The following is a 56,357-nucleotide window of genomic DNA, read 5'->3' on the forward strand; positions in this document are numbered from 1 at the left end:
GAATACAGAATTTCAAGGAAAAACTTTAGTAATTAGCGGTGGAACTCGCGGGATAGGCAAAGCTATAGTTTATGAATTTGCTAAAGTGGGTGTAAATATAGCTTTTACTTATAATTCTAATGTGCAAATTGCTGATGAAATGGTTCAAGATTTGGAGAAAAATTATAAAATCAAAGCTAGAGCTTATGAGTTTAATATTTTAGAACCTGAAACTTATAAAGAACTTTTTGAAAAAATTGATGTGGATTTTGATAGAGTGGATTATTTTATCTCAAATGCTATCATTTCAGGACGTGCGGTTGTAGGTGGTTATACTAAATTTATGAAGTTAAAACCAAAGGGAATTAATAACATTTTTACAGCCACAGTAAATGCTTTTGTTGTGGGCGCACAAGAAGCAGCTAAAAGGATGGAAAAAGTAGGGGGTGGAAGCATTATTTCTATCTCATCTACAGGAAATTTAGTGTATATAGAAAATTATTCAGGTCATGGTACAGCAAAAGCCGCTGTAGAAGCTATGGCAAGATATGCGGCTACTGAACTTGGAGAAAAAAATATCCGTGTAAATGTCGTAAGTGGTGGGCCTATTGAAACTGATGCTTTAAGAGCTTTTACAAATTATGAAGAAGTAAAACAGGCTACTATAAATTTAAGCCCTTTAAATCGCATGGGGCAGCCTGAAGATTTGGCTGGAGCATGTCTTTTTCTTTGTTCAAGTAAGGCAAGTTGGGTGACAGGACATACTTTCATCGTTGATGGTGGTACAACTTTTAAATAAAAATTAAGAAAAATCAATGGATTTTTCTTAAAAATATTTTTCAATCAAGTTTTAATTTCCACCCTAAAAAAACACTTAATAATGCAAGTAAAAAAATAAAATTTAAAGTCCAATTACCAAAACCTATAAAACCTATAGATAATACGCTGTAAAAAAATCCTCCTACAGCTGAATAAATACAAATCGTACTTAAAGATCCATTTTCTGCCATTTTTTTACATGGGCAGATTTTATAAAATTTTTTATCATTAAATTGATTTTTCTTTTTATTTCCCAAAAATAAACCAAAAAGGGCAAAAAGATTTAAAAAAATAAAAGCATATAATAAAATTTGATCTAATTCCATTTTAATATACCTTAAAAATATCTAAGCCAAGAGGGTAGATGGACTTGCTCTTCTTTTAAAGTAGTTTCTTGTCCATGTCCTGGCAAAAGTTTAAAATCTTCTTTGTAAGTCATAACTTTTTCTAAGCTTTGTTTCATTAAATTTGCATCTGAATAAGGAAAATCCCATCTTCCTATGCTTCTATAAAATAAAAAATCTCCACTAAACATGATATTTTTACCTACAATTTCTATCATAGTGCAACCTGGTGTATGTCCTGGTAAAAAGTGAAATTTAAAGTCAAGTCCGCCTATAGAAATGATATTTTCATCATCAATCAAATAATCCGCTTTGCTAGGCATAAAACCTTGATTAAAAGGATCTTCAAGCATAAAAGTATCATTTTTATGAATATAAATGGGGATTTGATAGGCTTGTTTTACTTTTTCATTATCCCAAACATGATCGTAATGTCCGTGAGTGTTTAAAATCGCTAAAGGATTTTTTACATGTTTTTTGATAAAATTTAGCGCATCAAAACCAGGATCAATTATAATTTCTCCATGCTCACCAAATAAAATATAACAATTTGTCTCATAAGCTCCACAAGCTTGTTTGATAATTTGCATTTTTTACCTCTTTAATAAAAAATTTGCCTTAAATAAATATAATTATACATTAAATTTTTAAAAGGCAAGCTTTATGGATTGGCAAAAGATTACGGAAAAAATGTGTGATTTTATACAAGAAAAAGTGAAAAATTCTCAAAGTCAAGGTGTGGTTTTGGGGCTTAGTGGTGGGATTGATTCTGCTTTAGTAGCAACACTTTGCAAAAGAACTTTAAAAGAGAATGTTTTTGCTCTTTTAATGCCAACTCAAATTTCAAATAAAGCCAATCTTGAAGATGCTTTAAGGCTTTGTGCGGATTTAAATCTTGAATATAAAATCATAGAAATTCAAAGCATTTTAGATGCTTTTATAAAGCAAAGTGAAAATACTACTCTAGTATCTTTGGGAAATTTTGCAGCGCGTATTAGAATGAGTTTGCTTTATGATTATTCTGCCTTGAAAAATTCTTTAGTCATAGGTACTTCTAATAAAAGTGAATTGCTTTTAGGTTATGGTACGATTTATGGAGATTTAGCTTGTGCTTTTAATCCTATAGGATCGCTTTATAAAAGTGAAATTTATGCCTTAGCAAAATACCTTAACTTGCATGAAAATTTTATCAAAAAAGCTCCAAGTGCGGATCTTTGGGAAAATCAAAGCGATGAAGCGGATTTGGGTTTTTCTTATGCAAAAATCGATGAAGGTTTAAAAGCCTTAGAAACTAATGATGAAAAGCTTTTAAAAACACTGGATTCTTCTTTGATTGCCATGCTAAAAAATCGCATGCAAAAAAATGCTTTTAAGGGAAAAATGCCTGAAATTTTGGAAATTTAAACAATGAGTGAAGAAAAAAATTATGAACTTTGGCTTGATAATTATTTTTTTAAGCCCAATTTTTGGCAAAAATGCCTTGCTTTTATACTTTTACCTTTAAGTGTGCTTTATGCTTTTTTTGCGATTTTAAATACTTTTTTTCGTAAAAAAATAGTTTTTAAAAAACCTGTTATTAGCGTTGGTAATTTAAGTTTTGGAGGTAATGGAAAAACCCCGCTTTGCAAAGCTATAGCAAGGGAATTTGATGGCGTTTTTATAGTGCTTAGGGGCTATAAAAGAAAATCTAAAGGTTTGTTTGTTGTTAAAAATCAAAATGAAATTTTATGCACCTTAGCACAAAGTGGCGATGAAGCTATGGAGTATGCTTTTGAAGAAAATATCAAAGGTGTGATTGTGAGCGAAGATAGAGTAAAAGGTATTGAAAAAGCTTTTGAGTTGGGAGCTAAAATCGTTGTACTTGATGATGCTTTTTCTAAATTTCATATTAAAAAATTTGATATTTTACTTGAAAGTAAAATCAAACCTTATTTTAATTTTACTTTGCCAAGTGGGGCTTATCGTTTGCCAAAATTTTATGAAAAAAGGGCTGATTTTATTGCATTAGAAGGCAGGGATTTTGTGCGTTATTCTTTTGTAAAAGAAAATCCAAAGGCTGTTTTGGTAACTGCTATTGCTAAATCTTTTAGATTGTATGAGCATTTTATCAAAGCAAGGGCTTGTTATTTTTTTAAAGATCATTATGAGTTTAAAAAAGAAGAACTAGAAAATTTGCTAAAAAAACATAATTGCGATACACTAATGCTTACTTTTAAGGATTTTGTTAAAGTTAAAGATTTTGGTTTTAAATGTCAAATTATAGAATTAAATATAGAATTAAAAGATTCGTTAAGAGAAAAAATAAAAACTTATATCAAGGAGTTTGAACAGTGAAATTGGTCGAGAGTAGAAATGTAAATAATGTATCAAGTTTTAAGGAAGCTTTGATTAACCCAAACGCTCCAGAAGGAGGGCTTTACTCACCTTTAAATTTACCTATTTTTGAAGGAGAAAAATATGCCAATTTGTCTTATAAAGATTTTGCTTTAAAGCTTATAGAAAGTTTTGGTTTTGGCGAAGAAGAGTTTTTTAAAAAGGCTTTGAAAAGTTACGAAAGCTTTGATGATAAAAATACGCCTATTTCTTTGCAAAAAATCGCTGAAAAAACCTATATTAACGAGCTTTGGCATGGGCCTACAAGAGCTTTTAAAGATATGGCTTTACAGCCTTTTGGCGTGCTTTTAAGCGAATTTTCAAAGGATAAAAATATTTTAATTATCTGTGCTACAAGTGGCGATACAGGACCTGCAACCCTAAAAAGCTTTGAAAATGCAAAAAATGTTAAAGTAGCTTGTATGTATCCAAAAGGTGGCACAAGTGGAGTTCAAGAGTTGCAAATGCGAGCTTTAGATAAGGATAATTTGAAAGTTTTTGCCATAGATGAGGATTTTGACGCAGCGCAACGCACTTTAAAAGAATTGCTTTTTTCAAAAGATTTTCAAAACGAAATTAAAGCTTTAAATTATGAGCTTTGCGCAGCTAATTCTGTAAATTTTGGGCGTATTTTATTTCAGATTATTTATCATTATTATGCGAGTTTAAAACTTTTTAATGAGTTTTTAGAAGAAGTGCAAATTATCGTTCCAAGTGGAAATTTTGGCAATGCTTTAGGGGCTTTTTATGCTAAAAAAATGGGAGCTAAAATTTCAAAAATCAAAATCGCTTCAAATGTGAATAATATTTTGAGTGAATTTTTTAATCATGGCGTTTATGATTTGCGTGAAAAAAGTCTTAAGAAGACTATTTCTCCAGCTATGGATATACTTGTTTCATCTAATATCGAAAGACTTTTGTTTGCGAAATTTAAAGATAAAAGAACCAAAGAACTGATGAATTTGTTGAAAAATGAGAGATATTTTAAACTTGAAAAAGAAGAATTGCAAAGTTTGCAAGAAGATTTTGAGGCGGATTTTTGCACCGATGAAGAATGTATGCAATTTATCAAACAAAGCAAGATTTTAATCGATCCGCACACCGCAACTTGTTTTAAAATGCTTGATCCTTTAAAACCTAGCATTATTACCTCTACAGCAGAATGGACAAAATTTACTCCAAGTATGATAAAAGCTTTATATGATAGGGATTCTAAGAATGAAAAAGAAGATTTAAAATTTATAGCTAAAGAGTTTAATGTCCAAGTTAAAGATGAAATTTTGGCTTTATTTGACTTGAAAAATAGCGATGAAAAGGTATTTGAAGCCAAAAATATAAAAAAAGAAATTTTAAATTGGATGCAAAAATGATTATTATTCCTGCAAGATTAAAATCAAGTCGTTTTCATGAGAAAATTTTATGCGATATAGGTGGAGTGCCTATGTTTGTGGCTACTGCAAGAAGAGTAAGTAGCGTGGATGAAGTTTGTATAGCTTTAGACGATGAAAAGGTTTTAAGTATCGCTAAAGAATATGGTCTAAATGCGGTTTTAACAAGCAAAGATCATGAAAGCGGTACGGATAGGATTAATGAAGCTTGCAAGAAACTATCTTTAAAAGATGATGAGATTATTATCAATGTCCAAGCTGATGAACCTTTTATAGAATGTGAAAATTTATTAAAATTTAAAGAATTTTCAAGTTCTTGCTTGGATAAAAAAGCTTTTATGGTGAGTTGTTATAAAAAAATCACCCAAGAAGAAGCTATGGATCCTAATCTGGTTAAAGTGCTTTGCGATAAAGAAGGGTATGCCTTGTATTTTTCAAGAGCTAAAATCCCTTATGAAAGAGAAAATTACGAGGAAAGTTTTAAAGGGCATTTAGGCATTTATGCTTATAGTGTCAAAGCTTTAAGGGAGTTTTGTTCTTTATCAAGTTCTGCACTTGAAAGAGCGGAAAAATTAGAGCAGTTAAGAGCTATAGAAAATGGTAAAAAAATCAAAATGCTTGAAATATCAACAACAAGCATGGGGATTGATACTAAAGAAGACTATGAAAGGGCTTTAAAAATTTATTTAGAAAAATAACTCTACCCCAAAACGAAACAGATTTTGCTTATATTATTTTAATATATTTAGATTGAAGGCAGAAAAATCTAAATTAAGGAATTAATATGAGTATCTTTAGCATCAATGATAACTCAAATTATAATTCTATACTTTCACAAGCAAAAGCCAATAAAGAAAGTAAAGAAAATTTTAAAATAAGTTTTGCTAATGCTTTTTTAAAACAAAATGCTAGTAAATTAAATGAAATTCAAAATGCAAATTCACAAACTCTAGCAAGAAGTGAAGTATTAAATTCTACCAATACAACAAATACTAGCAATAACACTAATTTTAGTATAAGTAGTAAAACAAATTCTCCTAATTATGATATATCAAGTGAATTTAAAAACTCTATTTATACTCTAAAATATAAACAAGCAGATATAAGTAATAATACAGCCTATGGCTATAGTGTAGATAAAAATGGTTATATGGGAAGTGATTTTAACAAAGCTGCAGGATTACCTGAAGATTTTAAGATACATAAATCTACTTTGGATGAGATATATAACTTTAATGAAGCACAATATCAAGATATAAAAGAACAGCTAGGAATTTCTCGCTATTTTACCAATATCGATATGGCTGATACCATAAAACAATACTATAATCAATTTAATCAAATTGTTAATCATACTTTTAATGATACCAATAAAACAAGTTTCACTGAAGCAGATATAAATTCTATGCCTAAGGGTTATATTTCTGTTGGATATAAAGGTTTAGATTTTTTAGATCAATCCAATCCTTATAATGCATTAGGACTAGTTAATCATTCTAACACAAAAGTAACTAATGTTTTTAAAACAGATGATGAATTTCATGAAGCTCAAGCAATACAAATGGGAATGATGGGTATTGATTTTTATCCGCAAAAATTAAATATATCAACTCAAAGTTTATCACAAGGAGCTTTAATGGAAGGTGGATTTAATCCTGATATGTCAGTTTATCCACAAAATGAAGATGGAAGTTATTCTAAAGAAACTTTGTTTATGAGCTTTTTAAAATCAGAAGGTGGTTATATGGTTGCAGGAAAAAATACAACTATTGCACCGCAAGCAATGAATTATAATCTTAATGTTGCTAAACAAAGTATTCCAAAATACTCTAATGTAGATTTCGATGACATTATGACAGGCAAAGTAGATTTTGCAAGTTTATTAAAAGGCTATGCGCAAGATGGTTGGCTTGATGCAGATATATATGCAATGGAAAAAGGAGTTGCTTGGCAAAATACAAGCATAGGCTATGGTGGAGCTTGGTTTGATAGAGAATTTAATCAAGTAAAAGCTAATGGTTGGAAAGCAAGTAACCAAAGTATAGACTCTTATGTTAATTCTATAATGGATAGACTTAATAATCTTATAGGACAAACTAGGGTTTAGGAAGTATTAATTTTTTAAGTTTGAAATAAATTGCTAATAACAAAATAAGATAAAATTAGTATAATTTTTTTACAAAAAAATTTGAAAGGAAATTATGAAAAAAATTATTTTGATTTTTATCTCTTTTTTTGCTTTAAATTTGAGTGCAAAAGATTTGGTTGTAGGAATGGAGCTTGGATATCCGCCTTTTGAAATGAGCGATAAAACAGGCAAAGCAAGTGGAATTAGCGTGGATTTTTTAGAAGCTTTTGCAAAGAAAAACGGCTATAAACTTGTAGTAAAAAATACCGCTTGGGATGGTTTAATACCTGCTTTAAAAACAGCCAAGATAGATCTTATTATGTCCTCTATGACAATTACCGATGAGAGAAAGAAAGTGGTGGATTTTAGCATTCCTTATGCTAAGGCAAATTTGGCTATTTTAACTCCTTTGAACTCTGATATTACAAATATCAAAGATTTAGATAAAAAGGGCAAAGTTTTGGCTTTAAAGCGTGGTTCTACAGGGCATTTATATGCGGTTAAAAATTTAAAAAATGCAACTATTAATTTATTTGATAAAGAAAATGCTGCTATTTTGGAAGTGATTCAAGGTAAGGCTGATGGATTTTTTTATGATCAACTTACGATTTATCGCACTTGGCAAAAACATCAAGATACAACTAGAGCCATTTTGGCACCTTTTCAAGAAAATTCTGAGTTTTGGGGTATAGCAGTGCAAAAAGGTAATGCAGAACTTAAAAAAGAGCTTGATGAATTTATTGCAGAAAGCAAAAAAGATGGGCTTTTTGATTCTTTAGGAGAAAAATATCTTAAAGATGTTAAAGATACTTTTAAAAAGAATAATTTAGAATTCTTTTTCTAAGAAGGATTTTCCTTCTTAGGTTACAAAGCTTTCCACAAGCCTTTGCACTAGCAAATTCCATCCATCCACTAATACAAAAATTAAGAGTTTAAAAGGTAAAGAGATCATAGTAGGAGGTAGCATCATCATACCCATAGCCATTAAAACTGAGCTTACAACCATATCTATGACTAAAAAGGGTAGGTAGATTAAAAACCCTATTTCAAAAGCGGTTTTAAGCTCTGAAATCATAAAAGCAGGAACTAAAACCGTAAGGGGAACATCATCTATGGTTTTGGGATTGGGTAGATTGCGTATGCGATAAAAAAGGGCTAAATCTTTTTCTCGAGTATTTTTAAGCATAAAATCTTTAAAAGGCTTTGCTCCTTTTATAAAAGCCTCTTCATAGCCTATTTTTTCTGCTAAATAAGGTTTTATACCTTCATTATAGGATTTTGTAGCTACAGGTTCCATGATAAAAAAAGTTAAAATTAAAGCCAAGGTTACTAAAATAGTGTTAGGTGGCATACTTTGCGTCCCCATAGCTTGTCGCAAAAATGAAAATACCACAATAAGACGCAAGAAAGAAGTCATAACAAAAACTATACTTGGAGCGAGCGCAAGTATGGTTAAAACAATCACTATATTTAAAGTAGTAACAAGCTGATTAGGTGTATTGGGTGCACTTAAGCTTAAATTTACTGTAGGAATAGTTGCTTCAGCAGCAAATAAGCTCATGCTTAAAAGTAAAAATAATAATATTTTTTTCAAAATTTAAAAACCTTTTTTTGTTTTTTACTAAAGAAATTTAAATTTTATCTTTTGATGACTAAAAACTAGTTTAAGGGTATTAGGATTTTAACTTTAAACTGCTAAAATAGTCTTTTAGACTTCTTGATAACAAAGGTAAAAAATGAAAACTTCTATTTTGATTTTAGCGGCAGGATTAGGCACTAGAATGAAATCACAAAAGCCAAAGGTTTTGCAAGAGCTTTGTCAAAAAAGTATGATTTTACACATTTTAAAAAAGGCTTTTGCTTTAAGTGATGATGTAAGTGTAGTTTTATCGCATCAAAAAGAACGCGTTGAAAAAGAAATTTTAGAATATTTTCCAAAAACACAAATTTTAGAGCAAGACTTGCAAAATTATCCAGGAACTGCGGGAGCTTTAAGGGGGTTTGAGCCTAAAAATGAAAGAGTGTTGATTCTTTGTGGCGATATGCCTTTGGTTGAGCAAACAAGTTTGGAAGCTTTGTTAGGTAATAATGCAAAATTAAATCTAGCAGTTTTTAAAGCAAGAGATCCTAAAAGTTATGGCAGAGTGGTGATAAAAAACGATAGCGTTGAAAAAATTGTTGAATTTAAAGATGCAAATACACAAGAAAAAGAGATAAATACTTGCAATGCTGGGGTTTATGTGATTGACTCGAGGCTTTTAAAAGAGCTTTTACCTTTGATTGATAACAATAATGCGGTAAAAGAGTATTATTTAACCGACATTGTAAAACTAGCAAAAGAAAAAGATGTGATGATTAAAGCAGTTTTTGTAGATGAAGATGAATTTATGGGGATTAATGATAAATTTGAACTCAGTATAGCTGAAAATTTCATGCAAGAAAAAATTAAAAAATACTGGATGCAACAGGGTGTGATTTTTCATTTACCGCAAAGCACTTTTATAGGTGCAGATGTTGAATTTGTAGGTGAATGTGAAGTATATGAAAATGTAAGGATAGAGGGCAAAAGTAAGATTATAAACTCTATCATTAAAAGTTCAAGCGTGATAGAAAATTCCATCGTAGAAAATAGCGATGTAGGGCCTTTGGCACATTTGCGTCCAAATTGTGAGTTAAAAAACACTCATATAGGAAATTTTGTAGAATGCAAAAATGCAAAGTTAAATACCGTAAAAGCAGGGCATTTGAGCTATTTAGGAGATTGTGAGATAGATAGTGGAACCAATATAGGCTGTGGGACTATCACTTGTAATTATGATGGGGTAAAAAAGCATAAAACCATCATAGGAAAAAATGTTTTTGTAGGTTCGGATACGCAATTTATCGCACCTGTAAAAATCGAAGATGAAGTGATCATAGCAGCAGGAAGCACAGTAAGTGTCAATGTAGAAAAGGGTGCTTTGTTTGTCAATAGAGCAGGGCATAAAATGATAAAAGATTATTATTACAAGAAATTTCAAAAATGAAAACCATACTTTTAGCCATTAGCGGTAGTATAGCTTTTTATAAATCTTATGAGCTTATTTCTTTGTTTAAAAAAGAAGGCTTTAGGGTAAAAGTTTTGCTTTCTAATGGTTTGTTAAAATTTGCTAGCAAAATGAGTTTTGAAGCCTTGGTTGATGAAGTTTTATGTGAGGAAAATGAAAGTTGGCAAAATTCAAACAATCACATAGCTTTTAGCAAGGATGTAGACCTTGTTTTGTTTGCCCCTGCAAGTGTTAATTCTATCAATAAACTTGCTTTTGGTATAGCGGATAATCTTTTTATCCAAACCTTAATCGCAGCAAATAAACCTCTTATCATAGCTCCTGCGGCAAATACAAATATGTTTCATCATTTTAGCACGCAAAATTCTTTAAAGATACTTAAAGAAAATAAAGCTTTGATTATAGAGCCTATTTGTAAAGTTTTAGCTTGTAAAGATGAAGGCGTAGGAGCCTTAGCTGAAGTTAAGGATATTTTTAATATCACCAAAAGAGAGCTTTTAAAAGAAAAGTTTTGGTGCAATAAAAGCGTAGTTATCACAGGTGGCGGCACAAGGGAAAGAATCGATGATGTGCGTTGTGTGAGTAATTTTTCAAGTGGAAAAATGGCAAAAGCCATAGCTGATGCTTTTTATTTTTTAGGAGCTAGGGTAAAACTTTTAAGCTCTGTGGAATTTGATACTCCTTATGAGCTTTGCAAATTTGAAAGTTCTAAGGATCTAAAGGAGCTTTTGGATAAAAATTTAAATCATGATTTTTTGATTATGACAGCTGCAGTGAGTGATTTTATCCCTCAAAGTGTAAAAGGAAAAATTAAAAAAAATGAGCATTTAGAGGGTTTAAATTTGCACCTATCTTTAAATGAAGATTTGCTTAAAACTTGCAAATTTCAAGGCAAAAAGATAGGTTTTAAGATGGAATTTGATTCTCAAAATGCCTTAGAAAATGCGAAAAAATCTTTAAAAGATAAGCAACTTGATATGGTTTGTCTTAATATTATTGATCAAAAAAATTATTTTGGAAGTGATCAAAATGAACTTTATTTTATCACTTTAAACAATGAAAATAAAAGTACCTTGCAAAATAAAGAAAAATTGGCATTTGAATTAGTAAAATGGTGTGAAAAATTATGAGTATGATTAATTCTACCTTACCTATACAAATGAAAGTTTTAGCTAAATCAGGTTATGGACATTATACGCTTTTATTAAATCATAAAAAGATTCAAACCAAAAGCATGATAGAGCTTGAAATTGGTGCTGAATATTTAGCCGAACTTTATATGCAAAATGGTGGAGTTATACAATTTAAACATCTTTCAAAGCGTCCTAATTTCAAACCTTTTGAAGAGGGATTGGCTTTGATAATCGCTATTTTAGAGGATAAAATTTCTTATAAAAAATTCATTATACAAAATCTTTTAGATTGTAAAGATATAGAGCGTTATCAGATATTAAAAGAAATGCTTTTTGCAAGTTTTGAAAATATTTATCATATTCCTTTTAACTTTGAAAATAAATCTTGCTTGTTTCAAATGCGTAAAAGAGCAAAATATTTAGAAATTTACTTATATTTTAGTGTTTTTGGAGCTTTAAAAATTTTAATAGACTCGCAAGGCATTAGTGTTTTTACACCTTTTGCTAAGGTGCAAAAATTTTTAAACGAACATTTAGATTTTAATGTATCGCAAGAAAACAAGATTGAACCTTTGTTTGTTTTTAAAAGGCTTTTTGATTTTAAAGGATGAAAAATGAATGAATTAAAACACCTTGCTGTTGTTATGGATGGCAATAGGCGCTGGGCTAGGGCTAAGGGTTTTTTGGCAAAACTTGGATATTCCCAAGGAGTCAAAACTATGCAAAAATTGATGGAAGTTTGCATGGAAGAAAATATTTCAAATTTAAGCCTTTTTGCTTTTAGTACGGAAAATTGGAAGCGTCCTAAAGATGAAATTGATTTTATCTTTGAACTTTTAGATCGTTGTTTAGATGAAGCTTTAGAAAAATTTGAAAAAAATAATGTGCGTTTAAGAGCTATAGGTGATTTATCGCGCTTGGAAGATAAAGTAAGAGAAAAAATTACCTTAGTTGAAGAAAAAACAAAGCATTGTGACGCACTTTGTGTTAATTTGGCTATAAGTTATGGTGCAAGAGATGAAATTATAAGAGCTGCTAAGCGTGTGATTGAAAAAAAACTTGAGCTAAATGAAGAAAATTTAACGCAAAATTTAGATTTACCTTTAGATGTGGATTTGATGCTTCGCGTTGGAAATGCTAAAAGACTTTCAAATTTCTTACTTTGGCAGTGTTCATATGCTGAAATTTATTTTAGTGAAACTTTATTTCCATCTCTTACCAAGAGAGAATTTAAAAGGATTATTAAAGAATTTAGAAATAGAGAAAGAACTTTTGGAAAATGATATTTTTCATAATAATTCTAGGGGCTTGTTTGGGTTCTTTTTGCACAAGTTTGGCAAGTAGGATAATTGAAAAAAAAACCTTTTTTATCTCACGCTCTTTTTGTTTTTCTTGTGATACAAAATTAAAATACTATGAAATTATTCCTATTTTTTCTTATGTTTTTTTAAAGGCAAAATGTCAAACTTGCAAATGTCATTTGCCTATTTCTTTGTTAATCAATGAAATTTTAGGCATAATTTTGCTTATTTTGGTTTATTCTTTAAGTCAAAATTTTTATGATTTTTTATTTTTATCTCTATTTTTATTTAATCTTTTCTTGCTTTCTTTAATTGATATTAAACTCAAAGCTGTACCACAAATTTTACTTTGGAGTGCTTTTTTATTTGCTTTTTTTTACGCCTTTAGGGAAAGTGAAATTTTATATTTTTTGATTTTTAAAGAGTTTAGCGGAGGTTTTTTACTAAATGCTTTTAGTTTTGGAGGATTTATTTTTTTATTAAAAAGTTTGGTTTTTTTTCTAATGAATTTCCAAAAAAAAGATGAAATTTTAGAAAATTTGGGCGATGCTGATATTATCATTATGTCTTGTATAGGTGGAATTTTAGGTTTTGAGTATGGATTTTTAGTATTACTTATAGCTTCTATTTTAACTTTGCCTTTTTTTATTTTTTTTAAAATTAAAGCAATAAAAGAGCAAGAACTTGCTATGATACCCTTTTTAAATATCGCTTTTGTGGCAGTTTTATTTTATAAAAACTTAGGATTATTCTAATGAAGCTTAGTTTAAGATATGTTTTAAATCAATTTTTAAGTACGAATTTGTCTATATTTTTCGTACTTTTTGCTATTGTATCTATGGTGTTTTTTATTCAACTTGCAAAACTTACTTCAAGCATAGAGATTAGTTTTTTGGATCTTTTAAAGCTTTATGGATTTATGTTGCCCAGAATTTTAATTTTTACCTTGCCTATATCTTTTTTTATTTCTTTAACTTTGGCTTTGTTTAGGCTTTCTAAGGAAAATGAAAGCATAGTACTTTTTACTTTGGGATTTTCACCAATGATTTTGGCAAAATTTTTCCTTAAAATTGCAAGCTTGATTAGTGCTTTTATGCTTGTTGTGGCTTTGGTAATGATACCTATAGTATTTGAACTTCAGGATAACTTTGTAAACTATAAAAGCACTCAAGTGAAATTTAACTACAAAACAGGAGAATTTGGACAAAAATTTTTAGACTGGATGATTTTTATAGAAAAACAAGATAGCGATAAGTATGAAAACATAATTATGTATCGCCCTAAACATAAAGCAGATGATAAAGAACAACTTATCATAGCCAAAGAAGCGCATGTGCAAAGAAAAGATGATAGCTTTGCTTTTAGCTTAAATCAAGGCAAAATGTATAATTTTGAGCAAGATCAAAGTATTTTTAGTGGAGAATTTGACACTTTAGTAGTAAATACTCAGTTTAATACAGACAATCTTCAAACAAAGAAATTTTATGAATACTGGAATGATTTAAACGAAAACCCACAAAGAGCAAGAGAATTTGTGATTTATACAACTATAGCCTTGTTTCCACTTGCTAGTACGCTTTTTGCGCTTTGTTTTGGTTTGGTTACTTATCGTTATGAAAAAGGCTATGTGTATTTAGGTATGTTTGGAGTGATTGCTATATATTTTGGACTTTTAAGTTCTTTTTCTCAACCTCCAATTTTGGCTTGCCTTGGAATTTTTTCTTTAAGTTTATTTGTTTCGGCTTATTGTTTTAAGAAAATGGTTTTGAGTCGTTATTGATGAAAATAAAAATTATATTTTCTTATGATGGCTCTGCTTTTTTAGGTTCTGCTACTCAGCCTCATAAAAAAGGTGTTCAAGATGCTTTAAGTGGGGCCTTATCGCATTTGGGTATTTTTTCACCTCTTTTGATGGCTTCTCGTACGGATAAAGGAGTACATGCAAGCTATGCTGTAGCTAGTGTAGAATGTGGAGATCATTTTGTAAATTTAGAATATCTTCAAAAACAACTTAATAAATTTTCCCATCCTTTTATCCATATCAAAAAAATTGAAAAAGCAAAAGATGATTTTGAGGTAAGATTTGATGTAAAAAGTAGAGAATACCGCTATATATTTTCTCACTCTTCTTATAGTCCTTTTATGGCTTCTTATGTACATTTTTATCCTAAATTTGACTTAGATAAGGCTAACGAGCTTTTGGGTTTTTTTGTAGGAAAAAAGGATTTAAAGTTTTTTTGTAAAAGTGGAGGGGATAATAAAACAACTTTAAGAGAAATTTTTATTGCTAGAGCTTATGCTTATAAAGATTTTAGCATTTTTCATTTTAAAGCTAATGGTTTTTTAAGAGGGCAAATTAGATTAAGCGTAGCAAGCGTTTTAAAAGTTTTAGAAGGAAAAATGAGTGAAAAAGAACTCAAAGAACAGATTGAGGCTAAAAAGCAATACAATCACTTTTTAGCACCGCCAAATGGGCTTTATTTAAGCCGTATATGTTATTAAAAACTTTCATAGAAATTAAAAGCCTTTTGGGTTAAAATTTTTCTTATTTCTTCTTGATGTTCTTTACCTTTGGTTTCTAGGGTAATTGAAATCATCGCATCGCCATAATCAAGCTTGGTAGAAAATCTATCATAGTCGATTTTTACTATATTTGCATTGGCTATTTTTAAGCTGTCTGTAAGGTGTAATAATGCCCCAGGTTTATCTACTAAAGTAACATGAATTTGCATTTTTCTGTAAGATTTAAATAAACCTTTTTCTATGATGATATTTAGCATTTGTGCATCGATATTGCCTCCGCTTAAAACTACGCCAATTTTTTTGTGATTTTGTGTATTTATTTTTTGATGAAGCAGGGCAGCCACACTCGCAGCTCCTGCGCCTTCAACTATGATTTTATGTTTTTCGAGTAAAAACAATACCGCATTAGCTATTTCTTCATCATCAACTTGGATAAAATCATCTACACATTCTAAAACAATGTTAAAATTAATAGGATTTGCATCACGCACAGCAATACCATCGGCTATAGTGCGTACGCTTTTTGCATTTTTGATTTTTTTAGCATGAAAACTTTCATACATTGCAGGAGCTCCTTTGGCTCCAACTCCGATGATTTTAATGTTTGGATTGATTTGTTTAGCTGCACTTGTGATACCACTTATAAGTCCTCCACCTCCAACAGGTGCGATAATCATATCAAGATCGCTTATTTCATCAAGCATTTCAAGCATCAAAGTTCCTTGTCCTGCCATTACAAATTCATCTTCAAAAGGATGGATAAAACTAAGATTATTTTCTTTAGCATAAGAGGTTGCAAAGGCATAAGCTTCATCAAAATTGTCCCCTTTGAGTATCACCTCTGCTCCTAAGGCTTTTGTAGCAGAAACTTTTAAGAGCGGAGTGGATTCTGGCATTACGATAACTGCTTTAATGCCAAATTTTTTTGCACTAATGGCCACGCCTTGAGCATGGTTTCCCGCACTTGCCGCAATGACTCCATGTTGTTTTTGTTCAGCGCTAAGATTGGCTATTTTATTATAAGCTCCACGAATTTTATAAGCACCTGTAATTTGTAAATTTTCATTTTTAAGATAAATCTCACTTTGACAAATATCACTTAAAAAAGAAGAGTATATGAAAGGAGTTTTGTTTACAAACCCTGAAATTTGTTGTTTTGCTTTGTAAATTTTATTAAGCTCTAACACTATTTTTCCTTTGTTTTAAAATACGGATATCTAGCATAATGCAACGATTTTGTATAAAATTTATATCTAATTTTTTACATTCTTCTTTGGCTGTTTCATTACTAATACCAAGTTGAAGCCATAGGTTTTTAATATTTTTTTCAACAAGCTTAGGAAGAATTTCTAGTGCCACTTCGCCTTTTCTAAAAAGTATAAGTGTATCGATTTTTTCTTCTATTTGATCTAAATTTCTATAAACTTTTTCATTTAAAATAAACTCTTCTTTAGGATAAATAGGAAAAATTTTATAATTTTTTCTTTGTAAAAATTCTGCTACCCTATAAGAAGCTTTTGTCTTATCTGGACTTAAAGCAAATATGGCAATATTTTTACTTGTATTTATAATATAAGAGATAGTTTCTTTTTCATTCATTGTTAACCTTTGTTTTGGTATTTTATCTTAAATGATTAAAAAATTAACTAAAGTGAATTTAAAAAATGAAAAAAGTGTTATAATATAGCAAATTCCGAAGTTTAATAAGGAGGGAAAAATGGAAGAATTTTATCCATATACTTTAACAATCCATCTTCTTTGTGCTATTTTGTTTATAGGTTATTTGTTTGTTGATGTATTTGTTTTGGGTGTAGTTAAAAAGAAAAATCCTAATTTTGACAAAAGTCTTTTTAGTGCTACCGGGGTTAAAATAATGCCTTTTGTGGTTCTTTTGCTTTTTTTAAGCGGAGGTGCTTTGGCAGGTTTTCATTTTAAACCTTTAAATTTACTTTTTGCTGTAAAAATTATTTTGGCTTTTGGAATTTTATCTTTAGTTGTTTTTTCTTTATTTTGTCATTTTATATTAAAGAAGAAAAATCCACTCGGTGTTTTTATCCACCCTTTTGTATTTATGCTTTGTATCGCGATAGTAATACTGGCTAAATTAATGAATTATTTTTTTATACCTTGCTAAGAAATACTCCACATTCAAGATGTGGAGTATTGACAAATTGATCAAACAGAGCAAACTCTTCCGCTCTATGTGTTAGGCTTAATTCTTTTAAATTTTCTTTTAAAGTGATAGGATTGCAAGAAATATAAATAATATTTTCATATTTTTTTATTAAGTCAATTACGCTTTTATCAAGTCCTGCACGGGGTGGATCAACTAAAACATGAGAGAAATTAAAATCATCTAATCGAATATCTTTTAAACGAAAAAATTCTCTTTCTTTTTTGATAGCAAGACTTAATTCTTCGCTTGAAAGTCTTGCAAAGTGGATATTTGTTGTATTGTTAAGCTCGCAATTTTTTAAAGCAAAATTAATATTGCTTTTTGAAATTTCAGTGGCTAAAATTTTAAAAAAGAATGGCGCTAAAGCTAAAGTAAAATTTCCATATCCACAGTAAAGCTCAAGCAAATCCATTCTTTTTTGAGTGTTTAAAATTTCACACACCCAAGTAATCATTTTTTCATTTATAGTAGTGTTGGGTTGAATAAAACAATCGTTGTTAAATTCATAAAATATTTTTCTACCTTGAATATTTAAAGTTTGTCTTAGATTTTCTGTTTTAAAAATAAGCTTTTTGCCTTTACTTCTTGCTATGAGGTTGATATGAAGATTATTGCTTAAATTTTCTAAATTTGACTTTATATCTTCTATATTTTTATGATAGAGTAAAGTTACGCTAAGTTCTCGCTTTGTGGTTAAAAATTCTACACCAAAAAGTTTTTCTTTTAGTTTATTATCTTGACGCAAGTATTCTAGAAGTTTTGGCATAAAAGCACAAATTTTTTCATCAGCAAAATCTAAATATTCTATAATGTACTTTTTTTTGTTTTTTGGATCAAACATCGCATAAAAAAGCGTATCGTTTTCATGATAAAATGAAAGTTCAGCTCTTGTACGATAATGCTTATCTTTTGAAGCAAAAAGTTTAAAATCCTTTGTATAAAATTCTTTAAAATATTTTTTTATGAAAGAATGTTTTTCATCTAAAGTAAGAAAATTTCCAAAATTTTCAAGACTCATGGAACTTTCTTTCCGATGAGTCTTAGTAAAAGTGCAATAAGTATGAAATTTAAAGGCAAGACAAACCAAACGCTAAGTCCTAAAGATACAGGAATATATCCAGCGATTAAAGAAATGCCACAGATAAATAAAGCATAAGGAATTTGTGTTCTTACATGCTCCATATGATCGCATTTTGCACTCATAGATGAAAGGATTACATTATCTGAAATTGGTGAGCAATGGTTTCCAAAAATCGCACCTGTTAAAACGCAGCTTATATTAATAACCATATAATGATGCATAGCGTTTGCATCCATACCATTGATTTTGGCGATTTCATGAGCTAAAGGCACAGCCAAAGGCATTAAAATCCCCATAGTTCCATAGCTTGTTCCTATGGCAAAAGAAATGGCTGAGGCAAAAGCAAAAATAGTAGCAGGCAAAATAAACTCAGGCAATTTGTCTGCAAGCAAACTAGTGATAAATAAAGAAGTTCCTAGATCTTTTACTATGCTTGAAAGTGACCAAGCAAATAAAAGCAATACTATGGTAAAAATCATGGTTTTCCAGCCATATATCCAAGTTTCTACCGCTTCTTTAAGATTGAAAATTCTACGACGCACCCCAATAAAAATCGCTACAATAGCAGCAAACAAAGCAGCTTGGAATAACACCACAGAAGAATCAGCATTTCCAAAAGCAGCTCTAAAAGTTTCAAAAGACAAAGGATTGGCACTTGCTTTTGCAAGTTCTTCGCCTTCTAAAGTGCTAAGTCCATTAAAATAAAATCCTAATATAGCTAAAATGATTAAAGTAAAAATAGGAACAATAGCATCAAAAGCACGAATTTTAATACCTTCTTTTGGCGCTAAAAACTGATCTTCTAATTCGGCAGTATCTAGTGTGCCTGATTTAGGTAGAGGAGCAATTTGTCCTGTGGTTCTTGCACGCACTTCAGCCTTGTACATAGAACCAAACTCACGCCCCATGATTGCAGTCATGACTACAAAAAAAAGCATGAAGATATTATAAAAACGATAAGGTATGGTTTCGACAAAAATTCCAAAAGCACTAATATCGCTAATGCCTATGTGTTCATAAGCGGTTTTAATTAAAGAAACTTCTAAGCCTATCCAAGTAGAAATTACAGCTATTCCTGCCACAGGAGCTGCGGTAGAGTCGATAATAAAGGCAAATTTTTCACGAGAAATTTTAAATTTATCCGCCAAAGGACGCATAATTGGACCTACGATCAGTAAATTAGCATAGTCATCAAAAAATATTAAAAGCCCTAAAAACCAAGTGTTAACTTGAGCTGATACAGCTGATTTGGCTCTTTTGGCAAATTTTAACGCTACGGCTTTCGCACCACCCATTTTTGTGATAAGTGCCACAAGACCACCTATACAAAGAATTTGTAAAATGATTCCCGCATTTACTGGATCAGAAGTTGAACCTAAGATATAAGAAATAATCTTTGAAAAAGATTCTACTGCGGTATTGTAATAATTTACAAAAGCTAAATGTTGTGCTTTGAAAATATTTACAGAAAGACTGAGCAGAAAAGTTCCACTTAAAACTCCAGCAAAGAGTGACAAAATAACATCTTTTGTGATAAAGGCTAAAGCAATAGCAACTAAAGGCGGTATAAGTGTAAAAGCTCCAAATAAATTAGCATTTGCAGCTGCTTCTGAGGAGTTTGCAAATGCAACTAAAGGTAAAAACAATAAAACTAAAAATTTATTCATTCATCTCTTTCTATATAAAATCCATTCCAAGTTTGTGTTACCGGCATAAGCTCGATTTCATTAACATTAATATGGCTTGGTAGGTTAATGATAGACATTACCACTTTGGCAATATCATTAGCACTGATAAATTGCGTATTTTCATACACTGCATCAGCTTTTTGGATATCTCCTTTAAAACGCACTTCGCTAAATTCAGTTTTGCAAAGTCCTGGAGCAATGTTTGTTACTTTGATATTGCTTCCTCTAAGATCATTTCTTAAGGCCAATGAAAATTGTCCTACAAAGGCTTTGGTTCCACAATACACATTGCCTCCAAAATAAGGATTGCGTCCTGCAACCGAACCTAAGTTAAAAATATAAGCATTTTTTTGTTTACGAAGTATAGGAATAACAGCTTTTGCAACATATAAAAATCCTTTGATGTTTGTATCTACCATAGTGTTAATATCTTCAAGGTTTAATTTATCAAATTCATCTACCCCTAAAGCTAAACCTGCATTATTAAAAAGCACATCAATTTCTTGAAATTCTTTGGGTAAATTTTCAATAGCCTCAAAGATTTCTTTTTGATTTCTTACATCTATGCAAAGCGTGTAAATCTTATCTTTGTGAGCATTTTTTAACTCTTCTAGACGCTCTTTGCGTCTAGCAAGGGCGATTACTTTGTAGCCTTCTTGTATAAAAGCTTCAACGCAAGCTCTACCAAAACCTGAACTAGCTCCTGTAATAAATGCGGTTTTCATTCTAAACTACCTCCGTAAAATAGATTTTCGTTTGCTTTTAAACCTAAGCTTTTTAGATAATCAGCATTTTCTTTTTTACCTGCTGCTAGTGCAAAGTCAAGTGCATTAAAACCAAGATCATCAACAGCATTAAAATTTGCTCCTTTTGAAATAAGAAGTTTTAAAATTTCAACATTTCCATAGGCTGCAGCATGCATTAAAACATTTTTTGAAGTGTGCTCTAGAGCACAAAATGTAATAAAATAAGGCGTATTTGAACCTATGTTCGCACTTAATGCTAATTTTTCATTGTTATTAATATATTTTTGATTAACATTTGCTCCATTATCAAGAAGTAGTTTTATGATATCAAGACGATTAAACTCTATGGCATAAAAAAGTGGGGTTTTACCAAAGGCATTGGCTTGATTAACATTCGCTCCATTTTGGATTAAAAAATTTGTATTTTCATAATTTTCCAATGCGTAAAAAATAGCACTTTCATAACCTTCGTCAATCCTAGCACCAAAACGAATCAAAAGTTCTAAAATTTCTTTTTCTCTTTGATTTAAAAGCGCTGCTTGCAAGGCTATAGTAAGATCATCTTGGCTTGGATTATTTGAAAAAATAAAATCTTGTATATAAGATACTGAATAATTTTTATTTGACATGATTTTTGCTAAAGGACTAATGTCTTTGTAAATTTTTGTTTCACCAACAGCCCAATTTAAAAATTCGTTTAAGGCATTGCTAGTATAGTAAATATTACTACCTTTATCAAAATTAAAATTACTTTCAAAATACTTTTCTAAAGGTTCTATAGCATTGTTATATTCTTTCCAAAAAGCTTTGTAAAGTCTAAAATTTCCTATGCTTTGATATGCCCAATATCTAAAATAAGATTTTAAAATATCATATTTTTTTTCTAAATTTTCGGGTGTATCTAAAGTTTTTTGATAAGCGATGGGATTGATAGCTATTTTTAATAATAAAAAATCAAATTGTTGTAATTTTGGCAAATAAGCCACACCATTACAAGAGCTATTGCTTCCGCGAATTTCATTGGAAATTGCATAGAGTTTTTTTGTAAAATCTTGATTTTTTAAAGATTCTTTACAGCTTGAAGTTATATTTAAATAATCTAAATTTGAACTTTTATTTAGCAATGTTTTATTATTTTTAATGTTGTCGCAGTTAATGGCATCGCTAGCCATTAAACTTGCAAAACAACAAAAGGAAGTGAATAATAACTTCAATATTTTTCCTTTGAAAATTTTAATTTTGTTATTTAATCCAAATAAGTATTAAATTTGAATTAATTTTCAAGTTTGAAATTTTCAATCTCATTAAAATTTAAATATCTATAGATATTTGCCTTATGCTCATCACTTAGTTTTTCGCTGACAATTTGTAAGTATTCTTCCTTGCTTGGAATTTTACCTAAAATCGCACAAACTGCCGCAAGTTCTGCACTGCCTAAATATACTTTAGCACCCATTCCCATACGGTTGTCAAAATTTCTTGTAGAAGTTGAGAAAACTACAGCTCCATCATTTACTCTAGCTTGATTACCCATACACAAAGAACAACCAGGAACTTCTATTCTAGCACCTGCTGCGCCAAAGATGCTGTAATAACCTTCATTAGTAAGTTGTGCTTTATCCATTTTTGTTGGAGGCACTACCCAAAGTCTGGTTTTAAGTATGCCTTTATCTTTTAAAATTTCTCCTAAAGCTCTATAATGTCCTATATTTGTCATACAAGAGCCTACAAAAACTTCATCTATATTTTTTGGACGCTTATCATCGGCTAAAATTTCACTCAAAGTCGCCACATCATCAGGGTCATTTGGACAAGCTAGGATTGGCTCTTTAATGTCATTAAGATTAATATCTATAATATAAGCGTATTTTGCATCTTTATCTGCTCTTAAAAGAGTAGGGTTTTTAAGCCATTCTCTCATTTTTTCAGCCCTTCTAGCAAGGGTAGCTTTATTCTCATATCCTGCTTCTATCATAGCTTCAATTAAAGAAATATTGGATTTGATATATTCGCTTACACTTTCTATGCTTAAATCCACACTGCAAGCAGCTGCAGATCTTTCAGCACTTGCATCACTAAGTTCAAAAGCTTGTTCGACTTTTAAGTTTGGCAAGCCTTCTATTTCTAAAATTTTTCCTGCAAAAATATTTTTCTTATTTTTCTTTTCAACGGTAAGTTGTCCTTGTTTGATTGCATAATAAGGTATAGCATTAACCAAATCTCTTAAGGTAACTCCAGCTTGTAATTCCCCGCTAAAACGCACTAAAACACTTTCAGGTACATTTAAAGGCATAGAACCAGTAACCGCAGCAAAAGCCACAAGTCCACTTCCTGCAGGGAAAGAAATTCCTATAGGAAAGCGTGTGTGAGAATCCCCACCCGTTCCTACGGTATCTGGCAATACAAAACGATTAAGCCAAGAGTGAATAACCCCATCACCTGGTTTTAAACTCACCCCACCACGACTTGTCATGAAATTGGGCAAGGTTTTATGTAAATTTGAATCGCTTACTTTTGGATAAGCAGCTGTATGGCAAAAGCTTTGCATCACAAAGTCTGCATTAAAACCTAGGCTTGCAAGTTCTTTAATTTCATCTCTAGTCATAGGACCTGTAGTATCTTGAGAGCCTACGGTTAAAGTCATAGGTTCTATATACATACCTGGACGCACACCTTCAACTCCACAGGCACGACCTAGCATTTTTTGAGCTAAGGTATAACCACCGCTTGAAGATTTAGGTTGTTCAGGTTTGGTAAAGATATTTTCACTTTCCATGCCTAAAAATTCTCTAGCCTTAGCACAAAGCCCACGACCTATGATAAGTGGGATTCTTCCTCCTGCTCTAACTTCATCTAAGAGAGTGTTTGGACTGAGTGTAAATTCTGCAATTGTAGAGCCATTTTTTATGATTTTTCCATCATAAGGATGAATTTCAAACTCATCGCCCATTTCTAAGTTTGTTACATCACAGATGATAGGTAAAGCCCCGCTATCTTGAGCAGTGTTAAAGAAAATCGGTGCTATGGTTGAACCCATTACTATGCCACCGCTGTGCTTGTTTGGCACACCTTCTATTTCTTTTCCTAAGTGCCATTGTATGGAATTTATTGCCGATTTTCTACTTGAACCTGTTCCTACAACATCACCTACATAAACCACTTCGCGACCGCTTTTTTTAAGCTCTTTGATTTTTTCTAAGGATCCTGTTTGTCTTACCTTTAGCATGGCATTTGCATGTAAAGGAATATCGCTTCTTGTAAAAGCATCTCCTGCAGGGCTTAGATCATCGGTATTTGTTTCCCCTGCTACTTTAAAAACTATACATTTAATCACTTGTGGTAGTTTTTCTTTTTTATTAAACCAGTCCGCATTTGCCCAGCTTTGTAAAACTTCCTTAGCGTGTGGATTGTTTTTGCTAAGTTCAGCTATGGTATGGAAATTATCATGTACAAAAATAATATTTTTCAACACTTCTGCAGCATCTTTGGCTATGTTTTCATCTTTTAAGGCATCGATTAAAACTTTAACATTATATCCGCCTAGCATAGTTCCAAGCATTCTTAAGGCTCTTTTTTTGTCTATATTTGGAGCACTGATTTTGCCTTTAAGTATGGAATCTAAAAATTCACATTTTACTAAAGCTGCATCATCAACACCAGGATTTACTCTATTTTCTAAAAGATTTGCAAGCTCTTCATTATTTTCATTTTCAAGTAATTTACAAAGTTCTCTAGTTTGATTTGCATTTAAAGGAAGGGGTGGTATACCCAAAGCGGCTCTTTCTTCAACAAGTTTATTGTATTCTTGCATAAAAGACATTTTCTACTCCTTAAATATTTTTTATTATAATTGTAGCTCTTTGAAGGATAAAAAATGTTTAAAGTTTATTATAAAATGCCTTTATGTTACCTATCTTTACATAGTGATGGAAAATTTTTAACTAGAGTTGATTTTTGTGATAATAAAAGATCAGAAAAAAATTGTAGTTTGCTTGACTTAGCAAAATATGAACTTGATTTATATTTTACTCATAAGCTTAGAAAATTTAGCATTCCTGTTTTGATACAAGGTACAGATTTTGAATCAAAGGTTTATAAGGCTTTAATGAAAATTCCTTATGGTAAAATGGTTACCTATAAAGATATAGCCCAAAAAATCAATCATCCTAAAGCTTTTAGAGCTGTCGGAAATGCAAATTCTAAAAATCAAATTCCTATTTTTATACCTTGTCATAGAGTTATTGCAAGCAATGGCATAGGAGGATATAATGGAGGGCTTGAAATAAAAAGATTTTTGCTTGAAAATGAAGGAGTGAATTTAAAATAAGCTTGGGGTTTGATTTTCTTTGTTTTCAAATTCTTGTTCAAAAATATCATAATTTTCAAGAATTAAACAATATTTAAAATTTTTTAATTTTCTTAAATCTGAAAGCTGATTATAGGAAAAATCGCAAAATAAAGAATTTTTAGAAGCAATTTTAAAGTCTTTTATGTTTTTAAATTTTTCTTTCCAGAATTCAAAGGTATTTTGGTTGTTGCTTACAATAAACGCTTGAGAGCTTGAACCAAAAGGAGTGATTTCAAATTTATCATCAATAAAATAAATTTTAAAATCATCAATCTTATTAAAGTCAAATATTATTTTTTGATTTTTTTCTTTTAAAAAAGAAATAATTTTTGCAAAACTATTTGCGTAAAAAAAAGGCAAATTAAGATTTTTAAAATATAAATTTTCACAAATCAAAGTTGTAAAAAAGAAGCTAGATCGCGATAATAAGGTAAAATTAGCATCTTTTAGACTATGAGAATAGGCACAAAGTTTATTTAAGTAATTTTCTTCACAGTAGCAAAAAATTTCACCCTTTTTTGCTTTGATTAGTTTTTCAAAATCAGCAAAAATATTTCCTTTTAAAATGTTAAAATAAAAAGCCTTGCAAAGACTTAGTTCGTAAGATTTAAAAAGCAAAAATTCACATTCTTTATCTTCACAAAAAAAGCGTAAAAATCTTACAAGAGCTTGTTCTAGATTTTCTACTCTAAAGTAAAAAATATCTTTATCTTCAATAGTAATGTCATTTTCTGTAATTATAGCATAAGCGCCTTTTTTTACAGCTTGGGTAATTTCTTTTTTATCGTTATTAAAGAAGGCAAAGCCTGCTTTAAGTTCGTTTAAATTTATGGCAAAACCTTCCGCGCTTAAAACGCTACCTTCATGAATGAGTGTTGCGTTTAAAAGTTCACCTAAATTGCTAATTTGCATATTTTAGCCTACTAAAGAACCGTTTTGCACAAGTTGTTCAGGGGTGATTAAAACAAGCTTATCTCCGCTTTTTGCAGAAAGTATCATACCATCGCTTTCATGTCCAAAAATTTTAGCTTTTTTAAGATTGCTTATAATGCAAACTTGTTTACCGATTAAATCACTGGCTTTATAGTGTTTTGCTATGCCTGAGAGTACTTGACGGATTTCTTTATCGTCAAGTTCGAGTTGAAATTTCAAAAGTTTTTCGCTTCCTTTTATATTTTGACAATCAAGCACCTTAGCGACTTTGATTTCAATTTTTGCAAAATCATCGATTTTTATTTTAGGACTTTCTTCTTTTTTAGGTTCTTCTTTAATTTCTTGTTTTAAAAGAGCTTTTTCTACTTTTGGAAATAAAGCTTCGCAAGGATTTGCTTTAAAATCTAAAAGTTCATTATCAAGTATTATTTTTGCGTAATTTGTAGATGAAATTTCAAAATTTAAAGCTAAGGCCACCTTTTGACAAGACTTTGGTAGAGTAGGGCTTAATAAAAGGCTTGTTTTGGCTAAAATATTTGCACAAAGCGCTACTAAAGCATTAGCTTGTTCGTGTTTGTTTTCTTTGATTAAATTCCAAGGTTCGTATTTGCTAATAGCTAAATTTGCCACACTTAAGGCTTTAAAAAGTTCTTCTAAATAACGATTACACTGTAAGTTTTCTAAAAATTCTACCGCTAAATTTAAGTGTTCTTTTGCTTGATTTAATTCAACATTGTAAAATTTTAAAACACCTTCTTTTGAAATATTTCCTTGAGAATATTTTGTACTCATACCTATAATGCGATTAAGTAAATTTCCAAATTCATTGCTTAGTTCAGTATTGATACGATTTATCAGCATATTTTCGCTAAAATCCCCATCATTACCAAAAGGTACTTCTCTAAGCAAGAAATATCTAAAAGCTTCGCTTCCATAAGCATCAACCACTTCTTTAGGTTTTACAACATTGCCTTTAGATTTGCTCATTTTTTCACCTTCTTTAGTCCACCAGCCATGTGCACCTATAAATTTTGGCAAAGGTAAATCTACGCTCATTAAAAAAGCTGGCCAATAAATGGCATGAAAACGCAAGATATCTTTTCCTACTAAATGCACATGCGCAGGCCAAAATTTAGCATTTTCTCCCTTGCTTTGAAAATCAAGCGAACTTATATAGATAAAAAGTGCATCAAGCCATACATAAACAATATGTTTATCATCATTAATTTCTTGAGGCAGTTTAATCCCCCAATCAAAACTTGTTCTTGTAATGGAAAGATCTTTAAGGCCGCTTTGGACAAAATTTATAAGTTCGTTTTTTTTGTTTTTTGGCAAGATGGGATCTTTTTCTTCATACCATTGTAAAATTTTATCTTGATATTTTGAAAGTTTGAAAAAATAGCTTTCTTCTTTTAAAATCGTAGTGTTTTTGCCACAATCTGGACAAGAACAATCATTGATAAGCTGACTTTGAGTAAAAAAGCTTTCACAAGAAATACAATAGTGTCCTTCGTATTCATCTTTATAAATATCACCTTTTTGCCACATTTTTAAAAACATAGCTTTAACAAATTCAATATGCCTTGTATCAGTTGTTCTTGCGTAAATATCATAGGTGATTTCAAATTCATCCCATAATTTTTTAAATTCAAAACTGATTTTATCAGCGTATTCTTGAGGAGTGGAATTTCTTAGTTTGGCAGCTTCTTCGATTTTTTGTCCATGCTCATCTGTTCCTGTTAGAAATCTTGTTTCATGTCCTTGCAAACGATAAAATCTTGCTAAAGTATCGGCTATGATGGTAGTATAAGCATGACCTAAATGAGGCACATCATTTACATAATAAATTGGTGTTGTAATATAACGCATTTTTTTCCTTTAAAAGTCAAATCCGCCTTCGGTTTTACCCTTAGACATACTGTTATAGACTGCATCAACATAATTTTTTCTAGTTTGGCAGTTAAAAATTTCATCGCAATTATAACAAGAGTTTAGGTTTTTTGAGTTTTGACATGAAAGTAAAATTTCTTTTTTTTTATCCATATCTTGCTCAAATTCATCTCTAATTTCATTCATTGTAAGCCTTTAAAAGTTTTGAAATTTCATATTCTGATCCAAAAAAACAAGGAGTTGTCGCATGGATTTTATCAAATTCAAGTTCAAGTAAGGAGCGGTTTTTTCCATTTGTAGTTTTTCCGCCTGCTTTTTCTATGATAAAGGCTAGAGGAAAAACTTCAAAAAAGGCGCGAAGTTTACCATTAGGTGCATCTTGTGTTGCAGGATAACTAAAAATCCCACCCCCTTTTAATAAAATTTGATTGATATCGCTTACCATGGCTCCAGAATATCTTAAGCGATAGCCTTCATCAAAAAGATTTTTGATAAATTTAGCGTGTTTTTCTTCCCAAAATTTTTGCGTTCCGCCTGTAGCATTAATCTTGCCTTTTTCATTCATTTTAAGATCTTTTATAAAAATAAATTCATTATTTGCATTTAAGCGATAAAGTTTTGGCTGATCTTTGCAAATCACAAGTTCTAAGCGTGCTCCATACATACTATAAAGTGCAGCTCTTAAATTTTTAGCATTTGCTTTTTCTTCATAGATAGCAAAAATAGAACCTATGGCAAAATTAACATCCATTAAGCTAGAACCATCTAAAGGATCATAAGCTACGATAAAATTTGCCCTCTCGTTAAGCGTTAAAATTTCGTCTTTTTCTTCACTTATGATGGCTTTAATGCTTGAACATTGACTTAGAGTTTTTGTGATGATTTCATCGCTTAAAACATCAAATTTGAGTTGGGTATCGCCTGTAAAATTTTGATTTTGACTGTAGCTTGTATCGGGAAATTTTAAAGCGTTAGAAATTTCTAAAACCGCTTTTTGTATATAAGAAATCACTTCTTGCATTTTATAATTCTCCTTGTAAATTTTTAGCATTTTTAAGTATGTATTGGCAAATAGCTTGTATATCGTTTAAATCAAGCCAAGTAAGATAAGGGTGAGAAATTTTTTCATAGCTTGCAATAGCGTTTGAAAAAGTAAAATAACTTTCATCAATTTCTTTACAAAATACGCTAATGCGTGGTAAATCAAGAGTTTTTAATCCTTCAACCAAACAAATGTCAAAATTGGGTGCTAATTTTAAAGCTTTTAAAATATCTCTATTTTTATGAGAAAAAAAAGTTGTTCTCGTAGGGCTTAAAACCATGATTTCAGCCCCACTTTGAAAAAATTTAAAACTATCTTTACCGTTAAAATCAAATTGAGCTTTATCGGCAGGATCATGTTTAATGATTAAAACTTTTAAATTTTGTTGCAAAAAATTATTAGCTATTTTGGTAATAAGTGTAGTTTTACCTGAATTTGAAGGTCCGCTAAAAGCCATGATAAGTTGTTTCATAAAATATACTCTTAATTTTTTTGTAAAATTATATCTTTTTAAACCAAAAAATAGGGTTAAAAGGCTACAATAATACTAAAAAATATGGAAAAAGAATGAAAATTTATAGTGTAATTTTAGGTGCTTTTTTGCTTGGAGCTTGTTCTTTAAAAGATCAGGCGATTGTGGATACAAATTTAAAATCTCAAACTTTAATGTTTACTCAAAAATATAAAATCACACAAGATAAGATTAATGCCATTATAACCATGTCTTATTTAAACCCAATTCTAGATAAGACAAGTAAAGATGATATATTGGCCTTGTCTTTTACCCCAAATACATTAAAAATTCAAAATTTAGAAGTTTTTATCAATAATAAAAAAGCCAATATTGAAAAATTAGATGATGAGTATTTAAAATATATAATACAAAACAACTATACTGATTATTTTAAAGTATCTCTTCCTAGTGTCAAGGAAGAGACTAAGCTTGTAGCTAAGATTTGTTTAGATCATTTGCCTTGTTTTGAATTAAATTTTCAAAAATATCCGAAATCTTTATACTATCGTTCAGAAGATGTCGATACACAATATAATTAGCTAGAACTTTTTTTCCGTAAATTCGGCTTTCTTGATAAGGAACTAGCTCCATAGACAAGAAAGGTTCAAATTTGCCTGTCTTAAACATATCATTTCTTGCAAGCATACGGTTAGTAAATCCTATACCGCCATTATAAGCATAAGCGACAAAAAGTGGAGATTTTAAACGTGATTCAAGGTAATTTAGATGATAGTTTCCAAAGTAATATGCTATTTCAGGTTTAAACATAAAATCTTGATCGAAATTTGGAATTTTTAATTCTTTTTCCCCTATGTGATTGGCTAAAAATGGCATAAATTGCATCATGCCTAAAGCATAAGAAACTGAAATAGCAGTTGGAATAAAACGACTTTCTTGTCTGGCAATAGCCAAAATTAAAGCTTGTCTTGTTTTGTTATAGTCTTTTATATTGTCATAATAAGGCATTATAAAATAATGTTTTTTAAAATTATTTTTGCGTTCTAATATGTAAGCATAAATAGGCAAGGTTTCTTGTGTGTCAAATTCTTTTGCCAAGACATCTAGTTGACTTGCGTTAGCATCGCGAATTTGTTTGTTTATTTTTTGCCAAGCAAAAGGATCTTGCATATTAAAATTATTTTTTTTCTTGCTTGGATTAAGGCTTTCTATCTTTGGAAAAGGTGTGTTAGTAAGTTCTTTTGCGTAAAGACTATAAATATTTAAAGAAGAACTTTGCGATAAAGTTTTTAAATCTTCTTCATTGTTTTTAATCAACCACATCCAAAATGTAGCATTGTCTTTATTGCTTTGCGATTTAAAACTTTGTGCCGCCTTTTTAAAAAAGTCATAAGCAAGCTCTGTTTTATCATAAGTTAAGGCATTGACTCCTAAATAGAAAGCAGAATCTTCACTTGCATTTTCAGGATTTATTTCTAGTATAGAATGTCTAAATTTTGGATTTTCTTTTTTAATAATAATATTTTGTGCAAAATCTTTAAAACCAATGTGGTTTGGTAGTTTATTGACTAAACTTGTATTTAAATCTAAGTCGTATTTTTTAGAATAATTATAAAGTTTAAAAAAACCATTAATATCTTCTTTTTGTACTATATAGCTCATAGGATCAGAAGTATTAAAAGCTAGCAATAAATTTGTCAAATCAGGTCTTTGATTTTTAAAGGTTTGAGCTAAAGTCGTTCGGTCTTTGGAATTTAAACTCGCTATAAAAACTAATGAATTTAAGCGCACACTTTGACAAGTTAAATTTGCATCTAAGATAGTATTTGCTGTATAGGTATAGCATTTAGCATATTTTGGGTTGATATAAGGCTTTAAAGGGATGATTTTTTCAAGTTCGGATTTAATTTTTCCTATATAGCGAAAAATATGAGAATTTAAATCTTGTGCATCTTTTTTACTGATTTTATTTTTTTCTAAAAGCCTATAAATATAATAATCCTTAGCAAGTGAATTTTCTTCCTTTTTGAGTTTTTCTATGCTATATTGTGTAGCATTTAAACTTGAAAAAATAAATAAAAAAACGAGTATTTTTTTTATCACAATATACTCCTTAAGATATTCCCAAGAAAAATGCCAAGAAACTGCAATGCTAAGACTATAATCAAAGGCGCAAGATCAATATTACCAATGCGTGTTGGAATTTTTCTAACTAAGGCGTAAGCAGGATAACTTAATTTATATAAAATTTGCACTATGGGATTATAAGGATCAGGGTTTACCCAGCTTAAAAGTGCTGTGATGATAATAATCCAAGTATAAATGTTAATGACAATTTGTAGTACTTGAAAAATAGAAATAATAAAAGAGTCTATAACCATAGTTAAATCCTTGCTAATTCGTGAATAAAATTTTTAATATAAGGATAAAGATCACTAAGCTCAGGTCCGTGGATATTTCCTGTTAAAATTATCCTTAAAGGCATGAAAAATTTTTTACCTTTTAAGTCGCTTTTGCTTAAAAGTTCATTTTTAAAATCTTCATAGTTTTCAAAAAGTTCAATATCTTTTAAGAGTTCTTTTAAAATTTTACATTCTGTTTCAAACTCTCCAAAGTCTTTTGTGTTGAAAATAGCTCGCATTTTTTCTTTAAGTTCTTTTATGGTGCTTGCTTCTTGAGTGTAAAATTTAGCAAGTTGTGCAAGATCTTTGTTTAAATCTAAAATTTTATTAAGCTCATCATCTTTGATCATTTTGATATGTTCACGATTGATTTGTAAGAGTTTTTTAAGATCAAATCTTGCGGGAGCTTTTGAAACTTTAGAAATATCAAACCATTTTATAGCCTCTTCTAAGGTAAAAATTTCACAAGGAGTTTTATTGCCTAGCATGATCAGATAATTTGCGATTGCGCTAGGTAAAATTCCACTTTCAAGTAGCCATTTTACAGAAGAATGTGCTTCTCTTTTACTCATTTTAACACCTTCTTCGTTTAAAATGATAGGTAAGTGTGCATAAGTCATGGCTTTATTATAACCTAAGCTTGCGCGGATATGTTCTTGTTTTGGAGTGTTTGAAACATGATCTTCTCCGCGTATAATACAAGTGACATTTTCAAGCATATCATCAACCGCACAAGCAAAATTATAAGTTGGAGTTTTATCTGTTCTCATAATTACAAAAGAGTCTATGTTTTCAGGTTCAAAACTAAGCTCGCCTTTGATAAAATCAGTAAATTTCATAGTATGAGTAGGTTTTTTAAGACGGATAACAAAGGGTTTTTCACATTCTAAAACATCAATATCGGCTAGTTTTTCACAAGTGCCATCGTAGCGATAAGCTTTACCTTGTTTTTTAGCTAACTCTTTTTTTGCTTCAAGTTCTTCTTCGGTGCAAAAACAAGCAAAAGCTTTTTTTTCGCTTACAAGTTTTAAAGCCATTTGGCGATGGAATTTTAAATTTTCACTTTGTATATAGTAATGCTGCCATGAAATACCAAAAAGATTTAAAATTTCTTTGATTTCTTCTTCTTTTCCTGCTATATTTCTAGCTTTATCAGTATCTTCAATACGTAAAATAAAATCCATATTTTTTTGTCTTGCACAGATATAATTAAAAATTGCTGCGCGTAAATTTCCTATGTGCATATCACCTGTGGGAGAAGGTGCAAAACGGTACATTTTATAGCCTTTAAAATTATTTAAAAGCTTATTATAACAGAAAAATTTATACGGATATTTAATTTTACTTGGTTATAATACTTTTATGATATTTTTAATTTTTTCTTTCATTGTATTATTGATTTTTGGCTTAGCAAATGTTTATATTTATAAAAGATTAATCAAGAAAATTACTCTTTTTAAGTATTTTTATAAAATTTTTTCCTTTATTTTTATTGTGCTTTTTTTAGCTCAAGCTGTGTTTTTAATATTTCGTAGAGATGAATATTTAAGTGATACTTGGTATGAAATTTTAGCCATGCTTTATGCGCCGACTTATTGTTTGTTTTTTATGACTTTAGCTTGGGATTTTATTAAATTGATTTTAGCTCTTATGGGTAAAAGAGATAAAAAATATAATCTTATTTTGCGTTTGATTTTTGAGCTTTCTCTTATAGTTTTAAGTGTGTTTTTAATTTATATAAGTATAAATAATGCTCTAAAAATACCTGAAGTAAAGAGTGTTGATGTTGAAATACCAAATCTTAAACAAGATCTAAAAATTGCCATGCTTACCGATATACATTTGGGTAAAAATTTGCATGAAAATTTTTTAGATAAGCTCATCACTAAAGTGAATTTGCAAAGTCCTGATATAGTTGTAATAGTAGGAGATCTGATTGATACTAATCCTAAAGATTTAAAAAATTACATCTCAAAACTTAATGATTTTAACTCCACTTACGGAACTTTTTATGCTTTGGGAAATCATGAGTATTATCATGGTATCAATGAAGTTTTGGATTTACTTAGAAAACATACTAATATGAAAATTTTAGTCAATCAAAATTTAGATTTGGGTTTTATAAATATTGCTGGACTTGGAGATTTAGCCGGACTTGATAGGGGTTTATATGCTCCTGATTTAGCAAGAATAAAAGTGGATTTAAATACAAGTAAAGCTAGTATTTTACTCACACATCAACCTAAAACAGCTTTGCTTTATGATTTAAGTGATTTTGATCTTGTTTTAAGTGGGCATACACATGGAGGGCAAATTTTCCCTTTTATGTTTTTAGTTAAACTTCAGCAAGGTTTTGTTCATGGGCTTTATGATTTAGGAGAAAAAACTAAGCTTTATGTGAGTAGTGGAGCAGGATTTTGGGGGCCAAGTCTTAGAGTTTTTGCTCCGAGTGAAATAGTGATTTTAAATTTAAAAGGAAAAAAATGAGTTTTTCAAAAGAAAGTTCGAGACTTTTTGGTTTTGTAGCGGGGATTAAATTTCCTAAAATGATACAAAAAGTTATTAATGAAAATTATGTTAAGTATTTTAATATCAATATGAGTGAGTTTAAAGCTCCTTGTGAATATGAGAGTTTAAATGCTCTTTTTACAAGAACTTTGCAAATTCCAAGAAAATTTGAAGAAGGTTTTATCAGTCCAAGTGATGGTAAAATTTTAGAGTGTGGAAGTACTTTTTTGGCAAATGAAGAACATTTTGCTTTTTCTATAAAAGGACATACTTATAGCATTGAGGAGCTTTTAAAAGATAGCTTTGAAAAAGATGAGCTTAAAAATGGGCTTGATTATGTCAATATCTATCTTTCTCCAAAAGATTATCATCGTTATCACAGCCCTTGTGATATGCAAATTTTAAGTGCAACTTACACAAGTGGTGCCCTTTATAGTGTAAATGAAAAGCATTTAGAACGCATTAGTAATTTGTATGTAAAAAATGAAAGAGTGAGTTTAAAATGTCAAAATGAAAAAGGTATTTTTTGGCTTGTTTTTGTAGGAGCGCAAAATGTAGGAAAAATGCGTTTTAATTTTGATATAAGCATACAAACCAATACTAAAATTTCTCATAATTTTACTAGAAAATATGAAAATTTAAATCTAAAAAAAGGCGAAGAACTAGGAAATTTTGAACTGGGTTCTACTATAGTTTTAATCTCTCAAAAAGGGATTTTAAATTTTAATTTAAAAGCAGGGCAGGGTATTAAATTTGGAGAAAAAATAGCGGATTAGTTTTTAGGAGTTTTATTTGCCATTTGATAGATAAAGGCAAAAACTTCAGCTACAGCTTTATACATATTAGGTGGAATTTCATCACCTAAGTCAAGCTTGCTTAAAATTTCTATTAAATCTTCATCTTCTTTAATGGGAACTCCGTGTTCCTTGGCTAAAGAAATAATTTTAGCAGCACTTTCGCCTTTGCCACTTGCAAGCACTTTTGGTGCAGAGTTTTTTTCTTTTTGATAGCCTAGGGCTACGGCTTTTTTAATCGATCTTTTGATTTTGCTCATACTTTTTTATCCATACCCATTTCAAGATCTAAATTTTTCATATTTCTAGTATCAAATTTACTTCTTATGATATCACCTACAAAGAAATTTGCACTTAAAAGTCCTGCTTTATTGATATTTCTTTTAAGCTCATGGGCATTTTCATAGATGGTTTTTCTAAATTCAATATTTTCTGCCATAATATTAATATCTATATATTTTTCATTATTTAAAGAAATAAGAATTTCCAAATCCCCAAGTTTTGCAAATTCGAGTTTAATCTGAGCAAAAAATTTATCCTTTTTTCCGCGTCTAAACATAATTTTAGAATCATTTAAATCATCCCAAGAAAAAGGCAGATAAGTATTGATAGAATCATTAGCTAAAGACATAAGCTGATTGATTTCAATTTGCGCTAAAAGACGATTAGCTTGATTATATACAGCTTCATTGCCTTCATTTTTAGCCAAATTTGAAATTTGCAAAAGTGTTGATTTTACATCATGATGTAAAGATTCAGCTATATCTTGTTCTGTTTTTGGTTTAATTTGCACTAGATCTTTGGTAGAAAGATTGAGTTTGTGTTCGAGATTTTTAAGTTCTGCTTGATTAAGCTTGGCATTTTGAGTATAGGGTTCAAGTTCTTTTAAGCTTTCATTAAGTCTACGAGAAAGATTGCTTAAATTTTTACTTAAATCTTGCACTTGTTCTAGATCTAAATTTTCTACATTAAATGCTAAATTTTTTACAATATTTTGTTTTATAAATTCCTGATTTTTAAAAATATTTTGCATAGTTTGGTTATTGTTAGATTGAATATTTTGAGAATTATTTAAATTTTGCGTGTTGTTTGTGTTAGTATTTGTATTGATTGAAGTTTTGCTTTCTGTTTTTGTTTCATAAAATTTTGGATTTTCTTTGATATTTTCTTCGTGAGTTTTTGTGCTAGAATCTAAATTTGCATTAACTTCTTTTTTAGGTAAATTTTCTTCGTTTTTTACATTTTGCTTAATATCGGTTTTAGTATCATCTGTGAGAGTTTCTTCTTTTGATGCTTTTATATGTTTTTCTTCATCTTGGTTTTTTGTGTTATGATTAAGTTTTTCTTCTTTCATATTTTCTTTGTTACTTAAAAGATTTTCTAAAATATTTTCTTTATCTTGTATTTTAGAAGCTTGATTGCCTAGTATATTTTTTAAAGTATTTTCAAGTTTTTCAAAGGCGGTAGCAGTTTGTTTAAGGATGTTTGGATCTTTTATCATTAAATTTTCTGGCTTATTAAGAGCTTTGAAAAAATCATTTTTGATGGAATTTAATTCTTTTAAAATTTTATTAGCTATAGGGGTGATTTTTTCTTGAGCATAACTGGGATTTTTACTTATATAATTTTTAAAATTTTCCAATTTAGAACTTAAATTTAAAAGTGCTTTAAAAGAACTTTGATTTAAAATTTGCTTATTTTCATTTTTGCTAGAATTAATAATATTTTTTAATTCTTTTAAAGTGTCTTTTGGGCTTAAATTTGTATTTGCAAGCTGGGCTATCTGAACGCTTAGTTTTTCGCTACTAAGACCTTTGATTGTACTTAAAAGAGAGTGAAAACTTTTGGGTAGTAATTCTTCGTTTAGGGCATCTTTTAATTTAGCTTCTAAAAATACGCCTGAATTTTTAAACAAAGGAGCTAAGTTATTGTTTTTTATTTCACTGGCAGGTTTTAAAATTTGATTTAATCTGTCTAAAACTTGTGTAAAAGTATCACTTTTTGCAAGTTCTGTACTTAAGATTTTTAATTCATTAGCAAAATTAGGAGCTAAATTTAAATTTTTTCCTTGTTTAAGTACAGGGGAATCGGGATTTTTTTGAGCATTGATTTGATCTAAAAGTTTATTAACAAGTTCTTTTAATTTGGTACCTGTTTCATTTTGAACAAATTTTGCTAGTATTTCCTCACTACTAGCGTCCTTGCTTAAACCTAAATTTTGCTTTAAAGCTTGTGCAAGTGCTTCTTTTGGATTGTCTTTTAAATTTGTTTTATCTTTTGAAGCAGAGTTATCTACTTTTAAATCATTTTTTTGCGTATTGGCAATTTGACTTGCTAGTTGAGTATTAATCATCAAATACCACCATATTTCCAGGCTTTTTCTTAAATTTTTTATTTAAAATATTTGGTTTATTGATAGCAAAAAGAATTAAAAATGCTAAAGAAACTATATAAAACCATATAAAACCCTTGATTTCAAAATATTGCATTAAAAAACCTAAAATTAAAGGGCCAAACAAAGAGCCCAAAGAATAGCAAAAAAGAACTCCACGACCTAACTCTACGCCTTTATTTTTGCTTACTAAAACATCATTTGCTCTAGCAAGTGCTAAAGCATATAAACAAAATATTCCTATACCAAGAGTAATTCCTAAAAAATATTGCATATACAAGTGAAGTTTAAAAAAGATAAATATAAGCATAGTGACAAATCCTATGCTTGCGCAAGTGATAATGGCAAATTTGCGACCAAGTTTATCTGAAATAGTTCCTATGATGGTTTGTGCAATAAAACCACCTAAAACCCCACAAAATATAAAATAAGAAACCGCTTTTGTATCAAAACCTTGCAAAAGTATAAATAAAGATGCCATAGAAAAAAAGCCATTTATAAGCATTCCGGCTATAAAGCTTGTGACGATAGCTAAAGGAGCTATATCAAAAATTTTAGGTATAGAAATAGGACTTGATGCGGGTAAAACAGGTTCTTTGATTTTAATTAGATTTAAAGGTAAAGATGAAAGTAAAATTAAAGTTGCACTGAGAATAAATACACTATGTTTGCTTAAATTTAACGCTATGATTAAAACTCCAATACCAAACGCAAGATAAAAAACAATTTCATAAAAACCTAAAATTCTAGATCGAATGGCATTTTTGCTTTTTTCATTAAGCCATGATTCTATGACCATTAAAAGTCCATAGTAGCAAATCCCTATGAAAAATCTTAAAATAGCCCAAAAAATAAGATTTTCGCTTACTGTATGAAGCATAGCTGAAATTCCAAAAATAGCACCAAATAGCCCAAAAGAGCGTATATGACCTATACGAGAAATAATTTTATGAGCACTGATGGTTCCAACAAGAGCGCCTATAAAAAAACAAGAACTTACCACTCCAACAGCTAAAGAACTTTCTCCGTTTTCTTTTAATATAACACCTATAGAGCTTACTATCAAGGCATTACCTGCAAATAAAAATGCCATACCAGCAAAAAGTGCTGTCATTGATTTAATAATTTTTTTTGGACTCATACTTTTTTATATATAAAATAAAAATAAACACACAAACTAGCAAGGATGAAATTCCACAAATATAAGCAAAGATATCTAATCTATCTTGGCGATGTAAAAATAAAAATCCAGCAACCAATATTACATAAGCCATCAATTTAAAGAGAGTAAAAAACATAGCAAAAAAATGGATTTTCTCTTTAACATTTGGCTTTAAATCGTCTTTTAGAACTTTAAAATGAATAATTTTTGATAAATTTTGTTTTTTTTTGACAAAAAGCGATGAAATGAAATTAAAATCTTTTTCATAATTTTTTGATTTTTTTATAATGACTTTTTTATAATTTAAATAAGAAGCAAAAATAATCAATAAAACACTAAAAAAAGCTATTTCATAGCTTAAAAATGTATCTAATTTAAAATGATTTAACGATGAAAATATGATCCAAAAAAATAAATGAATAATGGCAAAAATACAAAATAGAGCTTTTTTATGTTCCATTATTTGTTCTTTTCTTTTTGAATTTTTTCTTTGATCAACTCATCTCTTTCTTTAAATTCTTCATAGCTTTTTACTTGAACTTTATAAGCTTTGTAAACATTAAGTATAGCAGCACTGATCCCCCAAAAAACTCCAAGCCAAAAAAGCCAAGGATAAGGAGTAAATTTTTTAAGTAAATATCCTATTCCCACACCTATAAATACAGCAACAACCATAGAGATGCCAAGACTTAAACCATCCGCAGCTTCAAGAGTTTTGCGAATGATTTTTTGTCTTTTACTGTTGGAATTTTCTAAGTGATTTTTTTCTTCTTTTAAAATATTGCTCATATTCTTTTAAAGCTTTCCCTAACAGCCTCTAGTGTTGTATCTATAATTTTATCATCCATTTTTGAACATATAAAGCTTGTTTCAAATTGAGAAGGTGCTAAATAAATTCCATTTTCAAGCATATTTTTGTGAAATTTTGAAAATAATGCTAGATCGGATTTTAATGCATCTTGGTAGTTTGATACAGGATCTTTGGTGAAAAAGTATCCAAACATAGAACCTACATGACAAACTTGCAGTGGAAGTCCTTTTTCATCTGCTAATTTTTTCATTCCTTGGGTAAGTTTTTTTGCTAATTTTCCAAGTTTGTCATAAAGCTTGGTTTTCTTTTTGGCTTTTGTAAGGCTTGCTATACCTGCAGCCATTGCTAAAGGATTTCCACTTAAAGTTCCTGCTTGATAAACTCCACCCAAAGGACTTAAAATATCCATAATTTCAGCTCTAGAAGCAAATGCTGCTGCAGGTAGACCGCCTCCTATTACCTTACCAAAAGTAATTATATCTGCTTGGATATGATTGATTCCATAGGAACCAAGGTAAGATGCTCTATATCCACTCATTACTTCATCAAAAATCAGCAGAGTTTGATTGTTTTTACAGATCTTAGCAAGTTCTTCTAAAAAATCTTGTTTAGCTGGAACTAACCCCATATTTCCAGCAATAGGCTCAATGATAACACATGCAATATCTTTATTTTTTTCAAAAAGCTCTTTAACGCTATTTATATCATTATATTTAGCTACTAAAGTGTGTTTAGCTACATCTTCTAAAACACCCAAAGAACTAGGAGAGTTAAAAGTAGCAGCACCACTTCCTGCACCCACTAATAATGAATCAGAATGCCCGTGATAACATCCTTCAAATTTTAAAATTTTATCTTTTTTAGTAAAACCACGGGCAAGACGAATAGCACTCATGGTTGCTTCTGTTCCACTGCTTACAAAGCGGATCTTTTCTAAATGAGGAAAATCAGATAAAACAAGCTTGGCAAGTTCAGTTTCTAATAAAGTTGGAGCTCCAAAACTTGAACCTTTATGAAGTGCTTTTTGACAAGCTTTTTGTATATCTTTATCACAATGTCCAAAAAGTAAAGGCCCCCAGCTTTGAACATAGTCTATATAAGAATTTCCATCTATATCGAAAATATAAGCACCTTTTCCATGAGAAATAAATTTTGGCTCACTTTGAACATTTGCAAAAGCACGAACTGGAGAATTTACACCACCTGCGATGAATTTACACGCTTCTTTAAAAGCTTTTTTGTTTGTCATTTTTCTTCCTTGCTAAATTGCTTGATGTAATTATATAAAGTTACAATTTCATCATTTGTTAAAGAGTAATTTGGCATGATTGATTTTGCGTCTTTACTCTGATTAAGAGAATTTTTAAAATTCTCAAAACTAAGATTTTGTATACTTGGAACTTTATAAGCTGTTTTAATACCATTTTTCATATAATATCCTAAAATTTGTTCGCTTCCATCTGCTCCATGACATTCTTTACAACTAATGCCCCTTGGATTTTCATAAAGCATTTTAGAGTATTCTTTAAGAGTGATAAAATCAGCACCAAAAAAACTGATACTAAATAAAAAAAACATTAAAACAATTTTCAAAGTTTCACCTTGTTAATGAAGTTTTAATATGATACAATTTTTACTTTAAAAAAGTGATTAAATTTATAGAAGGAAAATAATGACTTTGCTTGATGGTAAAGCTTTAAGCGCAAAAATCAAAGAAGAATTAAAAGAAAAAAATCAATTTTTGAAAAGCAAAGGGATTGAAAGCTGTTTAGCTGTTATCTTGGTTGGAGATAATCCTGCAAGTCAAACTTATGTAAAATCTAAGGCTAAAGCCTGTGAAGAATGTGGAATTAAATCTTTAGTGTATCATCTTAATGAAAATACTACACAAAATGAACTTTTGGCATTGATTAATACCTTAAATCACGATGATAGTGTTCATGGAATTTTGGTTCAGCTTCCCTTACCTGATCATATTTGTAAAGATTTAATACTTGAAAGTATTATAAGTAGTAAAGATGTTGATGGTTTTCATCCTATTAATGTAGGATATTTAAATTTAGGCTTAGAAAGCGGGTTTTTGCCTTGTACTCCACTTGGAGTTATGAAGCTTTTGAAGGCTTATGAAATTGATTTAGAAGGAAAAGACGCTGTTATTATAGGTGCTTCAAATATAGTAGGTCGTCCTATGGCTACTATGCTTTTAAACGCTGGAGCTACAGTAAGCGTTTGTCATATTAAAACCAAAGATTTGAGCCTTTATACTAGGCAAGCTGATTTGATTATAGTAGCAGCAGGTTGTGTGAATTTACTTCGATCGGATATGGTAAAAGAAGGAGTGATTGTTGTTGATGTTGGAATTAATCGTCTTGAAAGTGGAAAGATAGTTGGAGACGTGGATTTTGAAGAGGTATCTAAAAAATCTAGTTATATAACTCCTGTTCCAGGTGGAGTAGGTCCTATGACTATAGCCATGCTTTTAGAAAACACAGTTAAATCTGCTAAAAATAGACTTAATTAGGGAAAATCTATGGAAATTTTAAAGAAATTATATAAATTTTCACAGTCTTGGACTGGAACTGTAGTTATTGTTCTTTTGGTGATTTTTTTCTTTATACAAGCTTTTGTTATTCCTTCTGGTTCTATGAAAAACACCTTGTTGGTGGGGGATTTTTTATTTGTTAAAAAATTTAGTTATGGTATCCCAACTCCTCATATTCCTTGGCTGGAAATTCCTGTTTTGCCAGATTTCAATAAAGATGGGCATTTGATAAAAGCACAAGGGCCACAAAGAGGAGATATAGTCGTTTTTAGAAATCCTAGAAATGAAAAAGAACACTTTGTAAAGCGTTGTGTAGGCACAGGAGGAGATAGGATAGTTTATGCAAATAAAACACTTTATGTAAGAATGCATGAGAGTGATGATTTTATGAGAGAACATTATCCGAATGATCTTGTTACTCTTGGAGGGCAAATTTATGTAAAAGAACCTTATAAACAAAAAGGTATTCATTATGATCCAAAAAAAGATATAGAAAGTGATATTTTACGCTTTCTTAGCATAGGTGATTTTGCCATGTCTCCAACTTATATTAAAGAACTTGGAAATCATATAGGTTTTAGCGGCGGAAATGCTTATGTTTTTGATGTGCCTGAAAATGAGTATTTCATGATGGGTGATAATCGTGATTATTCTTATGATAGTCGTTTTTGGGGTTCTGTTCCTTATAGGTTGATAGTAGGTAAACCTTGGTTTGTATATTTCTCTTGGGATAAAGATAAAAATGTTCGCTGGGAAAGGATAGGGCGTTTTGTTGACACCTTGGAAAATGATGAACAATATATCCATGATCATGATGATGAGGATAAATTAAGCTAATGTTTGTGAAAAACACAAACATTATATTTTTAAAAGCGTGATTTCATCACCTTTTTTTAATTCACCTGTATTTTCTTCACTTATAAGTAAAAACTCACTTTTAATAAGTGGAAGTATCATACCAGATCCAAATTTATTTTCATTAAATGGTGTAAAAATATCTTTTTCTAAATTTCCTAAAATGAGATTGTTTCTTCCACTTTTAAGCTTTAAATCCATACCCATTGTAGCATGAAATTTTAAAGGATTGTCTAGGTTTCCACTTAATAAAGCAATAATTTTTTTAGCAAAAATAAAACAAGAAAGATAAGCTGCCATAGGATTTCCTGGTAAAATCAATACGAAATTTTCACCTTTTCTATAAAGCTTAGTAGGTCTTGCAGGGCGTGCTTTTAGTCCTTTAAAAAGCGGAGTAAAGCCTAATTCATCTAAAGCTTTTTCCATAAAATCAGCCTCGCCAACGCTTGCACCTCCTGAAGTGATTAAAAGATCAAAATTTGTATTTTCTAAAGCCTCTTTAGTGCTTTTAAAATTATCTTTGATAATACCTAAATAAGAAACATTTTGAAGCATGGTTAGTAAAGGCAAAGCATTGGCATTATAAATACTTTCTTCATCGCATTCTTGCCAAGGTTCTTTTAGCTCATTTCCACTTGAAAAAATACCTATGCGAATTTTTCTTATGACTTCTATTTTATAAAGGCCTTGAGAAGCAAGCAGGGCGATATGTTTATCATTAAGTTTGGTGCCTTTTTGAAGTAAAATTTCACCTTTTTTTAATTCTTCGCCTTTATAGCGATAGGCATTGTATTGTTTAGGGGCTTTTTTAATGATGAGTTTATTTTCTTCTATATACTCATCTTCTAACATTAAGATAGTATCAGCATTTTTGGGCATTTTAGCCCCTGTCATGATTTTATAGCATTCATTCTTAGCAACTGTATAAAAATTTTTATCTCCTGCAAAAATAGTCCCTTTAATCTCCAAAGCCTCATTGATATCAGTATAATTAAAAGCATAGCCATCAAGAGCAGCATTGTCAAAACTAGGTAGATTTTTTCTAGCGTATAAATCTTTAGCTAAAATTCTATCCTTTGCTTTTTCAAGGCTAATAAGCTCACTTTCATCTAAACATGAAATTTGATTTTCTAAGTCTTTTAAGGTTTCAAAGATATTTTTCATTCTTCAAGCCTTGTGATTTTCACACCCAAATCTTTAAATTTTTCTTCTAAATTTTCATAACCCCTATCAAGATGGTAAATTCTATGGACTTTGCTTGTGCCTTTAGCTGCAAGAGCTGCTAAGATAAGGGCTGAAGAAGCACGCAAATCTGTAGCCATGACATCAGCAGCGTTAAGTTCTTTTCCGCCTACTATGGTGGCAATATGACCATTTAGTTTAATATCTGCACCCATTCTTAAAAGTTCACTTACATGCATGAAACGATTTTCAAATAGTCTTTCATCAATAATACTAGTTCCATTAGCTTTTAAAGCTAGTGCCATAAACTGTGCTTGCATATCGGTTGGAAAGCCTGGATATTCACTTGTCATGATTTCTACAGGTTTAATTTCTTTAGCAGGAAGTAGGGTGATACTATCTTCTGCAATCAAAGTTTCAAAACCCATTTGATGAAGTTTTGCTAAAACTGCACTAAGATGAGTGGCGTTAACTTTATCTAAAGTAATTTTAGAATTTGTAATAGCCCCTGCACAAAGATAAGTTCCTGCCTCAATTCTATCAGGTATAACGCTAAATTCTTTAAATTCTAAAAGTTCTCCATCGCTACCATAAATTTCAAGTTCATCTGTACCTATGCCTTTGATTTCAAGTCCTGCGTCTTTTAAAACTTCGCAAAGTTGAACTACTTCGGGTTCTTTTGCAACATTTAAGAGCTTGGTTTTACCTTTAGCTAAAGCTGCTGCCATGATGATGTTTTCACTACCTGTAACCGTGATTTTATCAAAAAGAATTTCATTGCCTTTTAAATTTCCACTAGCTACGACATAGCCTTGTTTAATTTGTATATTTGCCCCCATTTTTTCCAAGGCTAAAAGATGTAAATCAATAGGTCTTTGTCCTATAGCACATCCACCAGGCAAAGATACTTCACAATGCCCAAAACGAGCAAGTAAAGGCCCTAGAGTAAGTATAGAAGCACGCATTTTACGCACAATGTCATATTTAGCTATGGTTTGATTAAGAGTGTTTGTGTTTAATAAGGCACTATTGTTTTGAAAATTGACCTTAGCTCCTAAATTTTCTAGCAAAGATATAAGAGTTTTTATATCAGCAACATTAGGAACATTGTTGATTTTTACTTCATTTTTAGCAAGTATGCTTGAAACGATCAAGGGTAGGGCAGCATTTTTTGCTCCGCTTATTGTAACATTTCCGCTTAGATGATTTGTGCCTTCGATTTCTAGATAAGTCATATTTTTCCTTGAAAAAGTTTAAAAATGCATCATTATAGCATTCTTAAACTTTTGAAAAAATATAATCAAGCTTGTTGGCTTTGGAGTTCTTGAATTTGAGCTTGAATTACATCTGCTTGAGATTTTAGCACATCAATTTGTTTTTGAAATGTCGTTTTCATTTGTTCGTTAGCGTTTGTCATTTTTTGAGCAAGTTCTGCAATTTTAGCTAAAATTTCAGCTAATTTTGCTATTAAAGCCTCTAATGCGGGATTTACGCCACCTTTGCTATTTTGAATGGAATTTTGGTCTTTGTGGTTTTCTATTTTTTCTTGACTTACTTTGATTTCATATTCTTTTTCATTTTTTGAATTTGTTTGACTTAAGCTTCTTGCTTCATCTGAAATTTGAATTTTAACCACATTGTCACTATGAACATTACTTGCCAAATCATTGTTTTTGTTTATTTGTGTTTGATAATTGCTAAAATTTTTTGTCAAAGTATCTATTTTCATCTTAAATCTTTTTAAATTAATTTGTATTGTTATCGGTTTTTTTATTTATAAATTTATATTAATGATAATTATTTTAAGGATATTTTATTTTAGATTTTCATATTTATATTTTAAATGCAAAAAAGACTAAAGTTTCATAAAGTTTTTAAGTATTTTTTTGCCTTTTTGAGTTAAAACTGCTTCGGGGTGAAATTGTAATCCATAAATAGGATATTTTTTATGTTTAATTGCCATAATAATATTTTCTGAATTATGAGCTAAAATTTTGCATTTTTCAGGCATGGAGCTAATGTGTAAAGAATGATATAAGCAAATTTCAATTTCTTGTTTAATACCCTTAAAAATAGGATCTTTTTTAAAATAAAGTTTAGAAATTTTACCATGCATGGGATTTTGCATTTTAGAAACCTTACCGCCAAAAATTTCAGCTATACACTGATGTCCTAAACATATGCCTAAAATTTTTTTATTTTTTTTAAAATATTTGATTGCTTTTAAGCTTAATTTAGATTCCTTAGGAGAATGAGGACCAGGAGAAATGATAAGATGAGTAAAATCAAATTTTTCTAATTCTTTGGCTTTTTTAAAGGCATCGTTTTTTATCACTTTACATTCAAAACCAAGTTCTTTAAGATAATAGATGATGGTGTAACTAAAAGAATCATAATTATCTATAAATAAAATTTTCTTCATTGTAATTTTACCTTTTTTAAACCACGCACGGAATTAATGCAATAAATATTTTCTGCTTCAAATAAATCTTGTTTAAATAATGCTTTTTCTTTTATCAAGCCAAGATTGATTAAGAAATTTCTATATACGCCATTTAACATACCGCTTTGAATTTGTGGAGTATAAAATTGAGCGTTTTTTTCTAAGATGAGATTGGTTCTTGAGCCTTCGCAAAGTTCATCTTTTTCGTTAAAAAAAGCTATGTCATAACACAAGTTTTGCTGCCATTTGTATGAGTGTTGATTATAAAAAGTACGTAAAGAGCTTTTGTGATAGAGATTGTCACTTTTTGAGTTAATTTTATCATCACTTAAAAGCAAAATATCGTTTGAATTTTGTTTTAAGGCACTTTGTTGAAATTCGTATCTTCCGTCTTTGTATAAAATAAGCTTTAAAATTCCTTCTTTATGTGGATTTTTAAAGGGTAGGGGAAAATTATAAAATAAAGAGTGTTTTTTGTGGAAAATTTTTTCATCGAGTTTAAAAAGTGTAAAATTTTGATATTCTTTATAAGAACTTTTTTGATTTAAAATATTATAAAAATCTTTAAAGAGCTTGTGAGTATTAAAATTAAATTTAAGAGCTGAATTTATAAGCCTTAATAAATGTTCTTTTAAAAATAAAATTTGAGAATTTTTAAAATACATGGTTTCAAAAAGATGAAAATCACAAGGATTTAAGATCGCGCTTTTAAGTTTTAATTCTTCAAATTCATCTTTAAATTTTGAGTCCCAAACCAAGCCGCTACCCGTGCTATAAGTATAAATTTCATCTTGTTTTTCTAAGGTGCGTATGGCTACGCTAAATTTATTTTTATTTTTGTGTATTAAACCTATAGTTCCGCAGTAAATACCACGATCTCTTTGTTCTAATTCTTCAATAAATTTAATACTTTCAAGCTTTGGAGCACCTGTAATAGAACCACAAGGAAAGAGAGCTTTAAAAATTTGATATAAAGAAATATTTTTTTTAAGTTTTCCTTGTACGCTTGAAGTCATTTGATGTAAAGTAGGGTGACTTTGAATTTCAAAAAGTTTGGTTTTTAAGCTTTTTTTTGTGATGATTTTTGAAAGATCGTTGCGTAAAAGATCACAAATCATAACATTTTCACTCAGATTTTTTGTATCATTTTGCAAGAAAATTTTATTTTCTTCATCTTTTATAGGATCTTTATCACGCTTAATTGTGCCTTTCATAGGTTTTGTAAATATTTTTCTTTTTTTGGTTTTGAAGAAAAGTTCAGGAGAAAAGGATAAAATTTCTCTTGTTTCATCTTTTATAAAAGCTTTAAATTCAGTATCTTGTCTAGAAAGCAAAAGTTTAAAAAGTTCAAAAGAATCCATTTTGCTATGAAATTTAAAATTTTGAGTAAGGTTGATTTGATAAACTCTTCCTTTGGAGATTGCCTCTTTAACCTTGATGAAATTTTCCTTGTAATTATCTTGATCTAAAAAATTTATAAATTCAGGAATAAATTTTTCTTCATCGATATCTTCTTTTTGAAATTTTTTTCTTTTTTTAAAAGCAAATACAGACAAATAAGCCTTTTTGCTTGTGAAATTTTTATCTTGAAAATATCTATATAGCTCATAATCAGCAAGCATTAAAATATAAAAATCATTTTTATATTTTTCTATAAATTTAAAGCATTTTTTACTTTCTTTGTGGTTAAAGGCTTTTAAAGTGTGTTTTAAATCATGGTAAAAATATTTACCAAAAACAGCATAGTTTTCAAGAGTCACTTAATTCCTTTGCAACCTGTGCGGCAAGTTTTAATTTATTATTATCAAAATGAGTGTAAATTCTTGAGGTATTTAAACTTGCATGCCCTAAAGCTTCTTGAACTAAAACTAAATCTTTTTGCTTTTTATAAAGCAGGGTGGCAAAAGTATGACGCAACATATGAGCACCATTTTTTTGTTTGCGAATTCCTGCACGAAATAAAAGCTGTTCTACTATGCGACTGACATAAGATTGAGTCAGTGGAGTGCCTTTTTTATTGACAAAAAGTAGGGCGTCTTTACTCATATAATTAATACTTACATTTTTAAGCAAATCGTAAATAAGTTCTTTTTTTATCATTACAACACGATATTTATTGCCTTTAGCTCTTATTCTTATGATATAAAGATCGTTTTCTTCGCTAATATCACCCATTTTGATATTGATAGCTTCACTTACCCGTATGCCTGTAAAAATGATGATTTTAATAATAAGTTTATTGCGTATGGTATTGTTTTTAAAATCTGCATTTTTAATAGCATCAAGAAATTTTTTAAGCTCTTCTTCACTCATAAATTCAGGTAATTTTACCCCTTTAGAACCTGCTATACCTGCCCAGTTTTTAAGATTGATATCGAAAATATGTGCTTTTTCATCTTCTTCATTTTGCTTGTCTAAAAAATCAAAAAAATTAATCACAGCAATACGGTAATTTTTTTTGCTTGCATCTGATAAAGCACCTGTTATACTTGCTAAAACTTCTACAATGAGTTCTTCATCAATCTGTTTTAAAGAGTAAAGCTTATAAAAATTTAAATATTCAAATACTTTTTTTAAAGGATTAAAATAAGTATTAACTCCACTTAAACCAGCATTTCTTGCTTTTTTTGCTAGAGCGTCAAGTTCATCAATATTTTTTACACCTTTTGTAAGAGCAAAATTAACTTCTGCTAAAGCTTGTGGATTTTTTAACTCTTTGTTAGATAGTGAGTTGAGTTTAAATTTTACATATTTTGCTAACCAAAATAAGAATGATTTTTCAAAATTTTCTTCACAATCTAAAGGGTATTTCATAAAAACTTTTCCTAAATCTAAAATTTTAGCTTTTTAACTAGAAAAGGTATTTTAGTATTAACTTAGTAAAAAAAAGCTTTTTTAGGAAAAAGTTTGTTTTTATATGCAAGGCAAAAAGATTGAAATATTTTTATTAAATAAATCTTATATCAATCATAAAAAGATATGATAAAAGGTAAAAATATATAAAATTTATAATTTTGTATTGAAAACTGTAATTTTCAAACTTTTTTATATACACCTAGATTATTCTACTTTGATATAGATTAAGCTACTATTTTTACATACTTTTATGATTTTACCTTTTGAGTGAAATAAACTTATCCATAAAATATAATGTAAAAAATTGATAATTTTATTTCGTAAATTAAAATTATATTTTACTTTTCTTGAAAACTATAAAGAATATTTAAAAATTAAATTATTTTATATTATTATCAAAATATACATAAAAATGATAACTTGTGCATTAAATTTTTTAACCCCCTATTCTTGATTTTTAGTTAAAGTAAATATTCTTAGTTATAAAATTTTTTAAGAATATTTTTATTTTAATAGTGTTATAAATAGTTATTACATAAAAACTTAATAAAAAGTTTTATCAAAACCAAATTTCAAGGAGAGGGTAATGAAATTTCCAGTAAAATTAGCAAGATCTATTGTTGTATGTGCTTTTTTAGCAGGTATAAGTGCTAGCGCATTAAGTGAAGGTAAAGAATATGTAATTCTTAAAAATCCTATTGCTAACGCTGATAATTCATTGATTGAAATTTTTTCTTATCACTGTACTCATTGTTATGATCATCACAAATTTAATACCATGGGTAAAGTTAAAGAAAAATTACCTAATTTAACTTATAAATTTTATCCTGTAAGTTCTATGGGAGATTATGGAAGGCAAGCTAATGAAATTTTTGCTTTTGCGGCATTTAAGGATGGTGTAAATAAAATTGATCCTACGGATAAAAATAGTTTAACTCATAAAGTCGCTGAAGCTTATTTTAATGCATATTTTAAGAAAAAACAAAGATGGGAAAATGGTAAAAATCCTGAAGCTTTTTATAGTGTCGGTTTAAAAGCAATGAATGTAAGTAAAGCTGATTTGGAAAATTTCTTAAAAACTCCAGAGGCTGCAGAGCTTTTAAAAAGTTATGAAATTGCCAATCCTATTTCGCAAAATTATGGCACCCCTGCTTTTGTTGTTAATGGAAAATATCAAATCATTCCAAGTGCAATCAACTCTCCAGAGACTTTGATTGAAATTACTAAAGAACTTAGCAAGCAAAAATGAGTTGTATAAAAATGAAAGATAAATGCAGAAATTTTTCACTTTCTAAATGGCAAGATACGCGTAAACCTTGGTTGATTTTGATTATAGTTACTATAGGACTTACTTGTATAGCACATTTTTTATTTCAAGAATATCTTTTTATGGAACCTTGCGAACAATGTGTGTATATAAGATTTGATATGCTTGTTATGGCTATAGGTGGTATGATTGCATTAATCAACCCTGCAAATAATATTATAAAAATTTTTTCTTATAGCTTAGCTTTTTATGGAATTTGGCTTGGCTTGGAGCATTGTCTAACTTTAAATCATATTCATGAAGTGGTTCATTCTGAAAATCCTTTTGCAGGTGTAGATGGATGTCGTGAAATTCCTATCTATCCATTTAATTTACCTTTGCATGAATGGGCTCCTAGTTGGTTTTTGCCAACAGGAGAATGTGGGATGGATACCCCTGTAGTTCCAGAAAATGCTTATAATCATCTCAATGCTTTTCAAAAATTTTTTATAGGAACTCTACCTGATTTTGAAAATGGGCTTTATAGCAATGGTTGGTATTTGATTCCTAGTTTAAAGTTTATGAATATGGCAATTTGCTGTCTTATAGCATTTTTATGTTGTTTTATTGTGCTTTTTGCAATGTTTATAGCCTATGTTTTAGATAAAAATAAACCTAATGCTAAAATTTTTGCATTGGTGATTGTTATTTTGGTTTTAGTGCTTAAATTTATAGGCGAACCAAAAAATCCAAATCAAAATATAGCTAGTTTAAACCATTTAAATCAAGTTGTTTAAAGATACTCTTAAAATACACAACAAATTATTTTTGTTGTGTATTATTAAAATTTTATTAAGCTATCTTAGGATGGCTTAAATAATTTTAAAGGATTGATCATGAGACTTAGCAAAACTCTTTGCATGGCACTTTTGGCGGGTTCTACCCTACTTGCACCTAATGCTTTAATGGCCATGGGTGGTCCTAGTGGAGCGAAAATAGATTGGCAAATTCAAGGGCAAATAGGTGCGATTAAAATGAATCCTTATGGATTGTCTCCTTTGACCGCTATTATCATGGATAATGGCTATGTTTTAAGTGATATAAAAGTAACCATTGTTCCTAAACCAAATGGCCAAACTATCTCTTATAATGTGAATTCTAAAATGGCTAAGACTTATGGTGGAATTCCTATTTTTGGACTTTATCCTTCTTATTTAAATACAGTAAAGGTAAGTTATACTAAAACTGCAAATGGTAAAAGTCAAAAAGTCATTGATGAGATTTATAAAATTACAACTCCAGGGGTTAGCATAGAACCAAGTGGAAGTACTGATCAAACAGGAACTCCTTTTGAAAATGTGAAAGTATTAAAAATGGATCCAAAATTTTCAGATAGGCTATATTTAGTAAATAATGCTCCTGGAAAACAGTCTGGCAAAGGCTCACAATCTGTATGGAATAATCCTGTAGGTGGTGATATGGAATGGGATGAAAATTCAAATGTCTTTATCATAGATATCAAGGGTGAAATCAGATGGTATTTTGATAACGATAAACTAATGAACTGGGACAATATTTATAATCGTGGAATTATGATGGGCTTTCATCAAAACAAAGATGGAGCTTTAACTTGGGGATTTGGTCAAAGATATGTAAAATACGATGTCTGGGAAGAGAAATTTTCAATCGCAAATTACCTGCTGCCTATATAGATTTTTCTCATGCTATGGACAATATGCAAAATGGGCATTATTTATTAAGAGTAGCTTCAGCAAATACTTTGCGTCCAGATGGTAAGCATGTACGCACAGTGCGTGATACTATTGTAGAAGTAGATGAGAATGGTAATGTTGTTGATGATTGGAGATTGTATGAGATTTTAGATCCTTATAGAAGTACCATTATCAAAGCTTTAGATCAAGGTGCAGTGTGTTTAAATATAGATGCAAGCAAAGCGGGTAAAACCTTAAGCGATGAAGAGCTTGCCAAAATGGATGAAAGCGATAAATTTGGAGATATAGCAGGTGCAGGTATAGGTAGGAATTGGGCTCATGTAAATAGCGTTGATTATGATCCAAGTGATGATAGTATTATTATTTCTAGTCGCCATCAAAGTGCTGTTGTTAAAATTGGTCGTGATAAAAAAATAAAATGGATTTTAGGGGCACATAAAGGGTGGAATAAAGAATTTCAAAAATATTTATTGCAACCTGTAGATAAAAATGGCAAAAAAATTGTTTGCGATGATGATTATAGCAAATGCCCAGGTTATGAAAATGAAAATGGTGGATTTGATTTCACTTGGACGCAGCATACAGGCTGGAGAATTGATAGTAAATCAAACAAGCGTTATATTTATATAAGTGTTTTTGATAATGGTGATGCAAGAGGAGCTGAACAACCTGCATTTGCAAGTCAAAAATATTCTCGTGCTGTAATTTATAAAATCGATCAGCAAAATAAAACCGTGGAACAAATTTGGGAATATGGTAAAAATCGTGGAAATGAATGGTTTTCTCCTGTAACTTCTTTAACTCAATATGAACCAGATAAAGATTCTATTGTGGTTTATAGTGCAACAGCTGGAATGGCTTTTGACCTTAGCAAAGGTGTAAGTCTTGGGGAACCAAAACCTGAAATTGATGAATTTAACTGGGGTGCTAAGGAACCTTCGGTTCAAATTCAATTTAGCGGTTCAGGCACGGGTTATCAAGCAATGCCTTTTAGTGTTGATCAAGCATTCAATCCTAAAAAATAACAATAAGCCCAAAAATAAATTTGGGCTTATTTATTTTTTTTAAATAAAATTATCTTTGAAAATTTTATTTAACCAAGGATATAATATGCGTAATTTTTTTTGCAAATTTGTTTTAGCTCTTGTATTTTATTCAAGTTTTGCATTAGCAAATAATAGTTTTATTACCCTTAATCCAAGTTTACCCAACTCTGAAAATAGTGTAATAGAAGCATTTTCTTATAAATGTATACATTGTTATAATCATCATAAATTTGGAACTCTTGAAAAACTGAGAGAAGCTTTTCCAAATTTACATTTTAAACTCTATCCTGTAAGTTTAATGAATGGGGAATTTTCCAAAGAAATGAATGAGCTTTTTGCCTTTGCTCAATACAAAGATAAGCAAAATGGTAAAGATGCGAGTTATTCTGATAGTTTATCTCATAAACTTGCTGATGTTTATTTTGCTTCTTATTTTTTAAACAAGCAAAGAAATTTTTCAAATTTAGATGAATTTTACGACATAGGTTTAAAGGCTATGAATGTAAATAAAAATGAAGTATTAAATTTTTTAAATACCCCAAAAGCTAAAGAAATTTTAAGCGAGTTTCAAAGAGCTAATGATATAGCTAAAACCTATGGCACCCCTGCTTTTGTTGTTAATGGAAAATATCAAATTAACCCAAGTGCAATCAATTCGATGCAAGATTTAGAAGATCTAGTTAAAAAATTAAGTAATATGAAATAATAAATTTTTAAGGCAATAAAAATTGCCTTAAAAATTATTTTTTGATCATATTTGTATAAGGTCCATAGCGATGTTGGGTTGTAGAAAAGCTATCGTCATAAGGTCCCACATCCATATCTAAAGGCTTAACCTTTCTATTTGGAAAGTCTTCATCTCTATTTGCTTTAATAGGGCGAGCTTGTGAATTCATGTAAGCTGCTACATCATAAGCATCTTCAAGACTTAAGTCAGGTGCACCTTGAGGCATATTTTCTTTAATATAAGAAGCAGCTTTGATAAGACGATACATTCCAGCTCCTGTGTTATAACTATCATCACCCCAAAGTGGTGGATAAAGATAATACGCCCTGCGCTATCCTCATTTTTAAGCCCCAAGCCATTTTCTTGATGACAAACGGCACATTTATCCATATAAATTGCCTTACCTTTTTTAGGATCAGCTGCTCTTGAGATGAAATCTATTTTCTTAAGTCCCTGTCCTTCTATCTTAGCTCCTACTGGAACTCCTTGAGATAACCATTGCATATAAGTTAGCATGGCTTTCATTTCAGGCGCATCACTAGACATTCTTTTATCATTTATAGAGCGTTCAAAACAGCCATTGATCCTATCTGCTAAGGTAATTACTTTATCTCCTCTGGCATTATATTGTGGAAATCTTGCCCAAATTCCTACAAAACCCGATTGATTTTGCACACTTCCACCATTAGCATGACAGCTTGAACAAGAAAGATTATTTCCCGCAAATCTTTTTTAGGATCTTTGGCCTGTGGACCCACATATTTGCTTGTTTCATTAAGAATTTTATTTCCCAAAATAACCATTTTGCTATATTTTGAATTTTTTTGGCATTTTAGTTTCATCTATAGTGCCATCTTCATTTAATGCCTTAGGTAAATTCCATTTGGCGGTAGACAGATCAATACCTGTTGCACTCTTAGTTTTTTCCAAATTTGGATCTAAGGCTAAAGCACAACTTCCACATAACAACAAAGTTAAAACGATAGAAAATTTATTCATCAATTTTCCTCCTTATTTTGCGTAATTTAAATTCAGCATAAGACTTTATTTAGAAAAAGTCAATAAAACCTAATTACATTTTAAGAAAAAAGCTTTAAACCTTAAAATAATATTCATTTATATTTAAAATAGAACTTATAAATATTTAAAGCAAAAATAAAGTTTTTTCGCTATAATAAAATCTTGCAATATTTTTAAAGGTTAGGTTAATGAAAAATTTAAGCATTCAAGAAAAAAAAGACTTAGACAACTGTGTTTTTCAAAATCTTGGAAGGCAAGATACTTTTGCTTTAAGCACGATTTTTAAAAATTTTTATTTAAAAATTAAAGCATTTATTTATTCTAAATAATACCACTTAAAATCTTTTTTTGTGTAGGAAAGATCTTTAAAAGAAGGCGATTGGATAAATAGTTTGCACTCTTTATCCAAATTTTCTATTCCGTATATTTTCATAGCCATTCTTGAGTTATGTCTTGTAAGTTCTATTCCAACGCAAGCTTGATTGTTGATTTTGTAAAGCAAAGTACCACCGTCTTTTTCGTCTATATTTAAAATATCCAAATTCTTATTTTTACTCATATCTTTTACATCTTTACTAAAAGAATATCGAAGTTTATAATATATCATAATATCCTGCATGGTATTTTTCAAATTTTGTAAATTTTCATTAATCAAGTATCTATTATTTTTATAAAGTTTTAAAAAATCTTCATTAAGAAATTTTTGAAAACTTTCATCTTTAGATAATTTTTGACAAGAATTATAGCTATTTAAAATTCTAACTTGACCAGCTTCTATTAAAAGTTCAAGGCAATCTTTATTTTCTTGTGAAAATTGCACTAATTTAACTTCTTGAATCTTAAAATCTTTATTCGGTTTTTTTTCATAAGCAAAATCATTTAATTTTTCATAAATATTGGCAAAACTTAAAGAATATAAACTAAAAAAAATTAAAATACACTTTTTCATTGAAAAAAATGTTTGTATTTATTTTTTAGAAATTCCACCACTTCTAAAATTTCATCAACCCCTTCTTTGTTGGAATTTTCAAGCACATTATCTATATTATCAATATAAGCTTCTATTGCATTTTCTAATTTTTCTCTTTTAACTCCAGCGTATAAAAGCATAGCTTCTAAAACTATGCTAAGCTCATATTGTAAATCTTCTAGTTCATTTTTTAAGGTTTTATTATTGTTTTGATTCATTGTTTTCCTTTTTAAGTTCTTTGCTTTTAATTAAATCAA

The 56,357-nt window shown here is 29.9% G+C and carries 61 protein-coding genes and 2 pseudogenes (2 of these 63 only partly in view); 26 read left to right on the top strand and 37 right to left on the bottom strand.

The genetic code is table 11. The features are described from left to right. A protein-coding gene (locus AT682_RS03860) for an enoyl-ACP reductase (RefSeq protein ID WP_002882904.1) crosses the window boundary here: on the top strand, positions 1–778 show its 3' portion. Its footprint begins 2 nt before the window's first position; only the last 778 of its 780 coding nucleotides appear in the window; the start codon is cut by the window's left edge — 1 of its three bases falls inside, at position 1; it ends in the stop codon at positions 776–778. A gap of 40 nt (positions 779–818) precedes the next feature. Here AT682_RS03860 and AT682_RS03865 read toward each other — a convergent pair whose 3' ends face one another. After that, positions 819–1,124 carry a hypothetical protein gene (locus AT682_RS03865; protein ID WP_002867958.1) on the bottom strand — a complete coding sequence of 102 codons (306 nt, stop codon included), beginning with the start codon at positions 1,122–1,124 and terminating at the stop codon, positions 819–821. 11 nt (positions 1,125–1,135) lie between these two features. Continuing rightward, a complete protein-coding gene (locus AT682_RS03870; RefSeq protein WP_002873848.1) occupies positions 1,136–1,732 on the bottom strand; it encodes an MBL fold metallo-hydrolase in 597 nt (198 codons plus the stop codon). A gap of 73 nt (positions 1,733–1,805) precedes the next feature. Here AT682_RS03870 and nadE point away from each other — a divergent pair, with 73 nt between their 5' ends. The 6 genes from nadE to glnH all read left to right on the top strand — a co-directional run bounded on the left by nadE (position 1,806) and on the right by glnH (position 7,875). Continuing rightward, the gene (gene nadE / locus AT682_RS03875; RefSeq protein ID WP_002882905.1) at positions 1,806–2,546 is read left to right on the top strand and encodes an NAD+ synthase; all 741 of its coding nucleotides are present in this window, start codon (positions 1,806–1,808) and stop codon (positions 2,544–2,546) included. A 3-nt stretch (positions 2,547–2,549) separates the two neighbouring features. Next, complete coding sequence (gene lpxK / locus AT682_RS03880) at positions 2,550–3,476, top strand: tetraacyldisaccharide 4'-kinase (RefSeq protein WP_002882906.1); 927 nt, start codon at positions 2,550–2,552, stop codon at positions 3,474–3,476. Then, positions 3,473–4,885 (top strand): threonine synthase, encoded by a 1,413-nt coding sequence (gene thrC / locus AT682_RS03885; RefSeq protein WP_002882908.1) that lies wholly within the window; start codon positions 3,473–3,475, stop codon positions 4,883–4,885. Before lpxK ends, thrC begins: the two co-directional genes overlap by 4 nt. Then, positions 4,882–5,601 carry a 3-deoxy-manno-octulosonate cytidylyltransferase gene (kdsB, locus tag AT682_RS03890; protein WP_002882912.1) on the top strand — a complete coding sequence of 240 codons (720 nt, stop codon included), beginning with the start codon at positions 4,882–4,884 and terminating at the stop codon, positions 5,599–5,601. Before thrC ends, kdsB begins: the two co-directional genes overlap by 4 nt. An 86-nt stretch (positions 5,602–5,687) precedes the next feature. Further along, the gene (locus tag AT682_RS03895) at positions 5,688–7,010 is read left to right on the top strand and encodes a Cj0814 family flagellar-dependent secreted protein (protein ID WP_016818245.1); all 1,323 of its coding nucleotides are present in this window, start codon (positions 5,688–5,690) and stop codon (positions 7,008–7,010) included. Positions 7,011–7,104: 94 nt separating this feature from the next. Then, positions 7,105–7,875 (top strand): transporter substrate-binding domain-containing protein, encoded by a 771-nt coding sequence (gene glnH, locus AT682_RS03900; RefSeq protein ID WP_002882346.1) that lies wholly within the window; start codon positions 7,105–7,107, stop codon positions 7,873–7,875. Positions 7,876–7,890: 15 nt separating this feature from the next. On the opposite strand, the gene fliP is transcribed toward glnH, so the two are convergent. Beyond that, positions 7,891–8,625 (bottom strand): flagellar type III secretion system pore protein FliP, encoded by a 735-nt coding sequence (fliP, locus tag AT682_RS03905; RefSeq protein ID WP_002852529.1) that lies wholly within the window; start codon positions 8,623–8,625, stop codon positions 7,891–7,893. Between the two features lie 142 nt (positions 8,626–8,767). On the opposite strand from fliP, the gene glmU reads away from it, so the two are divergent. Genes glmU through truA form a run of 7 tightly spaced genes read left to right on the top strand, consistent with a single transcriptional unit; the run spans position 8,768 to position 15,014 of the window. Then, positions 8,768–10,057 carry a bifunctional UDP-N-acetylglucosamine diphosphorylase/glucosamine-1-phosphate N-acetyltransferase GlmU gene (glmU, locus tag AT682_RS03910; protein WP_002882345.1) on the top strand — a complete coding sequence of 430 codons (1,290 nt, stop codon included), beginning with the start codon at positions 8,768–8,770 and terminating at the stop codon, positions 10,055–10,057. Continuing rightward, positions 10,054–11,208, top strand: coding sequence for a bifunctional phosphopantothenoylcysteine decarboxylase/phosphopantothenate--cysteine ligase CoaBC (gene coaBC, locus AT682_RS03915; protein ID WP_002882344.1), 1,155 nt, complete (start codon positions 10,054–10,056; stop codon positions 11,206–11,208). The genes glmU and coaBC overlap by 4 nt, the downstream gene beginning before the upstream one ends. Further along, entirely contained in the window at positions 11,205–11,822 is a 618-nt protein-coding gene (locus tag AT682_RS03920; RefSeq protein ID WP_002852539.1) for a hypothetical protein, read from the top strand. The genes coaBC and AT682_RS03920 overlap by 4 nt, the downstream gene beginning before the upstream one ends. 3 nt (positions 11,823–11,825) lie before the next feature. Continuing rightward, positions 11,826–12,494: a polyprenyl diphosphate synthase gene (uppS, locus tag AT682_RS03925; RefSeq protein ID WP_002852565.1), complete on the top strand. Its 669-nt coding sequence runs from the start codon at positions 11,826–11,828 to the stop codon at positions 12,492–12,494. Next, a complete protein-coding gene (locus tag AT682_RS03930; protein ID WP_032595294.1) occupies positions 12,491–13,267 on the top strand; it encodes a prepilin peptidase in 777 nt (258 codons plus the stop codon). The genes uppS and AT682_RS03930 overlap by 4 nt, the downstream gene beginning before the upstream one ends. Continuing rightward, a complete protein-coding gene (locus AT682_RS03935) occupies positions 13,267–14,292 on the top strand; it encodes an LptF/LptG family permease (RefSeq protein ID WP_002882341.1) in 1,026 nt (341 codons plus the stop codon). The genes AT682_RS03930 and AT682_RS03935 overlap by 1 nt, the downstream gene beginning before the upstream one ends. Further along, on the top strand, positions 14,289–15,014 hold the full coding sequence (gene truA / locus AT682_RS03940; RefSeq protein ID WP_079263852.1) for a tRNA pseudouridine(38-40) synthase TruA: 726 nt from the start codon (positions 14,289–14,291) through the stop codon (positions 15,012–15,014). The genes AT682_RS03935 and truA overlap by 4 nt, the downstream gene beginning before the upstream one ends. Here the strand turns inward: truA and ilvA are convergent. Both ilvA and AT682_RS03950 read right to left on the bottom strand, forming a co-directional pair. Continuing rightward, positions 15,011–16,222 carry a threonine ammonia-lyase gene (gene ilvA, locus AT682_RS03945; RefSeq protein ID WP_002882338.1) on the bottom strand — a complete coding sequence of 404 codons (1,212 nt, stop codon included), beginning with the start codon at positions 16,220–16,222 and terminating at the stop codon, positions 15,011–15,013. The genes truA and ilvA overlap by 4 nt on opposite strands. Continuing rightward, positions 16,222–16,634 (bottom strand): annotated as a pseudogene (locus AT682_RS03950) (CoA-binding protein). Before AT682_RS03950 ends, ilvA begins: the two are co-directional and overlap by 1 nt. A 118-nt stretch (positions 16,635–16,752) precedes the next feature. On the opposite strand from AT682_RS03950, the gene AT682_RS03955 reads away from it, so the two are divergent. Further along, the gene (locus AT682_RS03955; protein ID WP_002882336.1) at positions 16,753–17,169 is read left to right on the top strand and encodes a membrane protein; all 417 of its coding nucleotides are present in this window, start codon (positions 16,753–16,755) and stop codon (positions 17,167–17,169) included. Here AT682_RS03955 and trmA read toward each other — a convergent pair. Genes trmA through acnB form a run of 5 tightly spaced genes read right to left on the bottom strand, consistent with a single transcriptional unit; the run spans position 17,156 to position 24,546 of the window. Then, positions 17,156–18,229: a tRNA (uridine(54)-C5)-methyltransferase TrmA gene (gene trmA, locus AT682_RS03960; protein WP_002882335.1), complete on the bottom strand. Its 1,074-nt coding sequence runs from the start codon at positions 18,227–18,229 to the stop codon at positions 17,156–17,158. The genes AT682_RS03955 and trmA overlap by 14 nt on opposite strands. Next, positions 18,226–19,959 (bottom strand): Na+/H+ antiporter NhaC family protein, encoded by a 1,734-nt coding sequence (locus AT682_RS03965; RefSeq protein WP_002882334.1) that lies wholly within the window; start codon positions 19,957–19,959, stop codon positions 18,226–18,228. The genes trmA and AT682_RS03965 overlap by 4 nt, the downstream gene beginning before the upstream one ends. After that, positions 19,956–20,705, bottom strand: coding sequence for an SDR family NAD(P)-dependent oxidoreductase (locus tag AT682_RS03970; protein ID WP_002882332.1), 750 nt, complete (start codon positions 20,703–20,705; stop codon positions 19,956–19,958). Before AT682_RS03970 ends, AT682_RS03965 begins: the two co-directional genes overlap by 4 nt. Further along, positions 20,702–21,940, bottom strand: coding sequence for an ankyrin repeat domain-containing protein (locus AT682_RS03975; RefSeq protein WP_002882331.1), 1,239 nt, complete (start codon positions 21,938–21,940; stop codon positions 20,702–20,704). Before AT682_RS03975 ends, AT682_RS03970 begins: the two co-directional genes overlap by 4 nt. Before the next feature lie 59 nt (positions 21,941–21,999). After that, entirely contained in the window at positions 22,000–24,546 is a 2,547-nt protein-coding gene (acnB, locus tag AT682_RS03980; RefSeq protein WP_002882330.1) for a bifunctional aconitate hydratase 2/2-methylisocitrate dehydratase, read from the bottom strand. A 54-nt stretch (positions 24,547–24,600) separates the two neighbouring features. Between acnB and ogt the strand changes: the two genes are divergently transcribed. Beyond that, on the top strand, positions 24,601–25,053 hold the full coding sequence (gene ogt, locus AT682_RS03985; RefSeq protein WP_002867485.1) for a methylated-DNA--[protein]-cysteine S-methyltransferase: 453 nt from the start codon (positions 24,601–24,603) through the stop codon (positions 25,051–25,053). On the opposite strand, the gene AT682_RS03990 is transcribed toward ogt, so the two are convergent. From AT682_RS03990 to mobB, 5 genes are read right to left on the bottom strand one after another with little or no spacing between them, the layout of a single operon-like run. Then, positions 25,045–25,986: a hypothetical protein gene (locus AT682_RS03990; protein ID WP_002882329.1), complete on the bottom strand. Its 942-nt coding sequence runs from the start codon at positions 25,984–25,986 to the stop codon at positions 25,045–25,047. The two genes, ogt and AT682_RS03990, sit on opposite strands and share 9 nt — an antisense overlap. Positions 25,987–25,989: 3 nt before the next feature. Continuing rightward, positions 25,990–27,876, bottom strand: a complete 1,887-nt coding sequence (metG, locus tag AT682_RS03995) for a methionine--tRNA ligase (RefSeq protein ID WP_002882328.1) — start codon at positions 27,874–27,876, stop codon at positions 25,990–25,992. 9 nt (positions 27,877–27,885) lie between these two features. Further along, entirely contained in the window at positions 27,886–28,083 is a 198-nt protein-coding gene (locus AT682_RS04000; protein ID WP_002882327.1) for a hypothetical protein, read from the bottom strand. Next, positions 28,076–28,918, bottom strand: a complete 843-nt coding sequence (gene fbp / locus AT682_RS04005) for a class 1 fructose-bisphosphatase (RefSeq protein WP_002867481.1) — start codon at positions 28,916–28,918, stop codon at positions 28,076–28,078. Before fbp ends, AT682_RS04000 begins: the two co-directional genes overlap by 8 nt. A gap of 1 nt (position 28,919) precedes the next feature. Beyond that, complete coding sequence (gene mobB / locus AT682_RS04010; protein WP_002882326.1) at positions 28,920–29,411, bottom strand: molybdopterin-guanine dinucleotide biosynthesis protein B; 492 nt, start codon at positions 29,409–29,411, stop codon at positions 28,920–28,922. Positions 29,412–29,506: 95 nt separating this feature from the next. Between mobB and AT682_RS04015 the strand changes: the two genes are divergently transcribed. Beyond that, complete coding sequence (locus AT682_RS04015; RefSeq protein WP_002882325.1) at positions 29,507–29,992, top strand: hypothetical protein; 486 nt, start codon at positions 29,507–29,509, stop codon at positions 29,990–29,992. On the opposite strand, the gene AT682_RS04020 is transcribed toward AT682_RS04015, so the two are convergent. From AT682_RS04020 to gltX, 3 genes are read right to left on the bottom strand one after another with little or no spacing between them, the layout of a single operon-like run. Further along, positions 29,889–31,514, bottom strand: a complete 1,626-nt coding sequence (locus AT682_RS04020; RefSeq protein WP_002882323.1) for a lytic transglycosylase domain-containing protein — start codon at positions 31,512–31,514, stop codon at positions 29,889–29,891. The two genes, AT682_RS04015 and AT682_RS04020, sit on opposite strands and share 104 nt — an antisense overlap. After that, positions 31,511–31,792: a YggT family protein gene (locus tag AT682_RS04025; RefSeq protein ID WP_002852501.1), complete on the bottom strand. Its 282-nt coding sequence runs from the start codon at positions 31,790–31,792 to the stop codon at positions 31,511–31,513. Before AT682_RS04025 ends, AT682_RS04020 begins: the two co-directional genes overlap by 4 nt. 2 nt (positions 31,793–31,794) lie before the next feature. Beyond that, the gene (gene gltX / locus AT682_RS04030; RefSeq protein WP_002856800.1) at positions 31,795–33,090 is read right to left on the bottom strand and encodes a glutamate--tRNA ligase; all 1,296 of its coding nucleotides are present in this window, start codon (positions 33,088–33,090) and stop codon (positions 31,795–31,797) included. Positions 33,091–33,175: 85 nt separating this feature from the next. On the opposite strand from gltX, the gene AT682_RS04035 reads away from it, so the two are divergent. After that, positions 33,176–34,300: a metallophosphoesterase gene (locus tag AT682_RS04035; RefSeq protein WP_002882322.1), complete on the top strand. Its 1,125-nt coding sequence runs from the start codon at positions 33,176–33,178 to the stop codon at positions 34,298–34,300. After that, positions 34,297–35,097 (top strand): phosphatidylserine decarboxylase, encoded by an 801-nt coding sequence (gene psd / locus AT682_RS04040; RefSeq protein ID WP_002882320.1) that lies wholly within the window; start codon positions 34,297–34,299, stop codon positions 35,095–35,097. Before AT682_RS04035 ends, psd begins: the two co-directional genes overlap by 4 nt. Here psd and AT682_RS04045 read toward each other — a convergent pair. The 7 genes from AT682_RS04045 to AT682_RS04075 are packed head-to-tail and all read right to left on the bottom strand — an operon-like array spanning position 35,094 to position 41,073. After that, positions 35,094–35,375, bottom strand: coding sequence for a FlhB-like flagellar biosynthesis protein (locus tag AT682_RS04045; RefSeq protein WP_002852641.1), 282 nt, complete (start codon positions 35,373–35,375; stop codon positions 35,094–35,096). The two genes, psd and AT682_RS04045, sit on opposite strands and share 4 nt — an antisense overlap. Next, positions 35,372–37,468: a flagellar hook-length control protein FliK gene (gene fliK, locus AT682_RS04050; RefSeq protein ID WP_002882319.1), complete on the bottom strand. Its 2,097-nt coding sequence runs from the start codon at positions 37,466–37,468 to the stop codon at positions 35,372–35,374. The genes AT682_RS04045 and fliK overlap by 4 nt, the downstream gene beginning before the upstream one ends. After that, a complete protein-coding gene (locus AT682_RS04055; RefSeq protein ID WP_002882317.1) occupies positions 37,461–38,648 on the bottom strand; it encodes an MFS transporter in 1,188 nt (395 codons plus the stop codon). The genes fliK and AT682_RS04055 overlap by 8 nt, the downstream gene beginning before the upstream one ends. Next, positions 38,626–39,129, bottom strand: a complete 504-nt coding sequence (locus AT682_RS04060; RefSeq protein ID WP_002882316.1) for a membrane protein — start codon at positions 39,127–39,129, stop codon at positions 38,626–38,628. Before AT682_RS04060 ends, AT682_RS04055 begins: the two co-directional genes overlap by 23 nt. After that, positions 39,129–39,458 carry an AtpZ/AtpI family protein gene (locus tag AT682_RS04065; RefSeq protein ID WP_002852414.1) on the bottom strand — a complete coding sequence of 110 codons (330 nt, stop codon included), beginning with the start codon at positions 39,456–39,458 and terminating at the stop codon, positions 39,129–39,131. The genes AT682_RS04060 and AT682_RS04065 overlap by 1 nt, the downstream gene beginning before the upstream one ends. Further along, positions 39,455–40,729 (bottom strand): glutamate-1-semialdehyde 2,1-aminomutase, encoded by a 1,275-nt coding sequence (gene hemL / locus AT682_RS04070; protein ID WP_002882315.1) that lies wholly within the window; start codon positions 40,727–40,729, stop codon positions 39,455–39,457. Before hemL ends, AT682_RS04065 begins: the two co-directional genes overlap by 4 nt. Next, the gene (locus AT682_RS04075) at positions 40,726–41,073 is read right to left on the bottom strand and encodes a c-type cytochrome (RefSeq protein WP_002882314.1); all 348 of its coding nucleotides are present in this window, start codon (positions 41,071–41,073) and stop codon (positions 40,726–40,728) included. Before AT682_RS04075 ends, hemL begins: the two co-directional genes overlap by 4 nt. A gap of 79 nt (positions 41,074–41,152) precedes the next feature. Here AT682_RS04075 and folD point away from each other — a divergent pair, with 79 nt between their 5' ends. Both folD and lepB read left to right on the top strand, forming a co-directional pair. Continuing rightward, positions 41,153–42,001 (top strand): bifunctional methylenetetrahydrofolate dehydrogenase/methenyltetrahydrofolate cyclohydrolase FolD, encoded by an 849-nt coding sequence (gene folD / locus AT682_RS04080; protein ID WP_002852542.1) that lies wholly within the window; start codon positions 41,153–41,155, stop codon positions 41,999–42,001. Positions 42,002–42,010: 9 nt separating this feature from the next. Next, positions 42,011–42,859 carry a signal peptidase I gene (gene lepB / locus AT682_RS04085; RefSeq protein ID WP_002882313.1) on the top strand — a complete coding sequence of 283 codons (849 nt, stop codon included), beginning with the start codon at positions 42,011–42,013 and terminating at the stop codon, positions 42,857–42,859. A 21-nt stretch (positions 42,860–42,880) separates the two neighbouring features. Here the strand turns inward: lepB and moeA are convergent, their stop codons facing one another. From moeA to xerD, 6 genes are all read right to left on the bottom strand, one after another. Continuing rightward, positions 42,881–44,041, bottom strand: coding sequence for a molybdopterin molybdotransferase MoeA (gene moeA, locus AT682_RS04090; protein ID WP_002882312.1), 1,161 nt, complete (start codon positions 44,039–44,041; stop codon positions 42,881–42,883). Then, a complete protein-coding gene (gene murA / locus AT682_RS04095; RefSeq protein WP_002870028.1) occupies positions 44,038–45,294 on the bottom strand; it encodes a UDP-N-acetylglucosamine 1-carboxyvinyltransferase in 1,257 nt (418 codons plus the stop codon). The genes moeA and murA overlap by 4 nt, the downstream gene beginning before the upstream one ends. Positions 45,295–45,359: 65 nt before the next feature. After that, positions 45,360–45,788, bottom strand: a complete 429-nt coding sequence (fspA2, locus tag AT682_RS04100) for a flagellum-secreted nonflagellar protein FspA2 (protein ID WP_002882310.1) — start codon at positions 45,786–45,788, stop codon at positions 45,360–45,362. A gap of 126 nt (positions 45,789–45,914) precedes the next feature. Beyond that, on the bottom strand, positions 45,915–46,481 hold the full coding sequence (pabA, locus tag AT682_RS04105) for an anthranilate synthase component II (protein ID WP_002868820.1): 567 nt from the start codon (positions 46,479–46,481) through the stop codon (positions 45,915–45,917). Then, positions 46,478–48,262 carry a bifunctional chorismate-binding protein/class IV aminotransferase gene (pabB, locus tag AT682_RS04110; protein WP_002882308.1) on the bottom strand — a complete coding sequence of 595 codons (1,785 nt, stop codon included), beginning with the start codon at positions 48,260–48,262 and terminating at the stop codon, positions 46,478–46,480. The genes pabA and pabB overlap by 4 nt, the downstream gene beginning before the upstream one ends. Then, the gene (gene xerD, locus AT682_RS04115; protein WP_002882306.1) at positions 48,252–49,316 is read right to left on the bottom strand and encodes a tyrosine-type recombinase/integrase; all 1,065 of its coding nucleotides are present in this window, start codon (positions 49,314–49,316) and stop codon (positions 48,252–48,254) included. The genes pabB and xerD overlap by 11 nt, the downstream gene beginning before the upstream one ends. A 628-nt stretch (positions 49,317–49,944) precedes the next feature. On the opposite strand from xerD, the gene AT682_RS04120 reads away from it, so the two are divergent. The 4 genes and pseudogenes from AT682_RS04120 (at position 49,945) to dsbA (ending at position 54,089) form a co-directional block, all read left to right on the top strand. Continuing rightward, positions 49,945–50,607 carry a thiol:disulfide interchange protein DsbA/DsbL gene (locus AT682_RS04120; protein WP_052802221.1) on the top strand — a complete coding sequence of 221 codons (663 nt, stop codon included), beginning with the start codon at positions 49,945–49,947 and terminating at the stop codon, positions 50,605–50,607. Further along, positions 50,604–51,401, top strand: a complete 798-nt coding sequence (gene dsbI / locus AT682_RS04125) for a protein-disulfide oxidoreductase DsbI (RefSeq protein WP_002883558.1) — start codon at positions 50,604–50,606, stop codon at positions 51,399–51,401. The genes AT682_RS04120 and dsbI overlap by 4 nt, the downstream gene beginning before the upstream one ends. Positions 51,402–51,677: 276 nt before the next feature. Then, a pseudogene (locus AT682_RS04130) lies at positions 51,678–53,362 on the top strand (aryl-sulfate sulfotransferase). An 85-nt stretch (positions 53,363–53,447) separates the two neighbouring features. After that, positions 53,448–54,089, top strand: a complete 642-nt coding sequence (dsbA, locus tag AT682_RS04135; protein WP_016818243.1) for a thiol:disulfide interchange protein DsbA/DsbL — start codon at positions 53,448–53,450, stop codon at positions 54,087–54,089. Between the two features lie 34 nt (positions 54,090–54,123). Here dsbA and AT682_RS09515 read toward each other — a convergent pair whose 3' ends face one another. The 3 genes from AT682_RS09515 to AT682_RS09785 form a co-directional block, all read right to left on the bottom strand. After that, on the bottom strand, positions 54,124–54,336 hold the full coding sequence (locus tag AT682_RS09515; RefSeq protein ID WP_169313239.1) for a cytochrome C: 213 nt from the start codon (positions 54,334–54,336) through the stop codon (positions 54,124–54,126). Further along, complete coding sequence (locus tag AT682_RS09780; RefSeq protein ID WP_016818241.1) at positions 54,312–54,785, bottom strand: c-type cytochrome; 474 nt, start codon at positions 54,783–54,785, stop codon at positions 54,312–54,314. Before AT682_RS09780 ends, AT682_RS09515 begins: the two co-directional genes overlap by 25 nt. A gap of 132 nt (positions 54,786–54,917) precedes the next feature. After that, positions 54,918–55,109, bottom strand: coding sequence for a hypothetical protein (locus AT682_RS09785; RefSeq protein ID WP_016818239.1), 192 nt, complete (start codon positions 55,107–55,109; stop codon positions 54,918–54,920). Positions 55,110–55,318: 209 nt separating this feature from the next. Here AT682_RS09785 and AT682_RS09525 point away from each other — a divergent pair, with 209 nt between their 5' ends. Next, positions 55,319–55,459 carry a hypothetical protein gene (locus AT682_RS09525; RefSeq protein ID WP_002881066.1) on the top strand — a complete coding sequence of 47 codons (141 nt, stop codon included), beginning with the start codon at positions 55,319–55,321 and terminating at the stop codon, positions 55,457–55,459. Here the strand turns inward: AT682_RS09525 and AT682_RS04160 are convergent. The 3 genes in view from AT682_RS04160 to AT682_RS04170 are tightly spaced (each overlapping or abutting the next) and all read right to left on the bottom strand, a layout consistent with a single transcriptional unit that may run on beyond the window. Continuing rightward, a complete protein-coding gene (locus tag AT682_RS04160) occupies positions 55,447–56,079 on the bottom strand; it encodes a hypothetical protein (protein ID WP_002882852.1) in 633 nt (210 codons plus the stop codon). The two genes, AT682_RS09525 and AT682_RS04160, sit on opposite strands and share 13 nt — an antisense overlap. Beyond that, positions 56,076–56,318, bottom strand: coding sequence for a hypothetical protein (locus AT682_RS04165; protein ID WP_002882854.1), 243 nt, complete (start codon positions 56,316–56,318; stop codon positions 56,076–56,078). The genes AT682_RS04160 and AT682_RS04165 overlap by 4 nt, the downstream gene beginning before the upstream one ends. Further along, positions 56,302–56,357 carry the final stretch of a DHH family phosphoesterase gene (locus AT682_RS04170; protein ID WP_002882855.1) on the bottom strand. The gene runs 991 nt beyond the window's last position, so the window shows 56 of its 1,047 coding nt (coding positions 992–1,047); the start codon falls outside the window, past its right edge; the stop codon is at positions 56,302–56,304. The genes AT682_RS04165 and AT682_RS04170 overlap by 17 nt, the downstream gene beginning before the upstream one ends.

Source organism: Campylobacter jejuni (assembly GCF_001457695.1).
Lineage (GTDB): Bacteria > Campylobacterota > Campylobacteria > Campylobacterales > Campylobacteraceae > Campylobacter_D > Campylobacter_D jejuni.

What these genes read in the sequence shown, in the direction of transcription:
- AT682_RS03865 (WP_002867958.1), bottom strand. Translation starts at nt 1,124, where the DNA reads ATGGAATTAGATCAAATTTTATTATATGCTTTTATTTTTTTAAATCTT.
- AT682_RS03870 (WP_002873848.1), bottom strand. Translation starts at nt 1,732, where the DNA reads ATGCAAATTATCAAACAAGCTTGTGGAGCTTATGAGACAAATTGTTAT.
- nadE (WP_002882905.1), top strand. Translation starts at nt 1,806, where the DNA reads ATGGATTGGCAAAAGATTACGGAAAAAATGTGTGATTTTATACAAGAA.
- lpxK (WP_002882906.1), top strand. Translation starts at nt 2,550, where the DNA reads ATGAGTGAAGAAAAAAATTATGAACTTTGGCTTGATAATTATTTTTTT.
- kdsB (WP_002882912.1), top strand. Translation starts at nt 4,882, where the DNA reads ATGATTATTATTCCTGCAAGATTAAAATCAAGTCGTTTTCATGAGAAA.
- AT682_RS03895 (WP_016818245.1), top strand. Translation starts at nt 5,688, where the DNA reads ATGAGTATCTTTAGCATCAATGATAACTCAAATTATAATTCTATACTT.
- glnH (WP_002882346.1), top strand. Translation starts at nt 7,105, where the DNA reads ATGAAAAAAATTATTTTGATTTTTATCTCTTTTTTTGCTTTAAATTTG.
- glmU (WP_002882345.1), top strand. Translation starts at nt 8,768, where the DNA reads ATGAAAACTTCTATTTTGATTTTAGCGGCAGGATTAGGCACTAGAATG.
- coaBC (WP_002882344.1), top strand. Translation starts at nt 10,054, where the DNA reads ATGAAAACCATACTTTTAGCCATTAGCGGTAGTATAGCTTTTTATAAA.
- AT682_RS03920 (WP_002852539.1), top strand. Translation starts at nt 11,205, where the DNA reads ATGAGTATGATTAATTCTACCTTACCTATACAAATGAAAGTTTTAGCT.
- uppS (WP_002852565.1), top strand. Translation starts at nt 11,826, where the DNA reads ATGAATGAATTAAAACACCTTGCTGTTGTTATGGATGGCAATAGGCGC.
- AT682_RS03930 (WP_032595294.1), top strand. Translation starts at nt 12,491, where the DNA reads ATGATATTTTTCATAATAATTCTAGGGGCTTGTTTGGGTTCTTTTTGC.
- AT682_RS03935 (WP_002882341.1), top strand. Translation starts at nt 13,267, where the DNA reads ATGAAGCTTAGTTTAAGATATGTTTTAAATCAATTTTTAAGTACGAAT.
- AT682_RS03955 (WP_002882336.1), top strand. Translation starts at nt 16,753, where the DNA reads ATGGAAGAATTTTATCCATATACTTTAACAATCCATCTTCTTTGTGCT.
- trmA (WP_002882335.1), bottom strand. Translation starts at nt 18,229, where the DNA reads ATGAGTCTTGAAAATTTTGGAAATTTTCTTACTTTAGATGAAAAACAT.
- AT682_RS03965 (WP_002882334.1), bottom strand. Translation starts at nt 19,959, where the DNA reads ATGAATAAATTTTTAGTTTTATTGTTTTTACCTTTAGTTGCATTTGCA.
- AT682_RS03970 (WP_002882332.1), bottom strand. Translation starts at nt 20,705, where the DNA reads ATGAAAACCGCATTTATTACAGGAGCTAGTTCAGGTTTTGGTAGAGCT.
- acnB (WP_002882330.1), bottom strand. Translation starts at nt 24,546, where the DNA reads ATGTCTTTTATGCAAGAATACAATAAACTTGTTGAAGAAAGAGCCGCT.
- ogt (WP_002867485.1), top strand. Translation starts at nt 24,601, where the DNA reads ATGTTTAAAGTTTATTATAAAATGCCTTTATGTTACCTATCTTTACAT.
- AT682_RS03990 (WP_002882329.1), bottom strand. Translation starts at nt 25,986, where the DNA reads ATGCAAATTAGCAATTTAGGTGAACTTTTAAACGCAACACTCATTCAT.
- metG (WP_002882328.1), bottom strand. Translation starts at nt 27,876, where the DNA reads ATGCGTTATATTACAACACCAATTTATTATGTAAATGATGTGCCTCAT.
- AT682_RS04000 (WP_002882327.1), bottom strand. Translation starts at nt 28,083, where the DNA reads ATGAATGAAATTAGAGATGAATTTGAGCAAGATATGGATAAAAAAAAA.
- fbp (WP_002867481.1), bottom strand. Translation starts at nt 28,918, where the DNA reads ATGCAAGAAGTGATTTCTTATATACAAAAAGCGGTTTTAGAAATTTCT.
- mobB (WP_002882326.1), bottom strand. Translation starts at nt 29,411, where the DNA reads ATGAAACAACTTATCATGGCTTTTAGCGGACCTTCAAATTCAGGTAAA.
- AT682_RS04015 (WP_002882325.1), top strand. Translation starts at nt 29,507, where the DNA reads ATGAAAATTTATAGTGTAATTTTAGGTGCTTTTTTGCTTGGAGCTTGT.
- AT682_RS04025 (WP_002852501.1), bottom strand. Translation starts at nt 31,792, where the DNA reads ATGGTTATAGACTCTTTTATTATTTCTATTTTTCAAGTACTACAAATT.
- gltX (WP_002856800.1), bottom strand. Translation starts at nt 33,090, where the DNA reads ATGTACCGTTTTGCACCTTCTCCCACAGGTGATATGCACATAGGAAAT.
- AT682_RS04035 (WP_002882322.1), top strand. Translation starts at nt 33,176, where the DNA reads ATGATATTTTTAATTTTTTCTTTCATTGTATTATTGATTTTTGGCTTA.
- psd (WP_002882320.1), top strand. Translation starts at nt 34,297, where the DNA reads ATGAGTTTTTCAAAAGAAAGTTCGAGACTTTTTGGTTTTGTAGCGGGG.
- AT682_RS04045 (WP_002852641.1), bottom strand. Translation starts at nt 35,375, where the DNA reads ATGAGCAAAATCAAAAGATCGATTAAAAAAGCCGTAGCCCTAGGCTAT.
- fliK (WP_002882319.1), bottom strand. Translation starts at nt 37,468, where the DNA reads ATGATTAATACTCAACTAGCAAGTCAAATTGCCAATACGCAAAAAAAT.
- AT682_RS04055 (WP_002882317.1), bottom strand. Translation starts at nt 38,648, where the DNA reads ATGAGTCCAAAAAAAATTATTAAATCAATGACAGCACTTTTTGCTGGT.
- AT682_RS04060 (WP_002882316.1), bottom strand. Translation starts at nt 39,129, where the DNA reads ATGGAACATAAAAAAGCTCTATTTTGTATTTTTGCCATTATTCATTTA.
- AT682_RS04065 (WP_002852414.1), bottom strand. Translation starts at nt 39,458, where the DNA reads ATGAGCAATATTTTAAAAGAAGAAAAAAATCACTTAGAAAATTCCAAC.
- hemL (WP_002882315.1), bottom strand. Translation starts at nt 40,729, where the DNA reads ATGACAAACAAAAAAGCTTTTAAAGAAGCGTGTAAATTCATCGCAGGT.
- folD (WP_002852542.1), top strand. Translation starts at nt 41,153, where the DNA reads ATGACTTTGCTTGATGGTAAAGCTTTAAGCGCAAAAATCAAAGAAGAA.
- lepB (WP_002882313.1), top strand. Translation starts at nt 42,011, where the DNA reads ATGGAAATTTTAAAGAAATTATATAAATTTTCACAGTCTTGGACTGGA.
- moeA (WP_002882312.1), bottom strand. Translation starts at nt 44,041, where the DNA reads ATGAAAAATATCTTTGAAACCTTAAAAGACTTAGAAAATCAAATTTCA.
- murA (WP_002870028.1), bottom strand. Translation starts at nt 45,294, where the DNA reads ATGACTTATCTAGAAATCGAAGGCACAAATCATCTAAGCGGAAATGTT.
- fspA2 (WP_002882310.1), bottom strand. Translation starts at nt 45,788, where the DNA reads ATGAAAATAGATACTTTGACAAAAAATTTTAGCAATTATCAAACACAA.
- pabA (WP_002868820.1), bottom strand. Translation starts at nt 46,481, where the DNA reads ATGAAGAAAATTTTATTTATAGATAATTATGATTCTTTTAGTTACACC.
- xerD (WP_002882306.1), bottom strand. Translation starts at nt 49,316, where the DNA reads ATGAAATACCCTTTAGATTGTGAAGAAAATTTTGAAAAATCATTCTTA.
- AT682_RS04120 (WP_052802221.1), top strand. Translation starts at nt 49,945, where the DNA reads ATGAAATTTCCAGTAAAATTAGCAAGATCTATTGTTGTATGTGCTTTT.
- dsbI (WP_002883558.1), top strand. Translation starts at nt 50,604, where the DNA reads ATGAGTTGTATAAAAATGAAAGATAAATGCAGAAATTTTTCACTTTCT.
- dsbA (WP_016818243.1), top strand. Translation starts at nt 53,448, where the DNA reads ATGCGTAATTTTTTTTGCAAATTTGTTTTAGCTCTTGTATTTTATTCA.
- AT682_RS09515 (WP_169313239.1), bottom strand. Translation starts at nt 54,336, where the DNA reads ATGCCTCAAGGTGCACCTGACTTAAGTCTTGAAGATGCTTATGATGTA.
- AT682_RS09785 (WP_016818239.1), bottom strand. Translation starts at nt 55,109, where the DNA reads ATGAATAAATTTTCTATCGTTTTAACTTTGTTGTTATGTGGAAGTTGT.
- AT682_RS09525 (WP_002881066.1), top strand. Translation starts at nt 55,319, where the DNA reads ATGAAAAATTTAAGCATTCAAGAAAAAAAAGACTTAGACAACTGTGTT.
- AT682_RS04160 (WP_002882852.1), bottom strand. Translation starts at nt 56,079, where the DNA reads ATGAAAAAGTGTATTTTAATTTTTTTTAGTTTATATTCTTTAAGTTTT.
- AT682_RS04165 (WP_002882854.1), bottom strand. Translation starts at nt 56,318, where the DNA reads ATGAATCAAAACAATAATAAAACCTTAAAAAATGAACTAGAAGATTTA.